At 63.5% G+C, this 55152-nt stretch carries 52 protein-coding genes and 1 pseudogene; 39 read left to right on the forward strand and 14 right to left on the reverse strand.

The features are described from left to right. The 7 genes from manD to uxuA all read left to right on the forward strand — a co-directional run. On the forward strand, positions 1–1056 hold a 1056-nt coding region (manD, locus tag AC2VNO_RS18615; protein WP_486935528.1), incomplete at its 5' end, for a D-mannonate dehydratase ManD. A gap of 13 nt (positions 1057–1069) precedes the next feature. Then, complete coding sequence (locus AC2VNO_RS18620) at positions 1070–2101, forward strand: Zn-dependent oxidoreductase (protein ID WP_486935529.1); 1032 nt, start codon at positions 1070–1072, stop codon at positions 2099–2101. Positions 2102–2185: 84 nt separating this feature from the next. Further along, entirely contained in the window at positions 2186–3154 is a 969-nt protein-coding gene (locus tag AC2VNO_RS18625) for a TRAP transporter substrate-binding protein (RefSeq protein ID WP_486935530.1), read from the forward strand. Positions 3155–3217: 63 nt separating this feature from the next. Then, complete coding sequence (locus AC2VNO_RS18630; protein ID WP_486935531.1) at positions 3218–3832, forward strand: TRAP transporter small permease; 615 nt, start codon at positions 3218–3220, stop codon at positions 3830–3832. Then, a complete protein-coding gene (locus AC2VNO_RS18635) occupies positions 3823–5106 on the forward strand; it encodes a TRAP transporter large permease (protein ID WP_486935532.1) in 1284 nt (427 codons plus the stop codon). The genes AC2VNO_RS18630 and AC2VNO_RS18635 overlap by 10 nt, the downstream gene beginning before the upstream one ends. Beyond that, positions 5103–6578, forward strand: a complete 1476-nt coding sequence (locus AC2VNO_RS18640) for a mannitol dehydrogenase family protein (protein ID WP_486935533.1) — start codon at positions 5103–5105, stop codon at positions 6576–6578. Before AC2VNO_RS18635 ends, AC2VNO_RS18640 begins: the two co-directional genes overlap by 4 nt. 16 nt (positions 6579–6594) lie before the next feature. Next, on the forward strand, positions 6595–7773 hold the full coding sequence (gene uxuA / locus AC2VNO_RS18645) for a mannonate dehydratase (RefSeq protein WP_486935534.1): 1179 nt from the start codon (positions 6595–6597) through the stop codon (positions 7771–7773). A gap of 33 nt (positions 7774–7806) precedes the next feature. Here uxuA and AC2VNO_RS18650 read toward each other — a convergent pair whose 3' ends face one another. The 4 genes from AC2VNO_RS18650 to AC2VNO_RS18665 all read right to left on the reverse strand — a co-directional run bounded on the left by AC2VNO_RS18650 (position 7807) and on the right by AC2VNO_RS18665 (position 11808). After that, positions 7807–8796: a sugar kinase gene (locus AC2VNO_RS18650; protein ID WP_486935535.1), complete on the reverse strand. Its 990-nt coding sequence runs from the start codon at positions 8794–8796 to the stop codon at positions 7807–7809. Positions 8797–8874: 78 nt separating this feature from the next. After that, positions 8875–9885 (reverse strand): LacI family DNA-binding transcriptional regulator, encoded by a 1011-nt coding sequence (locus AC2VNO_RS18655; protein WP_486935536.1) that lies wholly within the window; start codon positions 9883–9885, stop codon positions 8875–8877. Positions 9886–10057: 172 nt separating this feature from the next. Next, entirely contained in the window at positions 10058–10801 is a 744-nt protein-coding gene (locus AC2VNO_RS18660; protein WP_486935537.1) for a class I SAM-dependent DNA methyltransferase, read from the reverse strand. 104 nt (positions 10802–10905) lie between these two features. Then, positions 10906–11808, reverse strand: a complete 903-nt coding sequence (locus tag AC2VNO_RS18665; RefSeq protein WP_486935538.1) for a LysR family transcriptional regulator — start codon at positions 11806–11808, stop codon at positions 10906–10908. 173 nt (positions 11809–11981) lie between these two features. Here AC2VNO_RS18665 and AC2VNO_RS18670 point away from each other — a divergent pair, with 173 nt between their 5' ends. From AC2VNO_RS18670 to AC2VNO_RS18725, 12 genes are all read left to right on the forward strand, one after another. Continuing rightward, positions 11982–13493: a CoA-acylating methylmalonate-semialdehyde dehydrogenase gene (locus AC2VNO_RS18670; protein WP_486935539.1), complete on the forward strand. Its 1512-nt coding sequence runs from the start codon at positions 11982–11984 to the stop codon at positions 13491–13493. A gap of 20 nt (positions 13494–13513) precedes the next feature. After that, positions 13514–15166 (forward strand): GMC family oxidoreductase, encoded by a 1653-nt coding sequence (locus AC2VNO_RS18675; RefSeq protein ID WP_486935540.1) that lies wholly within the window; start codon positions 13514–13516, stop codon positions 15164–15166. A 201-nt stretch (positions 15167–15367) separates the two neighbouring features. Beyond that, the gene (locus tag AC2VNO_RS18680; protein WP_010629501.1) at positions 15368–15574 is read left to right on the forward strand and encodes a cold-shock protein; all 207 of its coding nucleotides are present in this window, start codon (positions 15368–15370) and stop codon (positions 15572–15574) included. 200 nt (positions 15575–15774) lie between these two features. Continuing rightward, positions 15775–17544: an SLC13 family permease gene (locus AC2VNO_RS18685; protein ID WP_486935541.1), complete on the forward strand. Its 1770-nt coding sequence runs from the start codon at positions 15775–15777 to the stop codon at positions 17542–17544. A gap of 78 nt (positions 17545–17622) precedes the next feature. Beyond that, positions 17623–18288, forward strand: coding sequence for an alpha/beta hydrolase (locus tag AC2VNO_RS18690; RefSeq protein ID WP_486935542.1), 666 nt, complete (start codon positions 17623–17625; stop codon positions 18286–18288). Between the two features lie 7 nt (positions 18289–18295). After that, positions 18296–19228, forward strand: a complete 933-nt coding sequence (locus AC2VNO_RS18695; RefSeq protein WP_486935543.1) for a prenyltransferase — start codon at positions 18296–18298, stop codon at positions 19226–19228. Between the two features lie 101 nt (positions 19229–19329). Next, positions 19330–20532 carry a tryptophan synthase subunit beta gene (gene trpB, locus AC2VNO_RS18700; RefSeq protein ID WP_486935544.1) on the forward strand — a complete coding sequence of 401 codons (1203 nt, stop codon included), beginning with the start codon at positions 19330–19332 and terminating at the stop codon, positions 20530–20532. Positions 20533–20689: 157 nt separating this feature from the next. After that, positions 20690–20914, forward strand: a complete 225-nt coding sequence (locus AC2VNO_RS18705) for a hypothetical protein (protein ID WP_228574737.1) — start codon at positions 20690–20692, stop codon at positions 20912–20914. A gap of 9 nt (positions 20915–20923) precedes the next feature. Next, on the forward strand, positions 20924–21592 hold the full coding sequence (locus tag AC2VNO_RS18710; RefSeq protein WP_486935545.1) for an NADH-quinone oxidoreductase subunit K: 669 nt from the start codon (positions 20924–20926) through the stop codon (positions 21590–21592). Further along, positions 21589–23079 (forward strand): complex I subunit 5 family protein, encoded by a 1491-nt coding sequence (locus tag AC2VNO_RS18715; protein ID WP_486935546.1) that lies wholly within the window; start codon positions 21589–21591, stop codon positions 23077–23079. The genes AC2VNO_RS18710 and AC2VNO_RS18715 overlap by 4 nt, the downstream gene beginning before the upstream one ends. Continuing rightward, positions 23076–24581 (forward strand): proton-conducting transporter transmembrane domain-containing protein, encoded by a 1506-nt coding sequence (locus AC2VNO_RS18720; protein ID WP_486935547.1) that lies wholly within the window; start codon positions 23076–23078, stop codon positions 24579–24581. Before AC2VNO_RS18715 ends, AC2VNO_RS18720 begins: the two co-directional genes overlap by 4 nt. After that, positions 24578–26386, forward strand: coding sequence for a complex I subunit 5 family protein (locus AC2VNO_RS18725; protein ID WP_486935548.1), 1809 nt, complete (start codon positions 24578–24580; stop codon positions 26384–26386). Before AC2VNO_RS18720 ends, AC2VNO_RS18725 begins: the two co-directional genes overlap by 4 nt. Before the next feature lie 85 nt (positions 26387–26471). Here the strand turns inward: AC2VNO_RS18725 and AC2VNO_RS18730 are convergent, their stop codons facing one another. Beyond that, positions 26472–27884 (reverse strand): PhoH family protein, encoded by a 1413-nt coding sequence (locus tag AC2VNO_RS18730; protein ID WP_486935549.1) that lies wholly within the window; start codon positions 27882–27884, stop codon positions 26472–26474. 411 nt (positions 27885–28295) lie between these two features. On the opposite strand from AC2VNO_RS18730, the gene AC2VNO_RS18735 reads away from it, so the two are divergent. From AC2VNO_RS18735 to AC2VNO_RS18745, 3 genes are all read left to right on the forward strand, one after another. Further along, positions 28296–28934: a cell division protein ZipA C-terminal FtsZ-binding domain-containing protein gene (locus AC2VNO_RS18735; protein WP_486935550.1), complete on the forward strand. Its 639-nt coding sequence runs from the start codon at positions 28296–28298 to the stop codon at positions 28932–28934. Between the two features lie 315 nt (positions 28935–29249). Beyond that, positions 29250–29816, forward strand: a complete 567-nt coding sequence (locus AC2VNO_RS18740; RefSeq protein ID WP_486935551.1) for a GNAT family N-acetyltransferase — start codon at positions 29250–29252, stop codon at positions 29814–29816. Between the two features lie 32 nt (positions 29817–29848). Next, a complete protein-coding gene (locus AC2VNO_RS18745) occupies positions 29849–30259 on the forward strand; it encodes a VOC family protein (protein ID WP_486935552.1) in 411 nt (136 codons plus the stop codon). A 22-nt stretch (positions 30260–30281) separates the two neighbouring features. Here AC2VNO_RS18745 and AC2VNO_RS18750 read toward each other — a convergent pair whose 3' ends face one another. Then, positions 30282–30740 (reverse strand): Lrp/AsnC family transcriptional regulator, encoded by a 459-nt coding sequence (locus AC2VNO_RS18750; protein ID WP_486935553.1) that lies wholly within the window; start codon positions 30738–30740, stop codon positions 30282–30284. 124 nt (positions 30741–30864) lie between these two features. Here AC2VNO_RS18750 and AC2VNO_RS18755 point away from each other — a divergent pair, with 124 nt between their 5' ends. Then, the gene (locus tag AC2VNO_RS18755; RefSeq protein WP_486935554.1) at positions 30865–31860 is read left to right on the forward strand and encodes a nucleoside recognition domain-containing protein; all 996 of its coding nucleotides are present in this window, start codon (positions 30865–30867) and stop codon (positions 31858–31860) included. Between the two features lie 47 nt (positions 31861–31907). On the opposite strand, the gene AC2VNO_RS18760 is transcribed toward AC2VNO_RS18755, so the two are convergent. Beyond that, the gene (locus AC2VNO_RS18760) at positions 31908–32393 is read right to left on the reverse strand and encodes a phosphate-starvation-inducible PsiE family protein (protein WP_486935555.1); all 486 of its coding nucleotides are present in this window, start codon (positions 32391–32393) and stop codon (positions 31908–31910) included. A 217-nt stretch (positions 32394–32610) separates the two neighbouring features. Between AC2VNO_RS18760 and AC2VNO_RS18765 the strand changes: the two genes are divergently transcribed. The 8 genes from AC2VNO_RS18765 (at position 32611) to AC2VNO_RS18800 (ending at position 38485) form a co-directional block, all read left to right on the forward strand. Then, positions 32611–32988 carry a CidA/LrgA family protein gene (locus tag AC2VNO_RS18765; RefSeq protein ID WP_486935556.1) on the forward strand — a complete coding sequence of 126 codons (378 nt, stop codon included), beginning with the start codon at positions 32611–32613 and terminating at the stop codon, positions 32986–32988. Beyond that, positions 32985–33695, forward strand: coding sequence for an LrgB family protein (locus AC2VNO_RS18770; RefSeq protein WP_486935557.1), 711 nt, complete (start codon positions 32985–32987; stop codon positions 33693–33695). The genes AC2VNO_RS18765 and AC2VNO_RS18770 overlap by 4 nt, the downstream gene beginning before the upstream one ends. Positions 33696–34054: 359 nt before the next feature. Then, positions 34055–35578 carry an SLC13 family permease gene (locus tag AC2VNO_RS18775; protein WP_486935558.1) on the forward strand — a complete coding sequence of 508 codons (1524 nt, stop codon included), beginning with the start codon at positions 34055–34057 and terminating at the stop codon, positions 35576–35578. An 80-nt stretch (positions 35579–35658) separates the two neighbouring features. Further along, positions 35659–36219: a sugar O-acetyltransferase gene (locus tag AC2VNO_RS18780; protein ID WP_486935559.1), complete on the forward strand. Its 561-nt coding sequence runs from the start codon at positions 35659–35661 to the stop codon at positions 36217–36219. 19 nt (positions 36220–36238) lie between these two features. Continuing rightward, positions 36239–36649: a fosfomycin resistance glutathione transferase gene (gene fos / locus AC2VNO_RS18785; RefSeq protein ID WP_486935560.1), complete on the forward strand. Its 411-nt coding sequence runs from the start codon at positions 36239–36241 to the stop codon at positions 36647–36649. A 69-nt stretch (positions 36650–36718) separates the two neighbouring features. Further along, positions 36719–37306: a YdeI/OmpD-associated family protein gene (locus AC2VNO_RS18790; protein WP_486935561.1), complete on the forward strand. Its 588-nt coding sequence runs from the start codon at positions 36719–36721 to the stop codon at positions 37304–37306. A 59-nt stretch (positions 37307–37365) separates the two neighbouring features. Further along, positions 37366–37899, forward strand: a complete 534-nt coding sequence (locus tag AC2VNO_RS18795; RefSeq protein ID WP_486935576.1) for a DUF6622 family protein — start codon at positions 37366–37368, stop codon at positions 37897–37899. Positions 37900–38017: 118 nt separating this feature from the next. After that, on the forward strand, positions 38018–38485 hold the full coding sequence (locus tag AC2VNO_RS18800) for a hypothetical protein (RefSeq protein WP_486935562.1): 468 nt from the start codon (positions 38018–38020) through the stop codon (positions 38483–38485). Positions 38486–38522: 37 nt separating this feature from the next. On the opposite strand, the gene AC2VNO_RS18805 is transcribed toward AC2VNO_RS18800, so the two are convergent. After that, complete coding sequence (locus AC2VNO_RS18805) at positions 38523–39425, reverse strand: extracellular catalytic domain type 1 short-chain-length polyhydroxyalkanoate depolymerase (protein WP_486935563.1); 903 nt, start codon at positions 39423–39425, stop codon at positions 38523–38525. Between the two features lie 465 nt (positions 39426–39890). Here AC2VNO_RS18805 and AC2VNO_RS18810 point away from each other — a divergent pair, with 465 nt between their 5' ends. After that, positions 39891–40664 (forward strand): nuclease-related domain-containing protein, encoded by a 774-nt coding sequence (locus tag AC2VNO_RS18810; protein WP_486935564.1) that lies wholly within the window; start codon positions 39891–39893, stop codon positions 40662–40664. 228 nt (positions 40665–40892) lie between these two features. On the opposite strand, the gene AC2VNO_RS18815 is transcribed toward AC2VNO_RS18810, so the two are convergent. Further along, a complete protein-coding gene (locus AC2VNO_RS18815; RefSeq protein ID WP_486935565.1) occupies positions 40893–41828 on the reverse strand; it encodes an integron integrase in 936 nt (311 codons plus the stop codon). Positions 41829–42171: 343 nt separating this feature from the next. Here AC2VNO_RS18815 and AC2VNO_RS18820 point away from each other — a divergent pair, with 343 nt between their 5' ends. From AC2VNO_RS18820 to AC2VNO_RS18835, 4 genes are all read left to right on the forward strand, one after another. Continuing rightward, entirely contained in the window at positions 42172–42504 is a 333-nt protein-coding gene (locus AC2VNO_RS18820) for a DMT family transporter (protein WP_199458291.1), read from the forward strand. Positions 42505–42995: 491 nt separating this feature from the next. After that, the gene (locus AC2VNO_RS18825) at positions 42996–43310 is read left to right on the forward strand and encodes a transcriptional regulator (RefSeq protein WP_486935566.1); all 315 of its coding nucleotides are present in this window, start codon (positions 42996–42998) and stop codon (positions 43308–43310) included. Next, positions 43303–43602: a helix-turn-helix domain-containing protein gene (locus AC2VNO_RS18830; RefSeq protein WP_486935567.1), complete on the forward strand. Its 300-nt coding sequence runs from the start codon at positions 43303–43305 to the stop codon at positions 43600–43602. The genes AC2VNO_RS18825 and AC2VNO_RS18830 overlap by 8 nt, the downstream gene beginning before the upstream one ends. A gap of 141 nt (positions 43603–43743) precedes the next feature. Further along, positions 43744–44229 (forward strand): VOC family protein, encoded by a 486-nt coding sequence (locus AC2VNO_RS18835; protein ID WP_486935568.1) that lies wholly within the window; start codon positions 43744–43746, stop codon positions 44227–44229. Between the two features lie 75 nt (positions 44230–44304). Here AC2VNO_RS18835 and nirD read toward each other — a convergent pair whose 3' ends face one another. The 5 genes from nirD to AC2VNO_RS18860 all read right to left on the reverse strand — a co-directional run bounded on the left by nirD (position 44305) and on the right by AC2VNO_RS18860 (position 50492). Continuing rightward, positions 44305–44676, reverse strand: coding sequence for a nitrite reductase small subunit NirD (gene nirD / locus AC2VNO_RS18840; protein ID WP_486935569.1), 372 nt, complete (start codon positions 44674–44676; stop codon positions 44305–44307). Positions 44677–44759: 83 nt separating this feature from the next. Then, a complete protein-coding gene (gene nirB / locus AC2VNO_RS18845) occupies positions 44760–47261 on the reverse strand; it encodes a nitrite reductase large subunit NirB (protein ID WP_486935570.1) in 2502 nt (833 codons plus the stop codon). Continuing rightward, positions 47258–48571 (reverse strand): NAD(P)/FAD-dependent oxidoreductase, encoded by a 1314-nt coding sequence (locus AC2VNO_RS18850; RefSeq protein ID WP_486935571.1) that lies wholly within the window; start codon positions 48569–48571, stop codon positions 47258–47260. The genes nirB and AC2VNO_RS18850 overlap by 4 nt, the downstream gene beginning before the upstream one ends. A 251-nt stretch (positions 48572–48822) precedes the next feature. After that, positions 48823–49863 carry a CmpA/NrtA family ABC transporter substrate-binding protein gene (locus AC2VNO_RS18855; protein ID WP_486935572.1) on the reverse strand — a complete coding sequence of 347 codons (1041 nt, stop codon included), beginning with the start codon at positions 49861–49863 and terminating at the stop codon, positions 48823–48825. After that, entirely contained in the window at positions 49860–50492 is a 633-nt protein-coding gene (locus AC2VNO_RS18860; protein WP_486935573.1) for an ANTAR domain-containing response regulator, read from the reverse strand. Before AC2VNO_RS18860 ends, AC2VNO_RS18855 begins: the two co-directional genes overlap by 4 nt. Before the next feature lie 455 nt (positions 50493–50947). Here AC2VNO_RS18860 and AC2VNO_RS18865 point away from each other — a divergent pair, with 455 nt between their 5' ends. The 3 genes and pseudogenes from AC2VNO_RS18865 to AC2VNO_RS18875 all read left to right on the forward strand — a co-directional run. Beyond that, positions 50948–53695 (forward strand): nitrate reductase, encoded by a 2748-nt coding sequence (locus AC2VNO_RS18865; protein WP_486935574.1) that lies wholly within the window; start codon positions 50948–50950, stop codon positions 53693–53695. Further along, the gene (gene cobA / locus AC2VNO_RS18870) at positions 53655–54605 is read left to right on the forward strand and encodes a uroporphyrinogen-III C-methyltransferase (RefSeq protein WP_486935575.1); all 951 of its coding nucleotides are present in this window, start codon (positions 53655–53657) and stop codon (positions 54603–54605) included. Before AC2VNO_RS18865 ends, cobA begins: the two co-directional genes overlap by 41 nt. A 394-nt stretch (positions 54606–54999) precedes the next feature. Next, positions 55000–55152 (forward strand): annotated as a pseudogene (locus AC2VNO_RS18875) (formate/nitrite transporter family protein); the annotation flags it as partial.

Consider the following 55152-nt stretch of genomic DNA (forward strand, 5'->3'; position numbering starts at 1 on the left):
CCGGCCGTGCGCGGGCGCGACCCCAGCTGTATCGTGTTTTTCGGCCACAACCTCTTGCGCGGCCCCCCGGGGCGCCGGGGGCCGGTGACCATGGCAGCGGTGTCGGCGGTGGACCTGGCGCTGTGGGACATCAAGGCCAAGGCGGCCGGCATGCCGCTCTATCAGCTGCTCGGCGGCAAGAGCCGCGAGCGGGTGATGACCTACGCCCACTGCACCGGCAAGGACATCGAAGGCTGTCTGGCCGAGGTGGAGAAGCACGTCAAGCTCGGCTACCGGGCGGTGCGCGTGCAGGCCGGCGTGCCCGGCATTCCCACCATCTATGGCGTGGCCAAGCGCGAGGGCGAGCGCTACGAGCCGGCGGACTCCGAGCTGCCCGCCGAGCACGTGTGGAGCACCGAAAAGTACCTCAATCACGTGCCCAAGCTGTTCGCCGCGGTGCGCGAGCGTTTCGGCGACGAGCTGCACGTGCTACATGACGTGCACCACCGTCTGACTCCCATCGAGGCGGCACGTCTGGGCAAGGCGGTGGAGCCTTACCACCTGTTCTGGCTAGAGGACTGCGTGCCGGCCGAGAATCAGGAGAGCTTTCGCCTGATCCGCCAGCACACCACCACCCCGCTGGCGGTGGGCGAGGTGTTCAACTCGATTCACGACTACCGCGAGCTGCTCGAGAACCAGTGGATCGACTACGTGCGCACGCCGCTTTCCCACGGAGGCGGCATCACCCACGTGCGGCGTATCGCCGACCTGGCCGCGCTCTACCATGTGCGCACCGGGTTCCACGGACCCACCGACCTGTCGCCGGTGTGCCTGGGGGCGGCAGTGCACTTCGATACCTGGGTGCCCAACTTCGGCATTCAGGAACACATGCCCCACACGCCGGAGACCGACGCCGTCTTCCCCCACGACTACCGCTTCGAGGACGGCCATTTTCTGGTCGGCGAAGCGCCGGGTCACGGTGTCGATATCGACGAAGCCTTGGCCAAGCAGTACCCCTACAAGCGCGCCAGCCTGCCGGTCAACCGGCTGGAGGATGGCACCCTGTGGCACTGGTGAGGAGAGCGCACCGATGAAAGCCTTTCAGGTAAAAGCCCCGCTGAGCTATGCCGTCGTCGAGACCGAAGCACCGCGTGCAGCGGCAGGCGAGGTGCTGGTGAAGGTTGCCTTCGCCGGCATCTGCGGTTCCGACATGCACATCATCCATGGTGACAACGCCTTCGTGCGCTTTCCGCGCATCACCGGGCACGAGTTCGCCGGTACGGTCGAGGCGCTCGGCGAGGGCGTCGAGGGCATCGAGATCGGCGCCCGGGTGTGCATCGATCCGGTGGTCAGCTGCGGAGAGTGCTATCCGTGCCGCATCGGTCGGCCCAACGTGTGCAGCGCACTACAGGTGATCGGCGTGCACCGCGACGGCGGCTTCGAGGAGTGGGTCAACGTGCCGGCGGCTAACGTCCACCTGCTGCCCGAGGGGCTGGGGCTGGAAGCCGGTGCCCTGGTGGAGCCCTATTCCATCGCCGCCAACGTACTGGAGCGGATGCAGCCGCTGCGCAGGGACCGGCTGCTGATCTATGGCGCCGGCGTGATCGGCCTGACCATCCTGCAGATGGCCCGCGCCCAGGGCATCGAGGACATCACCGTCATCGACCTGATCGAGGAGCGATTGGCCACGGCCCGTGAACTCGGCGCCACGCGCACCTGGCACGGTAAGGAGGACATCGAGGCTGCGGTGAGAGAACTGACCGGCGGCGAGGGCATACCGCTGATCGCCGATGCCGCGTGCGTACCGGCGCTATTGCCGCAGATGCTGCGCATCGCCTCGCCGGCGGGGCGTATCGGCCTGCTCGGCTTCAACCCCACGCCCAGCGACCTGGTGCAACTGGAGGTGATCAAGAAGGAGCTGACCCTGGTCGGCTCGCGGCTCAACAACCGCAAGTTTCCGGATGTGCTCGAGCGCATGGCCTCGGGGCGTCTCGATCCGCTGGCGCTGGTAAGCCACCGCCTGCCCTTCGACGACATGCCCGGGGCCATCGACATGCTCGATCATCATCCTGAAAAGGCTCGCAAGGTACTCATCGACATTGGTGCCGATAGGGGTGCCTGAGCCAGCTCGACGCGACAGCGGCATCGCTTCAGCGATGCATATAACAGCAATAATCGCTTGAACAGCAAAACAAGGAGCTACGCCATGATCAAACGACTCGTCACCGGCGCCGTCCTCGGGGCGGCACTCATCGGCAGTCAGGCCGTTCTGGCCGCCGACGTCACGCTGCGCTTCGGCCACCTGGCCAATGAGCAGAACATCTGGCACCAGGCCGCCGAGCGCTTCAAGGAGCTGGTCGAGGAGAATTCCGACGGCCGCATCGAGGTGCAACTCTATCCCAACGAGCAGCTCGGCAACGAGATGGACGTGATCAACAGCATTCAGCTCGGCACCGCCGACATGACCATCACTGGGGAGAGCCTGCAGAACTGGGCGCCCAAGGCGGCGATGATGGCGGTGCCCTACGCGTTCCGCGATGCCGAGCACCTGCGTCAGGCGGTGGAGAGCGAGATCGGCGAGCAGATCGAAGCGCAGATCACCGAGCGCGCCAACCTGGTGCCGCTGGCCTGGTTCGAGCGCGGCCCGCGGGAGCTGACCACCAACCGGCCTATTCGTCACCCCGACGATCTCGACGGCCTTCGCCTGCGCGTGCCCAACGTGCCGCTGTTCGTCGACACCTGGCAAGCGCTGGGCGCACGACCCACGCCGATGGCCTTCAGCGAGGTATTCACCGCCCTGCAGCAGAATACCATCCAGGCTCAGGAGAACCCGCTCAGCCTGATCGAGAGTGCCAGCTTCAACGAGGTGCAGGACTACGTGAACCTGACCGGCCACGTGCGTAGCTGGATCTACGTGGTGATCGGCCGCAACCGGTTCGAGAGCATGCCCGAGGATCTGCAGCAGATCGTGCGCGATGCGGCCCAGGAGATGCAGACCTATCAGGCCGAGCTGTTCGAGGAGGATCAGCAGCGCCTGGAGCAGGCCCTGCAGGAGCGCGGCATGGAGTTCGTCGAGGTCGACACCGAGGCTTTCGCCGAGAAGGCGCGCCCGGCGGTGGAAGCGGCCCTCGATGACGAACAGCGTGAGCTGTTCGACGCCATCCAGAACCTGTGATCCACCGGGGCGGGCATCGCCCGCCCGCTTTCCCCAGGGCCGGTCGACTGAAGCGAGTACCCTATGGATATTTCACCACCGCGTGCCGAGGGTGGGCCTGAGCGTGACGGTCAGGAGGTCGTGGCCAGCCTCGAAGCCCTGTCTGCGGTACCTGGCCTTCGTGGGCCGCTGGGCCGCGTGATCGGCTGGATGGACCGGCTGTTCATGCTGCTCGCCAATCTGGCGCTCATCGGGATCGCCGCGACCGTGCTGCTGCAGATCTCGGGGCGGCTGTTCCTGCCGTTCACCCTCTCCTGGACCGAGGAGCTGTCGCGCTATCTCTTCATCTACATGGTGGCGCTGGCGGCCGGCGTGGCGATACGTCGCCACCAGCACGTCAACGTCGAGCTCTACCATCATCTGCTGGGGCTGCGCGCACGCGCCATCTATCAGGCGCTGATTTGCCTGCTGATCGGCGGCTTCGCCCTGATGGCGCTGCCCGCCGCCTGGCAGTTCGCCCAGAACGGCGCCTGGCAGACCTCGCCCACCCTGAGGGTGCCCATGCTCTACATCTTCTTCTCCACCGTGCTGCTGTTCGCCCTGGTGCTGCTCTACAGCGTCATCGGCTTCGTCGAAGGCGTGTTGGCGGCATGGCATCCACCCGTTGACGGCGTGCGAAAGGAGGCCTCATGGAAGTGATGGTGCTGTTCGGCGTGTTCCTGCTGCTGCTGGTGCTGGGCCTGCCCATCGCCTTTGCGCTGGGCATCTCGTCGCTAGCCTACCTGCTGCTGGAAGGCATCTCGCTGACCATCGTGCCGCAGCGCATGTACTCGGGCATCGATACCTTCGTGCTGCTGTGCATTCCCGGCTTCGTGCTGGCCGGCAACCTGATGAACGTGGGCAACATCACCGAGCACATCGTGCGCTTCTCGAATGCCTTGGTCGGCCATATCCGTGGCGGACTGGGCCTGGCCAACGTGGGCGGTTCGATGATCTTCGGCGGCATTTCGGGTACCGCTGTGGCCGACGCCGCCAGCATCGGCTCGGTGATGATCCCCGGCATGGCGCGCTCCGGCTACGACAAACCGTTCGCCGCTGCCGTTACCGCGGCCTCGTCGACCATCGGCCCGATCATTCCGCCCAGCGTACCGATGATCATCGTCGGCTCGCTGGCCGGCGTCTCGGTGGGGCGCATGTTCCTCGCCGGAGCCGTGCCCGGCCTGCTCCTGGGCGTGGCGATGATGATCACCGTCTACCTGCTGGCGGTGAAGCGCGGCTATCCCAAAGGGCGTCGCGCCACCCTGCGCGAGCTGCTGCGCGAGGGACGCACCGCCTTCTGGGCACTCATGATGACCGTGATCATTCTCTACGGCATCATCGGCGGCTTCTTCACGCCCACCGAGGCTTCCATCGTTGCCAGTCTCTATGCGCTGGTGGTGGGCATGTACGTCTACAAGGGGCTGACCTGGCGCAAGCTGCCGGCGATTCTCACCGACACCGTGCTGACCTCTTCGGCACTGCTGCTGCTGGTGGGCCTGGCCAACCTGTTCGGCTGGATCCTCACCAGCCAGCAGATCCCGCAAACGATCGCCGCACTGATCATGACGATCAGCGACAACCCCATCGTGGTGATCCTGATCCTCAACCTGATCCTGCTCTTCGTCGGCGCCTTCATGGAGACCATCGCCGCGCTGATCATCCTGTTCCCGGCGCTGCTGGGGGTGGCCACCGGGGTCGGCATGGACCCGGTGCACTTCGCGGTGATGGCGGTACTCAACCTGATGATCGGCCTGACCACGCCGCCGGTGGGAGTGTGCCTGTTCGTGGTCGCGGGCATCGGCAAGCTGCAGATGCTCACCGTGGCTCGCGCCATCCTGCCGTTTCTGGCGTGCAATATCGCGGTACTGCTGCTGGTGGCCTATGTACCGGCCGTTTCGCTGTGGCTTCCCGACCTGTTGATGGGGGCAAGATGAAGGACGTGACACGCATACCCGCCGCCGCGCCGACCGGGCGCATCGGCATCGTCCACTTGGGGCTCGGCGCCTTCCATCGTGCCCACCAGGCGGTCTACCTGGAGCGCTATCGCCAGCGCAGTGGCGACGACGCCTGGGGAGTGAGTAGCGCCAACCTGCGCGGCGGCGTGGCGCTGGTGGATGCGCTGCGCGATGCCGGCTATCACTACCATGTCGCCGAATATGCCGACCGCGATACCGTCACGCTGCGTGGGATCGGCGTAATCGAGGAAGCCCTGTTCACAGGCCGGGACGCCGCGGGGGAGTGGGGGCGCGATCTCGCGTCGCTGCTGGCGCGCATGGTCTCGCCCGAGACGCGTCTCGTCACCCTGACGGTGACCGAGAAGGGCTACTTTCTCAATCCCGCCGAGGGCAGCCTGCTGTGCGACGATCCGCTGATCGCCCACGACATTGCCCATCGGCAGGTACCGCGCACGGCACCGGGCATTCTGGTCGAGGCCCTGGCCCGGCGGCGCCGGGCGGGAGTTCCGCCGTTCACGGTATTGTGCTGCGACAACATGCCCGACAACGGCCAGCGCACGCGGGCGGCCGTAGTGCAGCTCGCCGCCTGTGGCGACGGCGAACTGGCCGAGTGGATCGAACGCGAGGTGGCCTTTCCCTGCAGCATGGTCGACCGTATCGTGCCGGCCATGACCGAGGCCGACTTCGAGCGCCTGGCCGAGCTGGGCGCCGACGACCCCAATGCGGTGGTGGGCGAGGCGTTCACTCAATGGGTGGTGGAGGACGACTTTCCTCTCGGTCGGCCCGCCTGGGAGGCCGAGGGCGTGGAGATGGTTGCCGACGTAGCGCCGTTCGAGACCATGAAGCTGCGCATGCTCAACGGCAGCCACTCGCTGCTCGCCTATCTGGGCGCGCTGGACGACATCGAGACGGTATTCGACGCGGTGAACCGTGACGATCTGAAAGCACTGCTGCGCCGTTACATGCTGCAGGAGGCGGCGCCGACACTGGCGATGCCAGCCGGTACCGATCTCGAAGGTTACGCCGAACAGCTGCTCTACCGTTTTGCCAACGACAGCCTGCGTCATCGCCTGCAGCAGATCGCCATGGACGGTTCGCAGAAGCTGCCCCAGCGCTGGTTGCATGGCGCCCTGGCACGGCTCGAAGCCGGTGCCGGAGTGCCTTGCACGGCGCTCGGCGTGGCGGCATGGATCCGCTATACCTTGGGAGTCGATCTGCACGGCAATGCCCATGTCGTCGATGACCCCATGGCGAGTACGTTCGCCCTGCTGCACGAAGCCCACGGCGAGGATATGGAGGCTCTGGTGCCGGCCTTTCTCGAACTCGACGCCGTGGTTCCCCCGGCGCTGGCCGAGCACGCCGGCTTTGCGGCGGCGGTGGTGTCGGCCTACCGTTGCCTGACGACCCTTGGCCTCGACGCTGCGCTGGCGCAGCTCGACGCACCCACCTGATAACGCGAGGCCCGTCATGGAACATACCTGGCGCTGGTTCGGCCCGAATGATCCGATCAGCCTCGGCGAAATTCGCCAGACCGGGGCCACCGGCATCGTCACGGCCCTGCACGAGATACCCAACGGCACGGCCTGGCCGGTGGATGCCATTGCCGAGCGCAAGGCGACGATCGAAGCCGCGGGGCTCTCCTGGTCGGTGGTGGAGAGCGTGCCGGTGCACGAGGCGATCAAGCAGGGCACGCCCGAGCGCGAACGCTGCATTGCGGCCTATCAGGAGACTCTGCGCAACCTGGCGGCATGCGGCATCGACATCGTCTGCTACAACTTCATGCCGGTGCTCGACTGGACCCGTACCGACCTCGCCTGGCGTTTGCCGGACGGCGGGCTGGCGCTGCGCTTCGATCAGACGGCCTACGCCGCTTTCGACCTCTACCTGCTCAAGCGTCCCGGCGCCGAGGCCGAGTACAGCGATGGCGAACAGGCCGAGGCCAGGCACTACCTGGATAACCTCGATGCGGCCGGACGCGAGGCGCTGGTCGAGACGATCATCGCCGGGCTGCCGGGTGCCGAGGAGCACTATACGCTGACACGTTTTCAGCTGGCGCTGGACGCCTATGCCGATATCGGCGCCGAGCGCCTGCGCGAGAACTTGGGGTATTTCCTGCGTGCCATCGTGCCGGTGGCCGAGGAAGCCGGCGTACGGCTGGCCATGCACCCGGACGACCCGCCGCGGCCGCTGTTCGGGCTGCCGCGGGTAGTGTCCACCCCCGAGGACGCCCAGTGGCTGCTCGATGCGGCCCCCAGCGAGGCCAATGGCCTGACCCTGTGCACCGGCTCCTACGGCGTTCGCGACGACATCGATCTGGCCGCCATGGCGCAGCGCTTCGGTCCGCGTATCTACTTTGCCCACCTACGCTCGACGAGGCGCGAGGCATCCGACCCGCGCACCTTCCATGAGGCTCACCACCTGGACGGCGATGTCGACATGGTCGGCGTGATCGCCGCGCTGGTGTCGGAGGAGCGGCGCCGTGAGCGCGAGGGCGGTCCGCGCCTGCCGCTGCGGCCCGACCACGGCCACCACATTCTCGACGATCAGCGCCGCGACACGCGCCCCGGCTATCCGCTCTACGGCCGTATGAAGGGGCTCGCCGAGCTGCGCGGCGTAGAGCTGGCGGTACGCCGCCTGCTGAGCTGAGCGTAGCCGGGCTGCCTGCCTCTCAGGGCGCCATCAGGCGCCCTGGTCCAGCCTGGCCTCGTGTTCGGTCAGCTGTTCGCGACTCGGCAGCCCCTCCATGTCGCCCACCACCTGAACGGCCAGCGAGCCGATCAGGTTGCCGCGGCGTACCGCTTCCTGCGGCGAGCGGCCGTCGAGTAGGGCGCTGACCACCCCCACCGCGAATCCATCTCCGGCACCCACGGTGTCCACCACCTCGGCTACCGCGATGCCGGGCACGCTGAGCGATTCCAGCCGTCCGTTCAGCTTTCCTCGGTAGTAGCCACCCTCGGCGCCCAGCTTGACGAATACCGCCGAAGCGCCCCGTTCGAGGTAGAAGTCGGCGATCGCCTCGGGCGTGCTCTGACCGGTCAGCAGACGCCCCTCGGCGAGACCCGGCAGCACCCAGTCGGAGAGGGCGGCGAGGGCGTTGAGGGTGTCGCGCATTTCGGCCTCGCTGTTCCACAGGCTGGGGCGCAGGTTGGGGTCGAACGAGACGGTGGCGCCGTTGCTGCGGGCCTGCTCGAGCATGTGCCGCGAAAGCTCGCGGGCACTTGTCGACAGCGCCGGGGGGATGCCGGTGGCATGCAGGTGACGCAGTGCGGAGAAGTCCACCTCGGCGGCATCCTTTGGCGAGAGGTGGCTGGCTGCACTGCCGCGGCGAAAGTATTCGGTACGCGGGTCGGCGCCATCCAGGGCGCGCTCCTTGAACATCATCCCGGTGGCATGGGCGGCGTCCACGCCGAGGTGGCGGCAGTCCAGCCCTTCGGCTTCCAGGGTCCGGCGAATGAAGCTGCCGAAACTGTCGGCGCCCACGCGGCTCAGCCAGCCCACTCGGAACTCCAGGCGGGCCAGGCCGATCGCCACGTTGGTATCGGCGCCGGCAATGCGCCGCTGGAAGTGCTCCACTTCCGCCAGGTTGCCGGGAACGTCGGCGATGAACAGGGCCATCGCCTCGCCGTAGGTGAGAATCTCGGGGCTTGGGTTTGTGGCGGTGTGACTCATGGCGATCTCGCTTGTTATTGGCAACGTTACCATTGGAGTGGGAAAGGTTTGTCAGCCTGGAACACGGTGTGCGGCAGTTCAGCCTGTGGGACGTGTAGAGCCACGTGCCATCAGCCTGGGTTCGAGCCGGTGCTGCCGGGGCCTTGCTTCGGCTGGGTTGGGTAACCTGGCCAGCAGGCAAGTGACGGCCTGCCGGCCGATCGCTTCGGTGGGCTGCGCCAGGGTGGTGATCCCGGGGCCGACCAGCTCGCACCAGTCGAGCTCATCGATTCCCAGCAGGCCCGTTTCGCCGAGCCGCGCGTCCAGTGCCCGCAACGCTCGGGTGGCCGCCAGGGTGACGGCGCCGTTGGCGCACAGCAAGGCACGCGGCACTCTCGCCGGTCGGCGGAGAAAGTCGCCGACGGCACGCTGCAGCTCCTGGTCGTTGCCGCCCATCGTGTAAGCCTCGCCCGTCAGGCGGCGAGCCGCCAGGCCATCGTGAAAGCGCGCCAGGCGCTCTCGGCGCGGGCTGGCCAGCTCGGTCGGTTCGCTGAGGTAGAGCAGTTCGCCGTAACCCTGCTCGGCGAGGTGGTCGAGGGCCAGATCGATGGCCCGTGCGTTGTCGAGCCCTACCAGGTCGGCTTGGACGCTGCCCAGATCGCGGTCGAGCAGCACCAGCGGCATGCCCTGATCGGTCAACGCCTGTAGCTCTGCGTCGGGGCTGCCGGCAGCGTTGATGATCAGCCCTTCCACCTGGTAGGAGGTCATCAAAGCCAGATGCGTGCGCTCGAGCTCAGGGTCGTTGTCGGTGTTGCACACGAGCAGCGCAAGACCCTGCTCACGGCAGGCGCGCTCCACGCCGTGCATCACGGCCACAGAAAAGGGATTGCGGATGTCCGCCACCAGCATACCGACCAAGCGGGAGCGCCCGCCCTTTAGGCCCCGGGCCATCTGGTTGGGGCGATAATCGAGTCGTAGGGCAGCCGTGGCGATACGCGCGCACAGAGCCGGTGAGAGCTTCTCGCGCTCGCCGCTGAAATAGCGCGACACACTGGTCTTGGAAGCGCCGGCTTCAAGGGCGACCTCGATGATGGTGGGGCGGCGGGGCATGGCGCTTCTCTGAAATGGGAACGTTCCCATGATAAGCCGCTAACATCACTTCGACAACAATGCGGGCGCGTAACGCAGCCGTAGCGGCCGATTGGTCAGGCCAGCGCGAGCGCTAATCGCCAATACATACGGGGAACGATATTGGCGAGCGCCCGCGCGACGTAATCGTCCGTTAGATCTTCACGCAGGCGAATATCGCATTCCCAGAAGCCTGGTCCCAGGGGATGAGCTTGTCGTAGTCATGCTCAAATACATGCACCTCGAAGTACGGCGCCAGCAGCTCGCTCAGCTCGGAAAAGCTCACCGCCACCATCGAATGTTCGTCGTGCCAGACCTGGCTTTGATCAGCGGCGGTTTTCTCGATTCGCAGCTTCAACCACTGCTGCTCTCCTTCACCCGGGTAGTGCCAACCGGAGCTGAAGGTGAACAGGGCGCCCGCATGCTCGGCGGTGTGCGAGACGAATGACCTATTGTCGATCCGGCGCTTGTCCACGGCGTTGAAGCAGAGCACTCCGCCAGTAGCCAGCGCCTCATGCACGCTGGCGATGCATGCCTTCAGCCTTGCCAGCCCGCCGCTGTAATGGATGGAGTAAAGGAAGCAGGTGATCAGATCGGCCGGCTGCTCGACCACAAAGCCACACATGTCCTGCAGGGAAAACTGGGCTTCCGGGCAGCGCACCGCCGCTCTGTCCAGCATCGGCTGGTTGATGTCGAGCCCACTGCTTTGATAGCCGGCATCGATAAAATGGCGGACGTGCGGGCCAGTGCCGCAGGCGAGATCGAGGTGCCGGGCAGCACCGTTGCCGAACAGCTGCTGCAACCGATGCACGCAGTGGCTTTGCGCCCGGTAGTCGATATCGGCACACATGAGATCGTAGTAACCCGACAAGTCGGTATAGAGAGCATCGCGGGACATGATGACCTGATGTGTGAGCGTAGCGCTGGGGACGCGCATTATATCCCGGCATGAGGCGGTAAAGAATCAGCGACTCACACTGATTTGCCGATGGCAGGTGCTGGCTAACCGACACCCCACACGCTGCTTAGTACCTCCAGCGCCGCGGCAATGGCGGGTTCCTCGCTGCGCTCTCTCCGCCACACGAAGCACAACGCACAGGGCAGTCGCACGCCTTCGACCACCACCAGGCCGCGCTCCTGACGCTCAGCCATGGCCAGGGCGTCGCGGGCGAGGCTCAGGCCGACGCCGGCGCGTACCAGGTCCAGCATGCAGGCTTCCTGGTCCACCTGAGCCACAGCGTGGGGCGTTACGCCTAACGGGTCGAGGGCGCCATGCAGCAGGCGGTAGTGGGCCGACAGCGCAGGGGTGACGATCCAGGGCAGGGCGGCCAGGCTTTTCCAATCGGACCCGGCAACACGGTTGCCCCAGCCGGGCGGAGCCACGACATGGTAATGAAAGTGGGTCAGCTCGCGGTGGGCAATCTCCGCTACATCCGGCCCGGGGCCTTCTCCCGGTGGCGCGAGGAAGAAGCCCACATCGAGTTCCTCGCGGCGAATCCACTCCAGCACGCTGCCGCTCATGCCGTGCTGCAACTCGGTTTCGAGCTGTGGCGCGCGCTCCACCAGGCGGTGCAGGAAGGCACCCAGGCGGATGAACTCGGGATCGACGATGGTACCGATGCGCAGCCGGCCATGCAGCGTGCTGTGCAGGGCTCTGGCGTTCTGCTCGAAGGCTGCCATGGCGGCCAGCGCCCGCTCGGCGGCCGGCACCAGGGCGTGGCCATCGGCAGTCAGGGCAAGGCCCTGAGGGCGGCGGCGAAACAGCGTCAGCCCCAGCCCTTCCTGCAGATGCTTCAGCTTGAGGCTCACGGCGGGCTGGGTCAGATGCAGGCGTTCGGCGGCGCGTGAGACGCTACCTTCGCGGGCTACGGTAACGAAGGCGCGCAGGGTGGCTAGATCATGCATGGTAACGAGCCGTCAAGGATATAAGGACAGCTTATATCTGGCTTTTGAATTACTCAATTGATCCTTGTCGGCGACAAGGTAGGCTAGTCAGTCACAGCTTTGTGCCTGCTCGCTGAAAGCGACGAATGACGCAGCACTCAACAGATGTCAGCCAACCACAAGACGGAGACCCCATGACTCAGCAAACGATCGCACATTATATCGGTGGGCAAATGACGGCCGGCGATTCGGGCCGCTCACAGGACGTCTTCAATCCGGCGACGGGGCAGGTCTCGGGCAAGGTGGCGCTGGCCTCTCGCGCCGACGTCGATACCGCCGTTGCCGCCGCCAAGGCCGCCTTCCCGGCCTGGGCCGATACGCCGCCCATTCGTCGCGCGCGGGTGCTGTTCAAGTTCCTCGAGCTGCTCAATGCGCACAGGGACGAGCTGGCTCGCGCCATCACTCTGGAGCACGGCAAGGTCTTCACCGACGCTCAGGGTGAAGTGGCTCGCGGCATCGACATCGTCGAGTTCGCCTGCGGCATTCCGCAGCTGCTCAAGGGCGACTTCACCGAACAGGTGAGCAACGGTATCGACAACTGGACCGTGCGTCAGCCGCTGGGGGTCGTAGCCGGTATCACGCCGTTCAACTTCCCGGTCATGGTGCCGATGTGGATGTTCCCCGTGGCCATCGCCGCCGGCAACACCTTCATCCTGAAGCCGAGCCCCACCGATCCCAGCGCTTCGCTGCTGATCGCCGATCTGCTCAAGCAGGCCGGGCTGCCCGATGGCGTATTCAACGTGGTGCAGGGTGACAAGGAGTCCGTCGAAGCGCTGATCGAGCACACCGACGTGCAGGCGCTCTCTTTCGTCGGCTCCACCCCCATCGCCAACCTCATCTACGAGAACGGCGCGCACCACGGCAAGCGCGTGCAGGCCCTGGGCGGGGCCAAGAACCATATGGTGGTGATGCCCGACGCCGATCTGGACAAGACCGTCGATGCTCTGATCGGTGCCGCCTACGGCTCCGCCGGCGAGCGCTGCATGGCGATCAGCGTGGCGGTGCTGGTGGGCGACGTGGGCGACAAGATCGTGCCGCGCCTGGCCGAGCGCGCCCGGGCGCTTAAGGTCAAGAACGGCCTCGAGCTCGACGCCGAGATGGGCCCCATCGTCACCGCCCAGGCGCACCAGCGTATTACCGGCTATATCGACAAGGGCGTGGCCGAAGGGGCCGAGCTGGTCGTCGACGGCCGTGAGTTCGATGCCGGCGGCACCGGTGACGGCTGCAGCGAGGGCTTCTGGATGGGCGGGTCGCTGTTCGACAACGTCACGCCTGAGATGACCATCTATAAGGAAGAGATCTTCGGCCCGGTGCTGGCCTGCGTGCGGGTGCCCGATATCGCCACCGCCATCCAGCTGATCAACGACCACGAGTTCGGCAACGGGGTGAGCTGCTTCACCGAAAGCGGCAGCGTGGCCCGCGAGTTCGGTCGTCGTATTCAGGTCGGCATGGTCGGCATCAACGTGCCGATCCCGGTGCCCATGGCCTGGCACGGCTTCGGCGGCTGGAAGCGTTCGCTGTTCGGTGACACCCACGCTTACGGCGAAGAGGGCGTACGCTTCTATACCAAGCAGAAGTCGATCATGCAGCGCTGGTCGGACTCCATCAATGCGGGTGCCGAGTTCGCCATGCCAACCCATAAATGAGTGGGACGGGAGAGAGCCCCATGGCAGAGCAGGAATTCGACTACATCGTGGTGGGCGCCGGTACGGCCGGCTGCCTGCTGGCCAACCGCCTGAGCGCCGACCCGGCCAACCGGGTGCTGCTGATCGAGGCGGGCGGCCGTGACAACTACCACTGGGTGCACATTCCGGTGGGCTATCTCTACTGCATCAACAACCCGCGCACCGACTGGTGTTTCAAGACCGAGCCCGATCCGGGCCTCAACGGGCGTGCGCTGATTTACCCCCGCGGCAAGACCCTGGGGGGCTGTTCCAGCATCAACGGGATGCTATACCTGCGTGGCCAGGCCCGTGACTACGACGGCTGGGCCGAAATGGTGAACGACGATGCCTGGCGCTGGGAGAACTGCCTGCCGGACTTCATGAAACACGAAGATCACCATCGGCTGGACGAAGGCGGTAACGCTGACGCTGCTCACCGCGACTACCACGGCCACGGCGGCGAATGGCGGGTCGAGAAGCAGCGGCTCAAGTGGGAGATACTCGACGACTTCGCCGAAGCGGCGGTGCAGGCAGGCATACCGCGTACCAGTGACTTCAACCGGGGCGACAACGAAGGCGTCGACTATTTCGAAGTCAATCAGCGCGACGGCTGGCGCTGGAACGCAGCCAAGGCCTTCCTGCGCCCGGCATGCGCCAAGCGCAGCAACTTTACCCTGTGGCACTCCACCCAGGTGCATCGCCTGTTGTTCGATGAAGAGGGTGGTGGCCGGCCTCGTGCATGCGGCGTCGAGCTCGAGCGCAGCGGCACGGTCAGTCGGGTAAAGGCGAAACGGGAGGTGATCCTGGCCGCCGGCGCCATCGGCTCGCCGCAGCTGCTGCAGCTCTCCGGTATCGGGCCGGCCGGGCTGCTGGCCGAGCACGGCATTCCGCTCGTTCATGAGCTGCCCGGGGTAGGGGAGAACCTGCAGGACCACCTGCAGATCCGTTCCGTGTACAAGGTCTCCGGCGCCAAGACTCTCAATACCCTGGCCGGCTCCTGGCTGGGCAAGGCAAAGATCGGCATGGAATACCTGCTGCGCCGTACCGGGCCCATGAGCATGGCGCCTTCGCAGCTCTGCGCCTTCACCCGCAGCAGCGACGAGTATGAGCACCCCAACATCGAATATCACGTTCAGCCGCTGAGCCTCGAGGCCTTCGGCCAGCCGCTGCACGACTTCCCGGCGATCACCGCCAGCGTGTGCAACCTCAACCCAACCAGTCGCGGCAGCGTGCGCATCAAGAGCCGCGACCCGCGCCAGGCCCCGGCGATTGCGCCCAACTACCTGAGTACCGCGGAGGATCGCAAGGTGGCGGCGGATTCGCTGCGGGTCACGCGACGCATCGCCGAGCAGCCTGCCTTTGCCAAGTATCGGCCCGAAGAGGTCAAGCCGGGCCTGGAGTACCAGAGCGACGAAGATCTGGCGCGGCTGGCCGGCGACATCGGCACCACTATCTTCCACCCGGTGGGCACCGCCAAGATGGGACGCGATGACGACCCCCTGGCAGTGGTAGACGCTCGCTTACGCGTGCGCGGCGTAGCAGGACTGCGTGTAGTCGACGCCAGCATCATGCCGACCATCACCAGCGGCAACACCAATTCGCCGACTCTGATGATCGCGGAAAAAGCTGCTGCTTGGATTCTCGAGTCGCGGTAGGATTACTGTCATCCACGCAAAATAGTATTTGACGTGGATGCGTGAAGAGCGCAAACTGCGTGCAGTTGGTTAGCAAGTCGAACATCGCAAGTGGTCATCGTAACGCTCATGGCGTCGATTTCCCGGTGAAAAGTTTCTTGTTTTACCCACTGCTACTCGGGTATTTCCCGGCAAATCAATGCTATTAGAGGAATTACGATAATGGCTACCGGTACTGTCAAGTGGTTCAACGACACCAAGGGCTTCGGCTTCATTTCTCCGGACGACAACGGTGACGACCTGTTCGCTCACTTCTCCGAGATCCAAGCTGACGGCTTCAAGACTCTGCAGGACGGCCAGAAGGTTTCCTTCGACGTCACTCAGGGCAAGAAAGGCCTCCAGGCTTCCAACATCAAGGTCATCGGCTAAGCTTCGGCTTACCATGAACTGATGTGCCACTTCGGTGGCAGAGAAGGCCCGCGAAAGCGGGCCTTTTTGGTTTGTCCGTTTGGTATGTACGGCTCCTCATATAATAGCTTTTTGGCATTAGAGAATTTCTAAAAAGAACTTTTTAGAATATGTCGGTGCGTTCACAATGGCTTCCTACGCCCTGTGTACGGAATCACCTAATGTCGCTGGATGCTTGGATATCCCTCGCCGTCGTCCTCGCCGTCTTTCCTCTGATGGCCTTTTCCCGTCTCGGCCCCGACATCGTCTTGCTGGGCGCGGTGATTCTGCTGCTTACCCTCGGTGTCATCGACCCGGCCCAGGCGCTGGGCGGCTTCTCGAGCACCGGTCTGTTTACCGTGGCCTTCATGTACGTGCTGGTGGCAAGCATTCGCGAAACCGGCGGTATCGATCTGATCATTCGCCATGTGCTCGGCAGGCCTGGCAGCGAACGCGCCGCTCTGGCTCGTCTGGTCATCCCGGTGGCATCGCTCAGCGGCTTTCTCAACAACACCCCGGTCGTTGCCACCTACATTCCGGCGGTACTCAGCTGGAGCCGGCGCCTGAAGCTACCGGCGCACCGTCTGCTGATGCCGCTGAGCTTTGCCTCGATTCTAGGCGGTACCGTCACGCTGATCGGCACCAGCACCAATCTTGTGGTGCACGGCCTGCTGGTGGAGCGCCACCCGGGGCTGGCGATGGGGCTGTTCGATCTTGCCTGGGTGGGGCTGCCGGTGGCCGTGATCGGTGCGCTCTACCTGATATTCATCGCTCCGCGTCTGCTGCCGGCTCGTCGTGGTACGGCCTCGGCGTTCGAGAATCCCCGTGAGTTCACCATCGAGATGGAAGTCGACCCGGAAGGGCCGCTGGTCGACCGCAGCGTGGAGGAGGCGGGGCTGCGCCACCTGCGCGAGCTGTTTCTGGTGGAGATCGAGCGTGGCGGCAACGTGGTCAGCGTAGTGGGGCCGGGCGAGCGCCTCAAGGCGGGCGACAGGTTGGTCTTTGCCGGCACCTCCGACGGCGCCGTGGAGCTGCAACAGATTCGCGGCCTGGTACCGTCGCGACATGGCGAATCCAGCCTGGAGAAGGATTTCAAGGAACGCCGCCTGGTTGAAGCGGTGGTGTCCGACCAGTGCCAGTTCGTCGGCAAACGCATTCGCGACGGCCATTTCCGCACCCTGTATGGCGCCGCCGTGCTGGCGGTGTGTCGAGGCGGTGAGCGGGTGGCAGGCAATCTCGGCCAGGTACGCCTGCAACCGGCCGATGTGCTGCTCCTCGAGGCGCGCCCGCCTTTCATCGAGCGTCACCGCCAGTCGCGCGACTTCCTGCTGATCAGTCAGCTCAACGGCGCGGCTCGGCCCAAGCATGAGAAAGCCTGGCTGGCCTGGAGCATCCTGGCGGGGGTGGTGGCGCTTGCCACCTTCGGCGTGATGAGCATGATGAATGCCGCCATGCTGGGAGCGGTGCTGGTGCTCGTCACTGGCTGCTGCTCGGTAGGGGCGGCCAAGCGCGGCCTGGATACCCAGGTACTGCTCACCATTGCCGCCTCTTTCGGGTTGGGTGCGGCGCTGGAGAGTTCGGGCGCGGCAGCCACCCTGGCGGGGTTGGCGCTGGGCCTGGCCGACGGCAACCCCTGGCTGCTGCTGATAGGCAGCTACCTGCTGGTGGCACTGCTGACCGAGCTGGTCACCAATAACGCCGCTGCGGTGATTACCTTTCCCGTAGTCATGGCCAGCGCCGAGAGTCTTGGCGTCAATCCCATGCCCTTCGTGGTGGCGGTGATGTTCGCCGCCTCGGCCAGTTTCCTCACGCCCATCGGTTATCAGACCAATCTCATGGTGCACGGCCCCGGTGGTTACCGGTTCGGTGATTTCCTTCGGGTGGGCGGCATGCTCAACCTGTTGACCGCTGTCGTCGCTCTGGTGCTGATTCCGCTGGTCTGGGCATTCTGATGCGTCAGACTCTCGCCGTGATCATGCGATTACGGTAGGGTGTCGGCTTGGTACAGACTGCGACGAAGGAAGCCAGCCATGAGCCACCCCGGCGAACTGATCATCGAGCCCAAGAGCGGCCGTCCGGCCGATGCTTGCGTCTTCATACTTCATGGCCTGGGCGCCGACGGTCGAGATTTCGAACCCCTGGTGCCGGCACTGCCGCTGACGTCCGGGCTCGACGTACGCTTCATTCTGCCTAACGCGCCGCGGCTGCCGGTGACCATCAACGGTGGCATGGTGATGCCGGCGTGGTACGACATCTACGAGATGAGCCTCGATCGCCGCGTCGATACCCGCCAGCTGGTCGCCTCGGCGGAGCGCATCCAGGAGCTCGTTCAGGAGCAGATCGATCATGGCATCGACAGTCGCCGCATCATTCTGGCCGGTTTCTCCCAGGGCGGCGCCGTCGCCTACCAGGCGGCACTCTCCTTTGCCGCTCCGCTGGGCGGGCTGCTGGCCATGTCGACCTATTTCGCCACTGCCGAGACCATCGAACTGAGCGAGGCCAATCGCGAGTTGCCCGTCGAAATTCACCACGGCACCTTCGATCCGGTGGTGCCGGAAGCGCTGGGCAAGGCCGCTCAGCAGCGTCTGCAAAGCCTGGGCTACCCGGTGCACTATCAAAGCTATCCCATGGCACATGCGGTATGCCCCCAGCAGGTCGGTGACATCGCCACCTGGCTCAATGCTCGCCTAGGCTGATCGATCGATGAACGGCATGGTTACGCCGAGCGCGCAGGCGCGTACCTGCCTGCGCAGCAGTCGGCCGAATTTCCTGGTACTGGCCCCCCTGTGCGCTGGCCTGGCGATAACCGCCGCCTGGGCCGACGGCCACGCATTCGCTACGCTCGATGCCCTGTTGGTGCTGCTCGGTGCTCTGCTGGCTCATGCCGCGGTCAACCTGTTCAATGAACACCACGATTTCCACTCCGGGCTGGATGAGCTTACCGAGCGCACACCGTTCTCCGGCGGCAGCGGGGCCTTGCCCGACAGTCCCGAAGCCGCCGGTGCGGTACGCAAGGCAGCATTCGGGTGCCTGGCCGGCGTGGTGGCGATAGGCCTCTGGTTTTTGTGGCGGGCGGGGCCCGTGATGCTCCTCTATGGTCTGGTGGGGATCGTTCTGGTAGTGGCCTATACCGGATGGCTGACCCGACGCCCCTGGCTTTGCCTGCTGGCGCCAGGCGTGGGCTTCGGCCTGCTGATGGTGCTGGGCGCCTATCAGGCGCTGACCGGCACGCTTTCCGCCACGGTCGTCGCCGTGGCGCTGATACCCACCCTGACGGTCAGCGCACTGCTGTTGATCAATCAGCTGCCCGATATCGAGGCCGACCGACGGGTAGGGCGCGATCACCTGGCGATTCGCCTGGGGCCGCGTCGGGCCGCCCGGCTGGTGGCCGTCATGCTGGCGGCTGCTTTTGCCGTGGTGCCGCTGGCGTGGCTGGGGGGCGCGCTGCCTGCCTCGGCCTGGCTGATGTGGCTGGCGCTTCCGGCCCTGGTGTGGCTGATTCGCGGCCTGTGGCAGCTGCCACCCGAGGTGGAGCAGGGCGAGATGGCACCGCTGCTGCCGCTCATGGGGCTCAATGTGGCACTTCTCCTGGGAAGCTTGACCCTGCTCAACATTGGGCTCGTTGTGGCCGCCTGAAACCCTCTCTCGGCCAAGGTCTGTCTCGACAGGGCGCGGGCGGCTGGGCAAGATGATCCAATACCTTGTTCGCTACTCGCTTAACCCTTTCAGGATCGCCCATGAGCACATCCCGCTTTGCCAATCTGCCCGACGCCCAGGGCTTCTTCGGTCAGTTCGGTGGCCAGTTCATACCGCCGGAACTCAAGCAGGTGATGGACGAGATCGATGCCGCCTATGAAGAGATTCGCCTGCGCGATGACTTCCAGCAGGAGCTGGCCGAGCTTTTTACCGACTATGTCGGCCGCCCCAGCCCGATATTCCATGCCCGGCGACTCTCCGAGAAGCTTGGCGGGGCGCAGATCCATCTCAAGCGCGAGGACTTGAACCACACCGGCGCGCACAAGATCAACCACTGCCTGGGCGAGGCCCTGCTGGCCAAGTTCATGGGCAAGACCAAGGTCATCGCCGAGACCGGCGCCGGTCAGCACGGCGTGGCGCTGGCGACTGCCTGTGCCCTGGTGGGGATTCCCTGCGAGATCCACATGGGCCAGGTGGACATCGAGAAAGAGCATCCCAACGTCACCAAGATGAAGATCCTGGGCTGCAAGCTGGTGGCCGTCACCCGTGGCACGGCGACGCTCAAGGATGCCGTCGACAGCGCCTTCGAAGAGTACCTCAAGGACCCGCAGAATTTCCTGTACGCCATCGGCTCGGTGGTGGGGCCACACCCCTTCCCGAAGATGGTGCGGGACTTCCAGTCGATCATCGGTCGCGAGGCGCGCCAGCAATTCCTCGAGCGTCACGGCCGCCTGCCCGATCATGTCACCGCCTGTGTCGGCGGTGGCTCCAACGCCATCGGCATGTTCACCGCCTTCCTCGATGACGACTCGGTGCATCTGGTGGGCGTGGAGCCCGCCGGCGAGGGCCTCGATACCCAGCGCCATTCCGCCACCCTGACTCTCGGCAAGCCCGGCGAGATTCACGGCATGGCCTGCTACGTGCTGGAAGACGAACAGGGTAACCCCATGCCGGTGCACTCCATCGCCTCGGGGCTCGACTATCCTGGGGTCGGGCCGCAGCACAGCTATCTCAAGGAGCAGGGCCGGGTCGACTACGAGACGGCCACGGATGCCGAATGCCTCGATGCCTTCCTCACGCTATCGCGCGTCGAGGGGATCATACCGGCACTGGAGAGCGCCCATGCCGTCGCCTGGGCAATACGCATCGCTGCTACGCTACCCAAGGATCAGCACATCCTGATCAACCTTTCGGGCCGCGGCGACAAGGATGCCGACTACGTGGCAGACAAGCTCGGACTCTGACAGGCTTAGGGGAAGTGGCCACCGCTATGTGGCCACCTGCCTGGATTTGTCCTTCAGGGGTTGAAGTCAGGCAGGATGAGTCCCAAGGTATTGAAATGAATGCCTGCGGCTGAATGTTGTCAAACCACCGGATACTCAACACAAGGAGAATGTGATGATGCCCGATACGTCCGAGGAGATTCGCCTCCCGAAGGCTTGCCCGTCTTGTGGCAGCCACCTCTACCGCGTCAATCAGGTGCGCAATCCCACCGATGAGGTGCACTGCGCTTCCTGCAAGCACTATCTTTGCGACTACCATGAAGCTGTCGACATGCTCGAGAAAGGCTCCGGTGACGAAGCCGAGGAATTGATCGAGAAGGTGGTCAACCGGCGGCATCACTGAGTCAGGGCCATGCCGCCGTTCCTGGATGTCCTGCTCGCATTGACTGTAGTGGCGCTGGCTGCGCTGGCGCTGGTAGACCGCCAGTTGGTGCGAGCTTGCTCCTGGTTCGTGGCATTTGCACTGGGCGTGGCGCTCACCTGGCTCAGCCAAGGTTTCTTGTGGCTAGCACTGCTGGAAGTGGTGTTTGGCGCGGCGCTCACCGGTTCCTTTCTTTTCTATAGCTTGGGCGTCAGGCCCGGTGCCGTCGAGCCCAGAGGGCGGCTTTCGCGCTGGCGCGACCCGCTACCGCTCACCTGGCGGCGAGGGCTGCTGCGGCTGCTGCCGGCAGTGGCAGTGGTGATCATGCTGGTCATGGCATTGGCTGACTTCGGCCAGGTGCCTGGCCCGCAGCGACTGGGTGGGTTGGGCCTGATTTTCCTCGGGCTATGGGCGTTTGCACTGCATCGCCATCTGCTGCGCCGGCTCCTGGCATTCAATGTGATTGGCACCGGGATTTTCCTCATTCTGATGGCGCTGGTACGCGACACCACGCCCGCTGCCGGGCATGGCCTGGTGATTACCGGACTCGTGGTGGCCTTGCTGGGTACGGCCCTGGGGTCGCTGCTGATCCGCCGTCTCAACGGCCTCGATGCCAGCCGTGGTGCATCCGTTAACCTCGCAGAGCAGGGTAGCGGATGATCGAAAGGCTGGGTCTTCTGATACCTGCTTCCTCTGAATCCGGCGACTTGGGCGCCGTTCTGTCGTTGCTCGCCGCCCCCCTGGTGATGGGTGTGCTGGCGGCGCTATGGCGGCCGCAACACAGCTGGCCGGTGGCGTTGCTCTCTCTGCTACCGATAGCGACGCTAGCGCTATTGGCACACCAGGTTCTCGCCGCGGGCGGGCAAGCGTGGCTCATCGAGCTGGGAGCCCTGACGCTGCATTGGCGTGCCAATGGCCTGACGTTACTGCTTTTGCTGCTCACCCAGGTCGTCTCCCTGGCCAGTGCCGCCTATGCGCCGGCCTACCTTCGCGCGGAAATCGGCAGACACGGCGGCCAGGTGTGGCTATGGCCGCTGCAAGGCCTGCTGCTGTCCAGCCTGTCGCTGATCTGGTTGGCCGGCGATTTTCTCTCGCTGTATGTGGGCCTCGAACTGATGGGGCTTGCCGCAGTGGGCCTCATGCTGCTGCCCGGCCGGGTGGATGCCCTGGCTGCCGGTATGCGCTACCTGCTCCTCGCGCTGGTGGGATCGCTGGCTTTCTTGCTCGGGGTATCGCTGCTGCTGGGTGCCTGGGCACGACTCGACCTGGCAGGCCTGGCGCAAGCCGCCGAACCGGGAATCGTGCTGTGGGTGGCGGTGGCGCTTCTCAGTTCGGGCCTACTGCTCAAGGCTGCGGCTTTCCCGCTGCACGCCTGGCTGGCGCCGGTGCATGGTTCGGCGTGGACGCCGGTGAGCGCCCTGCACGCCGCGCTGGTGGTCAAGGGCTCGTTCTTCATCGCGCTGCAGCTGTGGCTGGTACTGGTACCCAACGCACGAATCGCTGCCTGGCTGGTAGGTGGCATGGGCGCCTCGGCCGTGGTCTGGGGCGGTCTTCTGGCGTGGCGAGCCGTCAAGCTCAAGGATGTGGTGGCCTGGTCCACGGTGTCGCAGCTCGGCTACCTACTGCTGGGCTTCTCGCTGCTGATCGGGTCGGAGCCGTCCGTGGTGGAGGTGGCCTGGGAGGGCACCTGGCTGCAGCTGGCGGCCCACAGCTTGGCCAAGGCCGGTATGTTCCTGGCCGTAGGCAATCTGATCTTCTCCACCGGAGAGTCTCACGTGCAAGGCCTCGCCGGTGCCAGCCGGCGCATGCCGCTCTCCCTGCTCAGCTTCGGTATTGCCGCCATCAGCTTGATCGGGCTGCCCCCTAGCGCCGGCTTCACCGCCAAGTGGCTGCTGCTGCACGCCTCGCTCGAGGCGGGTTACTGGCCCTGGATGGCGGCCCTGGCACTGGGGACGTTGCTGAGTGGCGCCTATGTGTTTCGGGTGTTTCGCTACTCCTTCGTCGAGGATGCCGAACCGCTCGACTATCGCCGGGTGCCGTGGAGCATGGAGCTTTTCGCGCTGCTACTGGCGCTCTCGTCGCTGCTGCTGGGGCTGGTGGCGGAATGGCCGCTGTCGCTGCTGCGCCCAGCGGGAGGTGGTCCATGAGTCACGCCTGGCTGCCGCTGGTGACGCTGGCCACCTCGCTGCTGGTGGTGCCGCTGATATTTGCGCTGCCCGAGCGTGCCTGGGGGGCGCGTACCATCCTCAACCTGGGCGCCGCGTTGCTGAAGGTGCTGTTGGTGGCCCTGATGGTGTGGGGGCTCTACCAGGGGGAAAGCTTTCATTTCAGCTTCACCGTGGTACAGGGCGTGACTTTCCTGCTGCAGGTGGACGCGCTGGGCCTGATGTTTGCCGGTCTCTCCTCGCTGTTGTGGCTGGCCACCACCGTGTATGCCATCGGTTACCTGGAGGATTCGCCCAACCGCAAGCGTTTCTTCGGCTTCTTCAGTCTGTGCGTGGCCAGTACCGTCGGCATCGCCCTGGCCGGCAATCTGTTCACCTTCCTGCTTTTCTACGAGCTGCTGACGCTCTCCACTTATCCCTTGGTGGTGCACCGGGGGCATACCAAGGCATTGGATGCCGGCACCACCTACCTGCGCTACACCCTGACCGGGGGCTTGATGCTGCTGCTGGGCGTGGTGGCGCTGCACGTCATGGTGGGAGACGTCACCTTCGGCGAACGCGAGATGCTGGCCGATCTCGGCCCCGATGCGCATGGCCTGCTGACGGTGCTGTTCCTGATTTTGCTCGTAGGGCTGGGGGTCAAGGCTGCGCTGGTGCCGCTGCATGGCTGGTTGCCGCGGGCCATGGTGGCGCCGGCGCCGGTGAGTGCGCTGCTGCATGCGGTGGCAGTGGTGAAGGCGGGGGCCTTCGGCATCGTAAGGCTGGTATACGACGTCTACGGCATTTCGCTGACCTATGAGCTTGGTTTGCTCACGCTGCTGGCGGTGATCGCCACCATCACCATTCTGTATGGTTCGATACGCGCGCTAGCACAGCAGGAACTCAAGCCGCGGCTGGCGTATTCCACCATCAGTCAGGTGTCCTACATCGTGCTGGGCATCAGCCTGTTCGGCCCCTTCGGTACGGTGGCGGGGCTCGTTCATCTGATGCACCAGGGGCTGATGAAGGTCACCCTGTTCTATTGTGCCGGCAACTATGCCGAGGAGCTCGGCATTCACCGCATCGACGAACTCAACGGGGCAGGGCGGCGCATGCCGCTGACCAGCGTCGCCTTCACCGTGGGGGCGCTGGGCATGATCGGGCTGCCGCCCGTGGCCGGCTTCATCAGCAAGTGGTATCTGGGCATGGGGGCCGTGCAGGCCAACATGCCCTGGGTAATCGCCGTGCTGGTGGTCAGCAGCCTGCTCAATGCCGCCTATTTTCTGCCCATTCTCTATCGCCTGTGGTTCCGCCCCGGGCCGGCTCATGGCGTTGGCGAGTGGCCGGACGAGCGCCGCCTGGGGCGTTTCGAAACCAGTGGCTGGCTGTTGTGGCCGGCGGTTGCCACGGCCGTGTTCAGCGTCATGGTCGGCCTGCTGGCGGGGGTGCCCTTCAGTCCGCTGGACCTGGCCACCTTCGTCACCGCCGAGGAGTACCTGCCATGATGGCGCCGCTGCTGCTGGTACTGGCGCTGCTGTGGCCGCTGCTGCTGATGCTGCGCACGCTGCTGTGGTTGGCGATGGAACAGGGGGGGCTGAAACGTCCCGGGCGACGCCCCGTGCTGCTCGATGGGTGGTGGGTCTCGGCGCCCATACCCGCCTTGTTGCTGGCCCTGTGGCCGGGAGAGGCCTTGCTGGTGATGGAGGGTTGGCTGCTGGGGGCGCGGTGGCAGCTCGAGGACGTTCGCCGCCCCTGGCTGTTGTTCAGCGCCATGCTGTGGGCTCTGGCCGGTCTCTATGCCCGGGGGTATCTGGTCAGCGAGCAGCAGGCCGCCGAATCCGGTGATGTCGACGCCTTCCGTCGCCTGCTGGGGTTCGCCCTGCTGTGGCCGCTGACCCTGGCCGGCAACCTGCTGCTGCTGCTGGCCGAGGACATTCCCAGCTTCTACATGGGCTTTGCCGTGATGACTTTCGCCGCCTATGGCCTGGTGGTGCATGCCGGCCATCGCGATGCGCACCTGGGCGGGCGTGCCTACCTGATCATGGCCGTACTCGGTGAAGGGATGATTCTCGGCGGTCTGCTGTGGTCGGCGGGAACGGTACAGGTGCTCACGCTGACCGAACTGCGGGCCGGCCTCGCCACGGCCGAGCAGGGCGCCTGGATGGCGGCGCTGCTGTGGCTGGGTTTCGGCGTCAAGGCCGGGGTCATCGGGCTTCACGTGTGGCTGCCGCTGGCGCACCCGGTAGCCCCTACGCCGGCCAGTGCCGTGCTCAGCGGGGTCATGGTCAAGGCCGGCCTGATCGGCTGGATCAGTACCCTGCCGCTGGGGGCCGAGGGGCTCGAGCCGCTGGGGAGGGTCGTCATCGTTCTGGGCTTGTCCGGGGCCCTGGCAGCGGCCCTCTATGGGGTCGTACAGCGTCACCCCAAGGCGGTGCTGGCCTACTCCAGCGTCAGCCAGTTGGGCATGATCGCCACGCTGTTCGGGGTCGGCATGGTGGCTCCCCCTCTGTGGCCGGTGTTACTGACGGTCATCACCCTGTTCGCCGTTCACCATGGGTTGACCAAGGGCGCTCTTTTCCTCGGGGTCGGCATCAGCGAGCACCCGCCGAGGTTGCCGGCCTGGTTGCTTTGGCTACTGCTCGTGCTGCCGGCGCTGTCGTTGGCCGGGGCCATGACATCCGGCTTGGCCACCAAGTGGTCGTTCAAAGCGCTGCTCTACGACGCCGGCCATGAAGCCTTGGTCACCTGGCTTAGCGTAGCCGCAGTGGGAACTACCTTACTGATGTGTCGCGCTCTGTGGCGACAGTGGTGTGAACGTGGCACCTACCGAATTCCCTGGTACGCGCCCATGCCGCTGGCCTGGCTTGGCTGCATCGCCGCCGCGGTGAGCGTGCCGCTGTGGATGCCGTTCGTCGGGGAAACGCCCCTGTGGCCGCCGCTGACGGAGTGGCTGGGTTTGCTGTGGCCCGCCATGCTGGGCGTGGGGTTGGCAGGCCTGGTGCTGCTCGCTTCGCGGTGGGTGACGCGCGAGTGGCGAGCCGCCCGGCGCCTGCTGCCGGGCGACCTCTGGTGGTGGTATGCGCGCCTGGCAACCAAGCTACTTAACGTGGTGCACGGCGTCGGTGACGCCTGGGAGCGACGTGCCGTGCGGCTGCGCGAACGCCTGCTGGAATGGGAGGCACGATTCACCGCGGCGGTGAGCGAATTGACCCGCTTCGAGCTGTACTTTCGGCGCCTGGCCGTGCCGCTCATGGTGGCAGTGGCGGTGGTACTGCTGATGGGGCTCTGGCTGGGCCAGATACATGGCTGAGTGGCGGTAGGCGGGGAAGCCACCACCCGGGGCGAATATCTTCGGCCCGGGTGGCTGCATGCGGTTTCCCAAGTCAGGGTCGGTTCTAGAGCAACTCTTCACCGGCCAAGGCCAGGCGCGAGCGCTCCACGCTACGCAGTGTCACATGGCCGGCATGGGGCCAGTTGCTGAAACGCTGCACCACCGCTGCCATGCCGCACGTGTTGGCGGTGAGATAGGGGGTGTCGATCTGGCCGACATTGCCCAGGCAAACGATCTTGGTATTTCTTCCGGCGCGGGTGAGCAGGGTCTTGAGCTGCTTGGGGGTGAAGTTCTGTGCCTCGTCGATGATCAGGAAGGTGTCGTTCAGGGTGCGCCCACGCATGAACCCGGGGGCGCGAATCTGCACCCGGGAGCCGATCAGGCTGCGTGTGGCGTCCTGACTCCAGCTGGTACTGCCGTCATGTTCGTCGCGCAGCAGGTTGTCCATGTTGTCGTGGAAGGCCCCCATCCACGGTGACATCTTCTCCTCTTCGGTGCCGGGCAGAAAGCCGATGTCCTCGCTCATCGAAATCGGTGCCCGGGTGAACACGATGCGTTCGAAACGCTTGGCATCGAGCGTTTGCTGAAATGCCGCCGCCAGCGTCATGAAGGTCTTGCCGGTACCGGCGCTGCCGGCGATGGTGACCAGGTCGATGTCGTCGTCCATCAGCAGGTTGAGAGCGAAGTTCTGGCGACTGTCGTGGGCATGAACGCCCCAAACGCCCTCCTTGTGCCGGTAATTGGTCAGTAGCTGCAGCCGGGCCTGGCTGGGAGTGAGCTCGCGAACGATGGCCTCGAAACTCGCCCCGTTCTCGCTGTCGGAAACCAGCATGCCCAGGTGCCAATCGTTGGGTATCTTGCCCTCCAGGCGATAGAAGTGGTGGTGGTCGACGCGTTCCACCTCGACATTGACGTCCAGCAGATCCCAGGGGCCGTTGCTGCTTTCCCCGTCGGGATAGATGCGTACCCCTTCGAGCATGACATCGCTGTCGCTGAAAGCGCGATCGGTCAGGTAGTCCTCCACAGGAACGTGCAGGGCGGCTGCCTTTACCCGCAGGTTGATGTCCTTGGTGACCAGAATGACCGAGGCGTCGTGACGCTCGTCGCGTAGCCGGCAGGTTTCCGCCAGGAGTACGTTGTCGGGGCTTTCCTCCAGGTTTTCCAGCGGCTTGAGTTCCGGATAGCAGAGAAACCGGAGCTTGCCGAGGGTCGACCCGCCGGCGCGGGGGATCGGTATGCCTTGCTGAATTTCGTCGAAGGTGACTTGGTGGGTGAGGTCCGAAAGAGTGCGGCTGACCTGGCGGGCGGTGCGGGCGATCTCGCGCAGGCCGTTCTTGAGTTTGTCGAGTTCCTCGAGCACGGTCATGGGGATGACCACCTCGTGTTCCTCGAATTGATACAGGGCAGCGGGGTCATGCAGCAGGACGTTGGTATCCAGTACGTACAGCCGCTTGGCTTTCTTGTCGAGTCGTACCATCGGGGCAGCTCTCCTGAGTTGACGGCACCAACAACACTGGCCTTCACGTCATTCCATGGCATGACAGTCCGGCTCACTGTCGGCCAGTGTCACTTCTGGATGGCAGATCTCCTCTTCGGTTTTTGGGTACTTCTAGCATGGTGTTTTCCGGGCCGCGCCGCCATAGAAATGCTTCAACGCTAAAAATGCCCGGTTGGCTGTTAGAGTGAAGAGCTGCGTGGCGAGCGCGACTGGCACTGCCATGTCTTGAGGCTAAGTACCGTTCAGCGTTGAGAAGACGTTGTGCAATGAGCAGAAAAACGGCGTAATCTCGTTCCAAAATCAAAGTGGCTACACGTCTTTTGTCCGTCAGGTGCATTGAGGTGACAAGGGCGAAACTCGCGTGGGCCAGTGAAGGTCGAGGAACGCAGGATGGATCCGGTCATATTGGTATTGGTCGTTGCAGGGGTGGCACTCGTGCTGGCTCTGCTGTGTCTAGTGGCATTCATCAAGACACGGCGTCAGCGCGACGGGCTGCAAAAGGCGAATCAACTCAAGACCGCCGATACGCCACCTGCGGCCAGCGCGCCGCCACCCACCATGCCGGAGAAGAAGCCTGCGCCGGATCCCGAGCCGATGCGCCGTTTTCAGGTCGTGGCAACAAAAGAGATCAAGCAGTGTCTGTTCGTCATCCTCGAGTGGCCGGGGCTGGACACCAACCGCCGCCTCTCTCGCCTGCTCAAGGAGCACAACGCCAATTACGACGCCAAGCTCGGCGTCTACACCATCCGCGACTCTCAGGCGGGCTACAAACTCACCATTGCCAACTCTCAGCCGCCAGGCACGCTGCCGCCCATACATGAAGGCGATGACCAGCCTACCGTTGCCGGTGTCTCGATTCTGATTCACTTCATCAACAAGCGCAGCGTGGCGCGCAACCCCGAAACCCTGATTCGCATCACCCAAGCCATCGCCGCCATCGGCGGACAGATCCTCGATGCCGAGCGCAATGAAGTCAGTGCGGAAGAGTTCGAAGTGCTGAGGCAGCAGGCCCAGCGGATGTCCCGCTGACGCGACGCCGCCTATGAGCTGCCAAAATTCGAACAACAGCGCAGTGAGATCTATAATGATGACCTGGCGGTGGAGGAATTCCCCCGTAGCGAAGGGAGCGCCAGGGGGCTGCTCGAAACGTGCAAAACCATTGCGTTGCAGCGGGGCGCCTTCATAATCCATGTACGGTGGATTGTGCGATACTCCCGCCATAGAACACTTTTCCAAGCTCGGAGTGCGAGAGAGGACGGACTCCATTCAACACTGCTGTGCCGCTGGAGCGAGGGCTGCTCAGGCGAACAGTAAGTACGCAGTGTGCCGCCAGGGAGGGCACTGATGATCGAGTTGCAAACACCGCGCCTGCGGCTGCGCCCATTATCCAACGGCGATATCCCTGCGCTGGCAGACATGCTGGCCGATCCCGAGGTCATGCGCTATTCGCTGCGCGGCCCCTGCGATGAAACGGCAACGCGCCTTTTTCTCGATTGGTCCTTCGATTGCTACATCAACCATCGCACCGGACCGTTGGCGGTAGTGGACAAGCACGGCGGCGATTTCGTCGGCTTCTGTGGCGTTTCCCCTGAATGGGTGAATGACACCACCGAGTGGAGCTTGGGCTACCGTCTCGCCCAACCTTACTGGGGCAAGGGGCTGGCGACCGAAGCCGCCCTTGCCACGCTGGAGCACGCTTTCGACGAGCGTCGGTTCGATTCGATCGTCGCGCTGGTGGAGCCGACCCATGAGGCGTCGCTGCGAGTGGCACAAAAGGTGGGCTTCGGCCGCTTCGAAACGCTCGAGTTTCATCGCCGACCGGTGCGCCTCTATCGTATGCGTCGAGCGCGCTGGCAACAGAAGAACCTGGCCGTTCGAGGAGAGGTCGAGGTAGCCGCTGTAAGTAAATGATTCGGCTTGGCGTACACAAAGGGGAGAGCTCCATGAAACCCAGGATCAGCATGATCACGCTTGGTGTTCGCGAGCTTGCCGCGTCAATCCGCTTCTATGAACAGGGGCTTGGTCTGCCACGCATGGAGTCGCCTCCCGAGGTGGCGTTCTTCACCCTGAACGGGACCTGGCTCGGCCTTTATGGCCGCGAAGCGCTAGCCGAGGATGCCGGTGTTTCACCCGAGGGCAGCGGTTTTTCCGGCATCGCGCTGGCGCACAATCTGGCTTCCGAAGCGGAAGTCGACGAGCTGCTGGAGCAGGCGGTCGCCGCTGGCGCCAAGCTGGTCAAGCCCGGACAGAAAGTGTCCTGGGGCGGCTATTCGGGCTATTTCTCCGACCCGGATGGCTACCTCTGGGAAGTTGCTCACAACCCCTTCGTATGGATCGGGCCCAAGGATGAGTAGGGCAGAGCGCTTTGGCCATCAATTAGATACCCAGCGATAGCCGCGTCTCGAACTTGGTGCGCTTGCGCGATATCAGCGTGCGGAACTTGTGCACGCCGTCGCAGGCATCCAGCACGCGGTCGCAGAAGCGATCGTAGCACTGCATGTTGGCCACGCTGACGATCAGCACGAAATCCACCTCGCCCGTGACCTGATAGCACTGGGTGACTTCGGGGGCGGCTTCCATCTCTTTGATGAAGCGGCCGTAAAGCGCCTTGTCGTCTCGCGTCATGGTCACTTCCACCACCATGTGAAGGTTGGCGCCTAGCGCTTCGGGCGCCAGGATCACCACTTCGCGCTGGATCACGCCTTGCTCCTTAAGGCGGCGAACACGCTTCAAACATGCCGAGGGTGAAAGCCCGACCCGCTCCGCCAATGCCTGATTGGTCAGGCTGGCATCGCACTGCAGCTGATCGAGAATCCTCAGGTCGAGTCTGTCCATGTGCAGGAAATTTCCCTGGGGTCCACAAAAAGCAACATTCTTCCCGTTTCAGGGTAAGAACGCCATCGCCTTGTTCGATACATGAGTAAAGTAAGCGGCTGGACCCTTACGGAACGACGCCCACATGACACAACGACTTCCTGCCCGCCTGCTTGGCACGATGGGCAAGCTGTTGCGCGAGGTCTGGACGGTCTATTGGACCCTGCTCAAGGTGATGGTGCCGGCACTGTTGATCGTGAAGGCACTCGAAATGCTGGGCATGACCGAGCTGCTTGGCCAATGGCTCGCGCCATTGATGGCGCCGCTGGGGCTGCCAGAGCCGCTGAGCGTGGTGTGGGCCGCCACACTGCTGACCAACATCTACACCGGCCTGGTCATCTTCTTCGAAGTCACGCGGGATACACCGCTGACCGTGGCGCAGGTGACGGTGCTGGGTGCGCTGATGGCAGTGGGGCACTCGCTGCCGATAGAGGGGGCCGTGGCGCGCATGGCCGGCGTGCCCTGGTGGCTGACCGTGCTGCTACGCGTCGGCGGTGCCTGGCTGTTGGGTTGGCTGCTGCATCTCAGCTACTCGTGGGGCGGCTGGCTTCAGCATGCCAACAAAGTGGTGTGGGAACCCTCGGTTCAGGATGCGACGCTCATGGCCTGGCTGCAGGGGCAAGCCACGACGCTTGCCACCATCTTCGTGGTGATCTTCTCGCTGATGAGTCTGCTCAGGCTGCTGCGTTGGCTGGGGGTGGAGAGGCTGATTCATAAGCTGCTCTATCCGCTGCTGCGACTGCTGGGCATCGGCCCGGCAGCAGCCAACATCACCGTCATCGGTATTACCCTGGGGCTCACCTTCGGTGCCGGCCTGCTATTGCGCGAGGCGCGCTCGGGGAGCCTGACCCCACGTGACATCGTGCTCACGCTCTGTTTCCTCGGCCTGTGCCACAGCCTGATCGAGGACACGCTGCTGATCATGCTGATGGGAGCGGATCTCTCCGGCCTGCTATGGGCGCGATTTGTCTTCGCACTGGTGATCATCGCCGTGCTGGCCAGGCTGCCTTGGTTGAAGCGGGCCAGCATGCCCGCCTGGTTGTATGTCGAGAGAGCGTCGAGCCGCCCCGCGCCGGGGTAGGCCCATGGCAGAATTACCGGGCCTACCCAGCGCTGGCCCAACCGGGGTCAGGGCCTTCGCGTCACCAGCCAGTGGGTTACCCCCAAAGCCAGCACGACGGCTGCAATCGCTATGATCTCCATGGCCGTGACGGTTTCGGTATCCATGATGATGACCTTTCGCGCAATCGCCATGAGCGCCGTGGCGATCACCAGCTGAATGGGCAGCATGTTGGTGCCCAGATAAAGCCGAATGTTGATGAAGATCTCGATAGCGATCAGCACCACCATGAAGGCACTGAAGATGGCGAAGATATCGCTTACTTCAAACAGCATGAAGGGTGGTGTCATGAGTCGTGTGTAAAGCATGTAGACTACATCGATCACACCCCAGATGATCACCACGACCATCAGTACGGACAGTACCTTGACGGCGAATCGGATGATTCGATGAAGGTGGCCGACCAACGGGTCCTCATGTTCCTGTGGGAGCTCGTCGTGATAGAGGCGATGCTTTACCAAACGCTTGGCGTCTTCTTTGTTGGACACTTCCATTGGTTCACCCTTCGGCTGCGTCAGGCTTTGTTGCCCGCGGATTGGACTTTAGTCGCGTTACAAAAGTTCACGGCTGTCCGGTTGAGCATGCGGCTCGTAGCCCTTCGTTCGGATCGACCTGGTGGGCAAGCAGGGGAGAGCCGGGACCTCACAGCTGATCGATAGCGTGTTAATCTTATTGCCGACTCGTACTCCCTTTCACTGCGGCGGAGATGGCATGAAGCTGTTGCGTGGTTTCCTGTGGCTGCTCGTTTTTCAACTGCTTGGCCACGCCGTCGTTGAGTGGTTGTCACTGCCTGTTTCCCACGCCATGGCGGGCCTGCTGTTGCTTTTCGCCTGGCTGCTGGTGAAGCGTCGCCTCAACGAGAGCGTGGCCACCGCAAGCCAGGCACTGCTTCCGTTACTCGCCATGCTCATCATGCCCGGCGTGGTGGGAGTGTTCTTCGTCATCGACGAATTCGCCGGCCACTGGACGGCGGTGCTGATCGCTCTGGGGGTGGGCACCTTCCTCAGCGTGCTGACCACGCTATGGCTGATGCTGCGCTTCATGCCCAAGGAGGCCGCAAGCAGCGACGAGCGGAAGCCGCAGTCATGAACGAGCTATACGATTCGCTGATAAACACACCCACGCTTGCCGTGGCGCTGACCCTGGCGGCCTATCTCGGCGGAGTGACCCTGTTCGAGCGCATGGGGCGGCCAAGCTGGTGCCCGGCCGTGCTGATCGGCGCCGTGTTCACGGCAGCCGGCCTGTGGTTGCTGCGCTACGACTTCGTCGACTATCAGCGCAACGTCGCCTGGCTCACGCTGCTGCTGGGCCCGGCCACCGTGGCGCTGGCGGTGCCGCTTTATCAGCAGCGCCAACACATCTTCGCCCTGTGGAAACCTATCCTCTGCAGCCTGCCGCTGGCTGCTGTGCTTGCGGCCTTCTACGCCGTGCTCATCGCCTGGCTGCTGGGCGCTCCGCCCGCGGTACTGGCCTCGCTGGCGCCCAAGTCGGTCACTGCACCGCTGGCCATGGGCATACAGGAGCAGATCGGCGGTTCGCTCTCGCTGATGCTGGGCGGCCTACTCATCACCGGCGTACTCACCACCATCTTCGTCTCGCTTCTGGCGCGCCTGCTCAAGATCACCGACCAACGCATTCTCGGCTTTGCGCTGGGCGTGAACGGCCATGCCATCGGTATCGTGCGCGCCTTCGAACTCGGCCCCAAGGCCGGTGCCTTCGCCTCGCTCGGCATGAGCCTGGTCGGCGTATTCAGTGCCCTTTTCCTGCCGTTGGCGTGGCGCCTGCTGGGCCTGTAACCAGTACGGCTTCGTGAAGTGAACGTTCTGGATTCTGTCCTCTCGCGACAATTTACGCTATAAGGTCCCCCGCCGTTTCCTGATGCCCTGAAACGGCGTTTTTCAATTGGTAAACAAAAGGTTACATAGACGAGGTCAACATGGAATGTTCCTCGTAGGAACCTTGAAGGGTGGTGCCCGAAGAACCGATAGAGCATCGGGAAGTGAGGCAAGCACAGGGACGTTACGGTGGCCTGGGCCACGGTTTGATCAACATGCGTGAATAGCGGGAGATTTTGATTATGGCAGAACAGCCTTCTGCGCCCGAGGGGTACGAGGCTAAGTCCGAGGGACAAGGGACTGGCGGTCGATCGGCCAGAATGACGTGGGGGCTGCGCGCTTTCGGGTTGCTCGTTGCGCTACTCGTCTGGATAGCCATGGGCTTCGCCGAAGGGCTCTCACCGGATGCGCGTTGGGTGGCGACGATCGGCGCTCTGATGGCGATCTGGTGGATGACGGAGGCTATCCCGCTCTCGGCCACGGCGCTGCTGCCGATCGTGCTGATCCCCATGCTCACTGAGCGAACGGTCGGCCAGGCTACGGCGCCATATGCCAGCTCTATCGTCTTTCTGTTCCTGGGTGGGTTCCTGATCGCCATCGCGATGGAGAAGTGGAACCTTCATCGCCGTATCGCCCTGCTGACGCTTGCCCGTGTCGGGGTAGAGCCGAAGCGAATCGTGCTCGGCATGATGCTGGCGACGGGCTTCTTGTCGATGTGGGTGTCCAACACCGCAACGACGCTGATGATGCTGCCGATTGGGCTCTCCGTTCTGCGCCTGGTGGCAGAGCGCAGCGGTGACCCTTCGGCGACCGGCGCGTCTGACCACGAACCCCATCGGGCCGGCCACGTGGATTTCATTGACGATGACAATATCAAGCGCTTCGGCGTCTGCCTGCTGCTCGCCATCGCCTGGTCGGCCAGCATGGGCGGGCTCGGCACCTTGCTTGGCAGCCCGCCCAACGCCATCGTGGCAGGTTACGCTGCCGACGAGCTGGGTCGCAGCATCGGCTTCGTCGAGTGGATGATGCTCGGCGTGCCGCTTGGGTTCACCTTCATCCTGGTTGGCTGGGTGCTGATGACCCAAGTGCTCTATCGGTTCAAGATCGATGACATTCCCGGCGGCAAGGAGATGATCGCAGGCGAGATCGATAAGCTCGGCTCGCTCAGCCAGGGTGAGAAGATGGTCTTGCTCGTTTTCGGCTCGGCGGCGTTCCTGTGGGTCGTGCCGGGGGTGCTTGCCAGCCTTCCCGGCATGGCGGAGCGTCTGGGGCCGCTCGGCGATCTGGATGACACCGCCATTGCCATCGCCGCCGGCATTGCCCTGTTCATCCTGCCCGCGCGAGGCAGGAGCGAGATGGTGCTGAACTGGAAGGATGCCGAGGAAGGCTTGCCCTGGGGCGTGCTGCTGCTGTTCGGCGGTGGCCTGAGCCTGGCGGGCGCGGTGGCAGCCACCGGCCTGGACGGCTGGTTCGGTGAACAGATCACCGGGCTTCACGTGCTGCCGATTCTGCTGCTGGTCGCCGCCGTGGCCACGCTCGTGCTCTTCCTTACCGAGGTCACCAGCAACACGGCGACGGCTGCCACCTTCATACCCGTTCTCGGTGGCGTTGCCCTGGGCATCGGGGCCGACCCGATGACGCTGCTGATTCCGGCGGCCTTCGCCGCGACCTGCGCCTTCATGTTGCCGGTTGGCACCCCACCCAACGCCATCGTCTTCGGCACCGGTGCGGTTACCATCGCCCAGATGGCGCGTGGCGGTGTCGTTCTCAATATCATCGGGGTCATCCTGATCACGATATTCTGCTACCTGCTGGGCGGCTTCGCGCTTGGGCTGCAGTTCTGACGGCATAGCGGAAGGTAGGCGGGAAGCCCTCTTGCAGCGTGAGAGGGCTTCTCGAGGCATGTCGGTAGCAAGGAGGGTGAATGGAAAAGGAAAAAATGCTGGCCGGCGAGCTCTACGACCCACGCGACCCACAGCTGCTTGGTGAACGACGTCGGGCTCGCCTATTGACCAAAGCCTTCAACGAAACCCGCGACGATCAGGGAAAGGAGCGCAAGCAGCTGCTGCTCGAACTGTTCGGCAGCATGGGCAAGGGCACATTCATCGAGCCGCCGTTCTACTGCGACTACGGCGGCAACATCACCTTGGGCGAGCGCGTGTTCTTCAACTTCAATTGCGTCATCCTCGACGTGGCGGAAGTCAGCATCGGCAACCACGTCTTGTTTGGCCCTGGCGTGCAGATCTATACCGCGACCCACCCGCTCGATGCCGAACGGCGCCGCAGCGGCCTGGAAGCCGCCAAACCGATCACCATTGGCGACGACGTTTGGATCGGCGGCGGGGCGATCCTGTGTCCCGGTGTCACCATTGGCGCCCGCTCGGTCATCGGTGCCGGCAGCGTGGTGACCAAGAGCATCCCCGAGGACGTGCTAGCCGGCGGCAACCCCTGCCGGGTGATTCGCCCGCTTGGGGAAGAGGCGTGACACTGAGAAGAGGTGAGGCATGATCACCGGCATCAACCACCTGACGCTTGCGGTCAGCGATCTGGAACGCTCCTTCGGCTTCTATACGCGCGTGGTGGGCCTCGAGCCGGTGGTGAAATGGGCTCGGGGCGCCTATCTTCAGGCGGGTGGCGACTGGATCTGCCTCTCGCTCGATGATCGGACCCGCACTGGGCCATTGCCCGAATATACTCACGTCGCCTTCACTGTTAGCGAAGAGGTTTTCGCCCGCTGTGCCGATACCATTCGCGAGCAGGGCGTGACGATCTGGAAGGAGAACCGCAGCGAAGGCGATTCCCTCTACTTTCTCGATCCGGACGGCCACAAGCTTGAGATTCACACCGGCGATCTGCAAAGCCGACTGGCGGAACTGCGCGAAAGCCCCTATGAAGAGTTGGAGTGGTTCATATAACAGAGTCTAGGGGTTAGTAAGTACTGACTGGGTGGAGGGCTACTTCCATTGAAAAAGAGAAGCGATGCTGTGAAAACAACAAATCCAAAAGTCGAAGCGCTGTTGAGCAAGATCGAGTGGCAGGAAGAGAAAAGTAAATTGAGGACCATGCTGCTGGACTGCGAGCTGAGCGAGGACGTGAAGTGGGGAAAGTTGTGCTACTCGTTCCAGAACAGCAACGTGGCCGTGATCTTTGCGATGAAGACATACTGCGCGCTCGGCTTCTTCAAGGGCAGCTTGCTGAAGGACCCCGAAGGCATTCTCGTCGCACCGGGTGAGCATTCGCAGGCGATGCGCCAGGTTCGCTTTACCAAGGCGCAAGAAATCGATGCCGTGGCGCCAACGTTAAAAGCCTATCTTCACGAAGCCATTGAGGTGGAAAAGGCTGGCCTGACGGTGGATTTCAAGGAGAAGCACGCGCTGGAATATCCCGAGGAGTTCCAAGTGGCGCTGGATGGAAATACGGCCTTGAAAGCTGCCTTCGAATCGCTCACGCCGGGGCGGCAGCGCGGCTACATTCTGCATTTCACCGGTGCCAAGCAATCCAGTACGCGAGCGTCGCGGATCGAGAAGTGTGTGCCTGATATACTAGCGGGGAAGGGGCTCAATGGTCGCTGATACCGAGTGTGAGGGGGTAAGTAAGCACTGACTGGTGGGTCTGGCTTCGTCTCGCTACGCTGGGCGAAACAACGCAGGGAAAGCACATGCTGCTCGACATCATAAGAAACACACCCCTCTGGGTTTGGCCGCTGCTGCTGTTTCTGCTCTACCGCGGCTACCAGCAGAGCCAGGATCGCACCATCGGCCTTTCCAAGCTGGGTATCCTTCCCGCGATCTTTCTCATACTGGGCCTATACGGCGTCATCAACGTCTTTGGTGCCCAACCACACAACCTGATGCTCTGGGCGCTCGGCATAGGGCTCGCCGTGGCACTTCACCTAAAATTGGACCTCCCACGAGGCGTTCGCTTCTCCCCGCAAGAGCAGACCTTTCATGTACCGGGAAGCTGTCAGCCGCTTGCTCTCATGCTGACCATCTTCTGTGCAAAGTTCACCGTCGGTGTCATCGTCGGAATGCGGCTGCCCATTGCCGACACAGCGGCCTTCGCAGGCATCGTCAGCCTGATTTACGGCTCGCTCGGTGGCATGTTCCTTGGCCGCGCGGTAGTGATGTGGCGGACCTCGCGGCTGAGGAGTGTCGAGAGGGCTTGATGAATGAGAGCCTAGCCATGAGAGTTAAGTTGATCTCATAGAGCGGCCATCTTTCTCGGCTTTGAATGGCTGCCTCAGCAAGAGCAGCGCTCGCCACGGAACCTTGAATAGGACAGGCATGCACGAATTAGCAGCGAGATGGATTGTGGACTTGTTGAAAGAACGGAATATTCCGTTTCTGGTTTGTGGTGGGCTCGCAGCAAAGGGGTATGGCTCCCGGCGTGAGCTGAATGATATCGACTTGTTCGTTCACGGTGAATGTTACCCAAAGATCGTTCAGGCCGGTCAAGAATTCATCTCCAAGCCCGATGCTCACTATCGAGAGGAGGGCTGGGACCTGACCTATGTTCAGTTCAAGTATGAAGGCATCAAAATCGAAGTGGGAAATGCAGATGGAGCACGCATCTTTGATGAAAACAGCCAGCGATGGATTCCGCTGAAAATTGAGTTCTCCCGCCACGAAATAGTCGACTTGTTAGGGCTAGAGCTTCCCTTGATGCTTAAGGAGGATCTGATTCGCTATAAGTTGGCACTGTCACGGCCGGTGGATTTGGAAGACATCCGGGCGATCCGTGACAGTAAGTAAAGGTTTGACGCTTTACCCTGGAGAAAGCTTACCTGCTTTATGTAAGGCCCCAGAAATGCGCTATATGGCGGGTCGAGGAAATGCCGACTTCCAGCATATACTTGTCTTCCTCCCCGAGGCCCTCGTCTCCTCCGGCCATGATGGGGGTGCCGTGCCCCATTCCTTCGATGATGTATTCCTCGATCACCTCCCGCCCGTCCGCGTTGCACCATACCTGCCGGGGGAAGCCGTCGACCTGCTCCACCCGTGTCGGTGGCCCTTCGACCTTGTGGATCTTCTGCCACTGGCGGACGATAGAATCGGCGTTGGCATTGTCGACGGTCGAATCGCTGCCGCCATGCCAGACCGAGATCGTCGGCCAGGGGCCGTCGAATGTCGAGGCGTCACGGACTAACGAGTCGAGCCCGCTATCCGATGGGCCGCCAAATCCCTTCATGCGAACCAGTGCCTGCATCAGGGAGTCCGCGCTACGGTAGGGTAGGCCGGCGATGATCGCGCCCCCCGCAAATACCTCCGGGTAGGTCGCCAGCATCACAGACGTCATGGCGCCACCCGAGGACAAGCCCGTGATGAAGACGCGCGCCGGGTCGATGCCATGATCTTCAACGACCTGCTCAATCATATGACGAATAGAGAGAGGTTCACCGCCGCCGCAGTGGGTATCGCCAGACTTGAACCAGTTGAAGCTGCTAAGGGGGTTGTTGGTCTTTCTTTGCTCCGGATATAGGAGCGCTATCCCGCATTCGTCGGCGAGAGCAGACCAGCCTGATCCGTGATCGTAGCTCTCGGCAGACTGGGTGCTGCCGTGCAGCACGACGACCAGGGGGCCGTTCGTCTGGAAGTTCTTGGGGATATAGGTGGCCGCATGTAGCGAACCGGGGTCAGTTCCGAATTTATCTAAATCCGTCAGACGATCGCCGTTGCCTGAAGATGGCGACATATGGCCTCCTTGCCTTTGGTAGGGCGCATGAGACTTCCCATCGAACGTCAGCACAGCGGACGCAAGCGGGCAGTCGGGGCCATTGGCCTCCTTGCCAGTCTAGCATGGAGTGACCTTTGCGAAGCCGGAGCGCTGCTTGAAAGCTGGCTGCATGCCCACTCATGCCAACAAAAGTGCTGCGCACTACGCCTAGACCCCATTAGCGACGAAAGTGCGTACCAGAAGAAGCTCACCATCACCCAAAAGTACCAGCGCCGCGGTGCTGCGCTTTCTGTGCACTCCTTGCTGAATATGAAAACCGGCGATGTGAGAGATGGCTGGCATGGCGTAAGCATTTGTCCTAACCAATACGACCTAGGTCATAAATCAGTCTCGTTACGTAGATTTACACTTAAGAAGGCGATAGGTTGGGAAGAAAGCGGGCCGAAGCGATCCGTTTGCCGATTCGTCTGTGCGAGATGTGCCTTGGACTACTATTCGATCTTTTATGAAGCCGTGCGCCCGCTGTGGTGGCTTCCTCTCGTCGCGCTGACGCTCGGCATCCTCAAGTCCCACTGGTTCAAGGGCCTGTTCGGTGAAGCCTTCGTCAAGCTGATCGCCAAGGTGCGGCTGCCGGCGGATGAATACCGAGGCATCCATAACGTCACGCTTGCCACGCCCGACGGCACCACCCAGATCGACCACGTCCTGGTCTCCCGCTACGGCATATTCGTCATCGAAACCAAGCACATGACGGGCTGGATCTTCGGCAGCGAGAAGCAGGCGCAGTGGACACAGAAGATCTACCGCAAGACCTTCAAGTTCCAGAACCCGCTGCGTCAGAACTACAAGCACGTGAAAGCGCTGGAAGCCCTGCTCGACGTGCCCTTGGAAGCCATCCACTCAGTGGTGGTCTTCTCGGGCAGCGCCGTATTCAAGACCAACATGCCGGACAACGTCACTATCGGTGGCGGCTATGTGCGCTACATCAAGTCGTTCCGGGAGCCTGTATTGAACGATTTCCAAATCCAGGAAGCGTTGGAAAGAATCGAAACCGGCCGATTGGCGCCCAGCCGTGAAACACACCGCCAGCACGTCAAACAGCTCAAGGCCCACTTAGAATCCTGCTCCGACCGAACCTGCCCGAAATGTGGAAGCGTCATGGTGCTACGCACCTCGAAACGGGGCGCAAACGCCGGCAACCGATTCTGGGGATGCTCGGCCTATCCCAAGTGCCGGGAGGTGCAGGATGTGGCATAGCGCTGGGTATCAGGCGAGGGAGACTGAATGCGGATCCGCATCGTTCGGCTCTTTTCCTCAAGATGCGGCGACGCCTGCCGATGGTTCATTTGGTTAGCTGCATATAAGCACATGTTTCGAAGCGGGTTTTCATCCCCATGGAGGCATGCCGGCGGCCAATAACCGCTAAGGGGGGGGGCTGGGATCGGCACCTCCTGGCGGTAGCGTGCCTGAATGACTCGATTTCCCTTATCCCAGAGGGCTGCGCACGCCGGCAAAGCCTTTGCCCAGTACATGCGTATAAATCTGAGTGGTTTCCACGCTCTTGTGCCCCAGCAATTCCTGAACGGTGCGGATATCGGTTCCCTGGCTTAGCAACTGAGTGGCGAAGCTGTGTCTCAGGGTGTGACAGGAGCCAGGGCGCGGCAGCGATGCAGCTCGCATCGCATTCTTGACGGTCTTCTGCACCGCTGATGGATGGATATGGTGAAGAACGACATTGCCGGCATCATCGAAGCAGGGGCGGCTAGCTGGAAATACCCATTGCCAGGCCAAGGATATTCCAGCGTTAGGATACTTACGGTCCAGCGCGTGGGGAAGCGTCACGGGAACACTGCCATGATTCAGACGATGGTTGAGTTGCTGTTTGGCAATGGTAATTTGATGCTGCAAAGAAGGGATGCAGGTAGCAGGGAGTAGTGTGGTTCTGTCCTTGTCGCCTTTGCCAGATCTCACCGTAATAATCTGACGTTCGAAATCTATATCTCGGACACGTAGGCGGCATGTTTCAAGCACCCGTAATCCCGAGCCATACATCAAGCTCGCCATCAAATGCATGGGGCCAGATAGTTGATTCAACACGTACGTCACTTGCTCATGACTCAGTACCACCGGTAGCCGGCGTGGTTGCTTGGCGTGCGCGAATTCACCAATCTCTCCCAGGGGCTGTTCAAGGACGTGGCGATATAGGAACACGATGGCATTCAGCGCCTGGTTCTGCGTGGCCGCTGCCACATGGCGCTGTACCGCAAGGTGCTCCAGGAAAGCCCTGACTTCGGGGCCACCCATGCTGGCGGGATGACGTACGCCATTGAAACGAATGAAGTAGCGTATCCAGTAGCAGTAGGTTTTCACGGTGCGAGGGCTGTAGCGTTTAACCTTCATGATGGCCTTCACGCGATCCATGAGTTTTGGAGGTCGCCTGTGCGCGTCCATAAGCTGCTCCTTGCATTCTTTTTGCTGGTTTTTTATACAGTATATCCATTCCGGCTAAATGCGCAAGAACGCGAATTCTGTATAGGTTGCCTAGCTATTCTTAGTCTAATGAGATATCAATGGGTTAGGTGCGAAGCAGCAGGCTAGATAAGATTGTTGAACGCGCCGGCGCGTTCAAGATGATGAACGAGCGTGCTATCCAATACCTGTTAGATGTAGTTTGCTCACAGCAAATCGCGTAGGACAAGACTGATATTTTTAAAAAATACTCTATAAAATACGACTCCTTCTTGAAACGTAGGAGTTGATTTCTATGAAAAACTGGATGTTCTTGGCTATTGCAATATTTGGAGAAGTGGTTGCAACTACTGCACTAAAGTCTACCAATGGATTTACTAAGCTAGGCCCGTCCCTTGTAGTTTTGGTGGGTTATGGAATTGCATTTTACTTTCTTTCGCTATCCCTTAAAGCAATACCTGTGGGTGTCGCGTATGCAGTTTGGGCGGGTTTGGGAATCGCTTTGGTGACATTGATTGCATGGGGTGTCTATGGGCAAAAGCTGGACACTTGGGGGTTTGTTGGCATCGGGTTTATTGTGAGTGGAGTAGCAATTCTTAATCTATTATCCAAGGCTAGCGTTCATTGAGCTGTCAGGCATCTAACAATCGCAGGCACAGCGACGGCTTTTCCGTTTCGGCTGCGCCTTCACTACAAAGCCGCGCGTGCTGCGGGCGTTAGGCCTTGTGTCCCGCACTGTGTTGCCGCCGGGCTCCAGGCAATCTGTAGCAGCTCGCTTATCCGCAGCGTTTGCACCTCGCACGCGCGGGGCGGGCATTGGCAGTCAATCCTGCAGCAACTCGGCTTTGTACAGGCGCGACTCTCCGCAAGATTCGACCGGCCGAGTCGGCTTCGGACAGCGCGCAGTGAGAGTTCTTGGCCGCGCGAGGCGAGTGTTCTGGCTTCGGCCCTGGTAAATGCCAGCCTCAGGCCGCTCGGCCAGACTTGTTGTACTGTTTGTCTCAGGGGTTGGGCTGTCGCAAGGTCGGGCGCAAGCTCGGCGTGCGGCGGCCTAACTCTGGTGTTAACCCTTCTTCTTACCGCCTTGCATAAATCCGTCATTGACGTATAATTGTCGCCATGTACACAATCATCGAAACCCCTACATTCGAAGCGGATGCCAGAAATATTTGGACCGAGGAGGAGCGCAGTGCGTTCTTCGGCTGGTTGGCCGCTAATCCGGAGATTGGTGATCTCATACCTGGCAGTGGAGGATGTAGAAAGGTTCGGTGGTCGATAGCGGGTTCAGGTAAGCGTGGTGGGGTGCGAGTTATCTACTTCACCAAGTTAGCAAATGGTGAGATCTGGTTGTTGGTGATCTACAAAAAAGCTGTTAAGGAAAACATACCCGCGTATATTTTGAAGTCAATTCGTGAGGTGCTGGAAAATGAGTAACGAAAATTTGAGAGCAGAGAAGCTTGGTAATAAGTTGCTTCAGTCTGTCAAAGAAATGAAAGCGGGCAAAGTGGCCCGGGTGAGTCACGTGGAGCCTAATGAGGTTGCTGAGGCGCGGAGCAAAACTGGCCTGACGCAGGTTGAGTTTGCTGAAGTTTTGCATATTTCGCCTCGCACTTTGCAGGAATGGGAACAAGGTCGACGCAAACCTTCTGGCCCTGCAAAAGCACTTATCGAGATTGCTTTCCGTCACCCCGAGGTTATTCGGGAAGATTTAGCGCTTAGGAGTTAACAAACAACTGCAGCGGATCTGTTTTGCTGCGCAAAAAAGCCCGCTGAGTTGGGCGTTAACCACCACCCCTGTCGATTCCGACCAGCTCCGTTCGACGTTAGATTGCTACTCACAGCAATCACCCACAGAAGGGAGCCGATCATGAAGAACATGGTAAAGAACACGATCTGCCTTTGGTACGACGGCGGCGCTGAGGAAGCCGCGCGATTCTATGCCGAGACCTTCCCCGATTCGTCGCTCGATGCGGTGCACCGGGCGCCTGGGGATTATCCCTCGGGCCAGGAGGGGAGCGTCTTGACGGTCGAGTTCACCGTGCTGGGCGTTGCGTGCCTCGGGCTGAACGGCGGGCCTGCCTTCAAGCATAGCGAAGCGTTCTCGTTTCAGGTGGCGACCGAAGACCAGGAGGAGACGGATCGCTACTGGAACGCCATCGTTGGTAATGGCGGCCAGGAGAGTGAATGCGGGTGGTGCAAGGACAAGTGGGGCATCTCCTGGCAGATTACGCCGATCGCGCTGACGAAAGCCTACACCAGCCCCGACCGCGCCGCCGCCAAGCGGGCGTTCGATGCCATGATGACGATGAGGAAAATCGACATCGCCGACATCGAGGCAGCCTTTCGCGGTTGAGATGAGGGTGGCTTACCCAAAGCCGCCGACGCTACCCCAGCGTCGGCGGCTTTTTCTTTATTTAAGGCCTCAACCTCACGCCTCGATCCACACCTCGTCGCCCTTGAAGCTCACCTTCCAGGTGCGCAGTTGCACGCTGTCGTCTTCCAGGCACTGGCCGTCTTCCAGGCGGAAGTGCTGTTTGTAGATCGGCGAGGCGACGACGGGCTGGCCCTTGATGTCACCGACGATGCCGCGGGCGATGACGTTGGCGTTGGAGAAGGGGTCGTGGTGGTCCAGGGCGTAGAGCTCTTGCTCCTGGCCCGGTAGGTAGAAGAGGGCCACCTGGGCCGGGCCTTCCGGCGTTTCCACCCAGGCGGCGACGCCGGAGAAGGGCACCAGGTCGGCGCGGGTGCAGAGGGTTTGCCAGGTCTGGGTCATGGTCTTCGCCGCAGTTGCTGTACTCATTTTCGTTTTATCTCCAGATTCGTTTCGGGAAAGCGGCGAGCGCGTGCCACGCAACGGCGGGATTCGCTCACGTAGCCATTCCTTTAAGCCGGGCGAAGCTGGCCGCGCTCGGTGGTATAGATAATGTCCGGGTCCGGGCGCGCGTCGTTGACGAAGCTACGGAAGCGCTTCAGCTTCTCCGGGTCGCTGATGGCGTTGGCCCATTCGCATTCGTAGGCGTCGATTACGGTCTGCATCTGCCGGTCGAGCTCTTCGCCGATGCCGAGGCTGTCCTCGAGGATCACCTGCTTGAGGTAGTCCAGCCCGCCTTCGAGGTTCTCGCGCCATACCGAGGTGCGCTGCAGGCGGTCGGCGGTGCGGATGTAGAACATCAGGAAGCGGTCGATGATGCGGTAGAGCTGCTCGTCGTCGAGGTCGGTGGCGAACAGTTCGGCGTGGCGCGGGCGCATGCCGCCGTTGCCGCACACGTACAGGTTCCAGCCGTTCTCGGTGGCGATCACGCCGATGTCCTTGCTCTGGGCTTCGGCGCACTCGCGGGTGCAGCCGGAAACGCCGAACTTGATCTTGTGCGGGGCGCGCAGGCCCTTGTAGCGGTGCTCCAGCTGGATCGCCATGCCCACGCTGTCCTGTACGCCGTAGCGGCACCAGGTGCTGCCCACGCAGGACTTCACCGTCCGCAGCGACTTTCCGTAGGCGTGGCCAGTCTCGAAGCCGGCTTCGATCAGCTCGCCCCAGATCGCCGGCAGGTCCTCCAGGCGGGCGCCGAACAGGTCGATGCGCTGGCCGCCGGTCACCTTGGTGTAGAGTTCGTACTTCTGCGCCACCTGGCCCAGCACCACCAGCTTGTCGGGGGTGATCTCACCGCCCGGCACGCGGGGAACGACGGAGTAGGTGCCGTTCTTCTGCATGTTGGCCATGAAGGTGTCGTTGGTGTCCTGCAGCGGGATGTGGGCCGCATCGGTAATCGGCTCGTTGAAGCAGGAAGCCAGGATCGAGGCTACCGCCGGCTTGCAGATGTCGCAGCCTAAGCCCGTTCCGTGTTTCTCCATCAGCTCGCTGAAAGTCTTGATGCCCTCCACCCGTACGATGTCGTAGAGCTCCTGGCGGGTATGGGCGAAGTGTTCGCAGATCGACTTGTCGACCTCCACGCCACGGCTCTCGAGTTCATGATCCACCAGGGTCTTGAGCAGGGCGACACAGCCGCCGCAGCCGGTGCTGGCCTTGGTGTCGCCTTTTACCGTGGCGAGATCCACCGCACCGCCGTCGATGGAGGCGCACACGTCCGCCTTGGTGACGTTGTGGCACGAACAGATGGTGGCGGTTGCCGGTAAGGCGTCCGGCCCCAGCGCGGGGGCCGCTTCGCCGCCGGCGGGCAGGATCAGCGCAGCCGGCTCCTCGGGTAGCTCAATGCGGTTGGCGTAATACTGCAGCAGGGTGTCGTAGTAGCTGTTGTCGCCCACCAGCATGGCGCCTACCACGCGCTTGCCGTCGCTGGAGACGACCAGCTTGCGATACTGCTGCTTGATGGGGTCGAGGAAGCGGTACATGCGCGCGCCGGGGGTGCGGTCGCCGTGGGCGTCGCCGATGGAGCCCACGTCGACGCCCATCAGCTTGAGCTTAGTGCTCATGTCGGCGCCGCGGAAGGTGTCGCTGCCTTCCAGAAGCGTGGAAGCGGCGGCCTTGGCCATCTGATAGCCGGGGGCCACCAGGCCGAAGATGCTGTTGTTCCACAGTGCCACTTCACCCACGGCGAGAATCTCCGGGTCGCTGGTCAGGCAGCTGTCGTCGATCACCACGCCGCCGCGTTCGCCGAGTTCCAGGCCGCAGTCGCGGGCCAGTTCGTCACGGGGCCGAATGCCGGCGGAGAATACGATGAGGTCGGTTTCCAGTACCTTGTCGTCCTGGAACACCATGCGATGACGGCTGCGTTCGCCGTCGACGATCTCCTGGGTGGCGCGGCCGGTGAGTACCTGCACGCCCAGTGCTTCGATCTTCTCGCGCAGCAGTTCGCCACCTTCGGTATCCACCTGCATCGGCATCAGGCGCGGAGCGAACTCCACCACGGCAGTATCGAGGTCGAGCCCGCGCAGGGCGTTGGCGGCCTCAAGGCCTAGCAGGCCGCCACCCACTACCACACCGGTGGCGGCGTTCTCGGCGGCGGCACGAATGGCGTCGAGATCTTCCAGGGTGCGGTAGACCAGGCAGCCATCGCGGTCGTTGCCGGGAATCGGCGGTACGAAGGGGTAGGAGCCGGTGGCCAGTACCAGACGATCGTAGCGGTAGCGGCCCTGGGGCGTCACCACTTCGCCCTTGTCGCGGTCGATGGCGGTGACCGCTTCGTGCAGGCGCAGTTCGATGCCGTTGTCGGCGTAGTATTCGCCGGTGGAGAGCGCCAGCGAGGCGGCGTCGCGGCCGCTGAAGTACTCGGAGAGGTGCACCCTGTCGTAGGCCAGGTGGCGCTCCTCGCCGAACACGATCACGTCATAGCGCTGCGTGGCGCCCTGTTCGACGAGCTGCTCGACCAGATGATGGCCGACCATGCCGTTGCCGATAACGATGAGTTGCTGTTTAGCGGGCGTGTTCATGCGGCCTCCTTCGCGGGGCGTTGCGGTGATTCATTGAGTGCGTCGTCGAGCAGGGTTTGCGCGTCGGCGGCGCCGAGCAGCAGGGCCGAGCGGCAAGGGGTGAGGTCGCGACCGGCCAGGGCCTGTTCGAAGTACCAGGGACCCGAGGCGGTATCGCCATAGAGCACGACCCCTTCCAGGCGGCCTTTGCGCAGCAGCAGGCGGCGGTAGTCGCCCTGCTGGGGATCGCGATAGCTGAGCACTTCATGGCCGCCGGGTTCGGGATCGGTGGGGCCGAAGGCGTAGAGCGAAACGCCGCTGACCTTGAGCTTGGTGGCGCAGGGGTTGTCGACATAGCCTTCGCTGCGCTCGGCGCTGCCGGGGCAGAGCCTGTCGGCGAGCACTTCGACCTGACGCCAAATGGGTTCCACCAGGCCGAAGGTCTGGCCTTGGAACTCGCAGCACTCGCCCAGGGCGTGAATGGTCGGCTCGCTGGTGGTGAGCCATTCGTCGACGACGATGCCGCGGTTGACGTTGAGCTCGGCCGCACGACCCAGTTCGGCGTTAGGCACGATACCGATGGCCGCTACCACGCAGTCGGCGGCAAGCCGCGTACCGTCGGCCAGCCAAGCGGCGCAGACGTGGCCGTCGGGGCCGGCTTCCAGGCGTTCGAGCTGGGCATCGGTGTGAATGTCGAGCCCACGTTCGCGCAGCTCTTTTTCGAGCAGCCGGGCGGCGGTGAGGTCGAGCTGCCTATTCATCAGGCGGTCGTCGCGCTGCAGCAGGCTCACCTGCATGCCGCGCTTACGCAGCCCTTCGGCGGCTTCCAGGCCGAGCAGGCCGCCCCCGATCACCACGGCGTGGCTGCCATGCTCGGCGGCGCGTGCCAGGGCGTCGGCGTCGTTGAGATCGCGGAACAGGTGCACCCCGGGCAATTCGAGCCCAGGCACCGGCGGCCGGGCCGGGTTCGAGCCGGTGGCCAGTACCAGGCGGTCGTAATCGAGTTCGCGGCCGGCATCGGTGGTCAGGCGCCGTGCGCTGCGCTCGATCGTTTCCACGCGTTCCCCCAGCACCAGGTCGATGTCGTGCTCGGCGTACCAGGCAGCATCGCGCAGGGTAAGTGCGTCGCGCTCCATCTCGCCGGCCAGCAGGGGTGAGAGCAGGATTCGGTTGTAGGCCGGTGCCGTTTCAGCGCCGATCACGGTGATGCGTGCGGGCCGACCGGGGCGGGCGAGCAGCGCTTCGACCAGGCGATGGCCGGCCATGCCGTTGCCGACGATGACCAGGTGCTCCTGTCGCGGTTGGGCGGTGTCGGTGTGTCGATGTCCCATGACGAGCCACCTCCTGTTTCCATCAAGACAAACGCAAAAAGGCGCCTCGGCACCGTTTCCCCGTGATGGGGAGGGTGCAGAGACGCCGTTGTCGTATTCGTGTCGAGCGACCGCCGTTGGCCGCTGTTTAGGCTGTACGTTTCAAGAACCCGGCCAGGGGCCGCTCGGCACTGAATTTATGCTGCTATTTCATGGGCCTGAGTGCGGGACGAGTGGCCGGCTGGTGGGTGAGCGACCGCCGGCCGTGCACATCAATGGTGCGTTGCGGCATCGAAATGCACAGGGCTGTAGCACGCGGCAAGCTGGCCGGGTTCGAAGCGGCCGCCCTGGGCTTCCAGCTGGCGGGCGATGGGCTCGGCGAAATGCAGCGCGTCCTGCGGAGTGGGCCGCAGCATGCCGGAGCCGTAGATACGCTGACGGATCGGTTCGGCATCGAACTCGAGCGTCGGCAAGTGGCGCACCGAGCGGTCGAGGTAGGGGGGCAGGGCAAGCCACTCCAATGCCTGGCGCCGGTTATCCGGCGAGGCGGAAAGCCATTCGCTGGCGGCGACCAGGGCACGCATCATGGCTGCGAGGGTAGCGGGGCAGTGCTCGGCCCAGGAGCGGGTCACGCCGAGCACCTTTTCCGGGTGGTCGGGCCACAGCTGCGCACTGGTGGCCACCAGCTTCCCGCTACCGCAGTGCCGGGCGAGAGTGCCCCAGGGCTCGCCGGCGCAGAAGCCGTCGATCTGCCCATCGCGCAGCGCTTCCACCATGCGCGGCGGCGGCAGGGCCACCAGCTCCACGTCGCGCTCCGGGGCGATGTCACCCAGAGTGAGCCATTCGCGCAGCTGGTAGTGCTGGCACGAATAGGGGTAGACCATGGCCAGGCGTGGGCGCTTGCCTCTGCCCGGGCCGCGCAGCCACTCGCCCAAGGCCAGAGCGCTTCGGGCCGGGGCGTCGGTGAGTTCGGCGCCGCAGGCCTCGCTCAGCGTGGTGGAGAGGGTCACGGTATTGCCGTTGCGGCTGAGCAGCAGCGGGGCCAAAGTGTCGCAGGGCGCGCGTCCCAGCCCCAGGCTCATGGCCAGGGGCATGGGCGCGAGCATCTGGGCGCCGTCGAGCAGGCCGGCGGCTACCTTGTCGCGCAGGGTGGCCCAGGCGTTCTCCCGGGAGAGGTTCACGTCGAGCCCTTCTGCGGCGAAGCAGCCGCGTTCACGGGCGACGATCAACAGTGTGGCATCTAGCAGTGGAACGAAGCCGAGAGTGAGGCGTTCCCGTTCCGGTGGGGTGGCGTGATGGTGCGGGTGACTCATGAGCGGGGACCCCGTTTGTCGGCGGCTCGCCCCTGGGGCGATGTCGGGTTCAGGCGGTCGAGTATGTCGATGACGCTGTCGGCGACCTCGGCGATACGCTGGCCGCGGTCCATGGCCAGTTTGCGCAGCATGCGGTAGGCCTGCTCCTCATCGCAGTCCTGATGCTTCATCAGCAGACCCTTGGCGCGGTCGATACGCTTGCGCTCGGCCAGTTGGTTGCGCGCCTTGTCCAGCTCCTGGCGCATGCTGTGAAAGGCATCGAAGCGGGCGATGGCCACTTCGACGATGGCCTCGACCCGCTCGGGTACCAGGCCGTCGACAACATAAGCGCTGACCCCGGCCTTGAGCGCGGCCTGCAGCGTGTCGGAGTCGTGCTGGTCGGCGAAGAACACCACCGGCCGCGGGTTCTCGCGATTCAGCAGGGCCATGCTCTCCAGCGTGTCGCGGTCGGGGCTCTCCATGTCGATGATCACCACGTCGGGCTGGTGGCGCTCTACCATTTCGTTGAGGCTGGCAGGGCTTGTCAGCCGACAGATGACCTGATGCCCTTCGGCCATCAGGGCCTCTTCGACCATGGCGGCGCGTACTACCTCGTCGTCGACCAGCAATATATTCAAGGGTGAGGGCATAGGGCGTCGCTCGTCTGGCTGTCGTGGCCGGTTTTGGATGGTCGGCCAAGCTATGTATGCAATCTTAAGCAATAAGTATTCCAGTTGTGCTCGATCGCACGCAGGACGGTGCCTGGCGGCAGGGGGAGGTGAGCGATGGGTGGTACTGAAGGCCCGTTCGTCGGCTTCCCGGCACTAGCCTGGTGCATGGCAGGCGACTGGCGCCGGGTCATGGTGCGTAGCAGCATGGGGCAACGGCAATGCCCGTCAGTGAAAGGTTAGGCATCTGACTGAGGGGTTAGGATTATTCCCTCTGTGGCACGCTTTCTGCTTGATCCAGATCAGGTGAATTTCGATAGGGCGCACCGTTTAGCGCCCGAGCGGCAACGACGCCCGCCAACACGACCCTGTCATCACGACCCCGGGGACGCGTTGGCGGGCGTTGTCGTTTCGAGAGCGTTTCAGAGGAGATCGACATGCACGAGGCACGTACCACTTGCCCCTACTGCGGCGTTGGCTGTGGCGTGGTGACCAGCGTCGAGAACGGCGAGATCGTCGACGTGCAGGGCGATCCGGAGCATCCTGCCAACTTCGGCCGCCTGTGCGTGAAAGGCTCGGCGCTGCACGAGACCCTGGGCAGCCACGGGCGTCTGACCCAGCCCATCGTCGACGGTGTCGAAACCGACTGGGACACGGCACTGGATACGCTGGTAGGGCGCCTGAGGGAAGTCCGCGCGGCGCGGGGCCCCGAGGCCCTGGCCGCCTACCTGTCGGGGCAGCTCCTGACCGAGGACTATTACGTCGCCAACAAGCTGTTCAAGGGCTTTCTCGGCACGCCGCACCTGGATACCAATTCGCGCCTGTGCATGGCTTCGGCGGTGGCGGCCCACAAGCGCGCCTTCGGCGCCGACGCGGTGCCGTGCTGCTACGAGGACCTCGAAGAAGCCGAACTGGTGGTACTGGTAGGCTCCAACCTGGCCTGGAACCACCCGGTGCTCTACCAGCGCCTGAAAGTGGCCAAGCAGCGCAACCCGCTGCTGCGGGTGGTGGTGATCGACCCAAGGGTGACCGATACCTGCGAGCTTGCCGATCTCTATCTGGGGCTCAAGCCGGGTAGCGACGCCCGGCTGTTCACCGGGCTGCTGGCGTGGATGGCCGAGCGCAACAAGCTCGACCGGGTCTATCTGGAGAAGCACACCCAGGGATTCGAGGAGGCCCTTGCCGCGGCGCGGGAGCAGGATGCCGGCGTGGAGGCGATTGCCGCCGACTGCGACGTCGACCCCGAACGCCTGGAAACCTTCTTCTACTGGTTCGCCAGCCACCTGCACGTGGTCACGCTGTTTTCCCAAGGGGTGAACCAGTCGAGCAGCGGCACCGACAAGGGCAACGCCATCATCAACTGCCACCTGGCGGGGGGCAAGATCGGCCTGCCCGGCGCCGGGCCCTTCTCGATCACCGGCCAGCCCAACGCCATGGGTGGGCGCGAGGTAGGGGGGCTGGCCAATCAGCTGGCCGCCCACATGGACTACGACACCCCGGGCGCCCGCGACCGGGTCACCCGCTTCTGGGCTACCGAGCGGCTGGTGCCGTGTCTGCCCGAAGCGCCCGGCTACAAGGCAGTCGAGCTGTTCGAGGCGATCGAGCGCGGCGAGGTGCAGGCGCTGTGGATCATGGCCACCAATCCGGCGGTCAGCCTGCCGCGCTCGGACCGGGTGCGTGCGGCGCTGGCCAAGTGCCCGCTGGTGATCGTCTCCGAGTGCATGGCCGATGCCGATCTGCTGGCCTATGCCGACATCGTGCTGCCGGCCTCGAGCTGGTCGGAGAAGGACGGCACCGTGACCAACTCCGAGCGGCGCATCTCGCGCCAGCGCGGCATCCTGCCGCCGCCGGGCGAGGCCCGGCACGACTGGTGGGCGCTGTGTCAGGTGGCCAGGCGGCTGGGTTTCGGCGAGGCCTTCGCTTATAGCCACCCCAGCGAGATCTTCGACGAACACGCCAGACTCTCGGGTTTCGAAAACGGGGAGGGGCCAGGCGAGAGTCGGCGGTTGTTCGATATCTCTGGTTTGGCCGGGCTCGATCGTGGCGCCTACGATGCGTTGGCGCCCGTCCAGTGGCCGGTCAATGCCGCCGCCCCCCACGGAACCGCACGGCTGTTTGCCGATGGCCGCTTCGCCACGCCCGATGGCCGAGCGCGACTGCTGCCGGTGCGCCCGCGCCCACCGGCACAGGAGCTGGAAGCGGAGCGTCCGCTGCGGCTCAACACCGGGCGCATTCGCGATCAGTGGCACACCATGACCCGCACCGGGCGTGCGCCACGGCTGATGAACCACCGCGCCGAGCCGTTCATCGAAGTCGCCCCGGAAGAGGCCGCTGCGCTGGGCCTCGAGGAGCAGGGGCTGGCCTGCCTGCAAGGTGCCGGCGGTCGCTACGTCGGACGGGTACGAGTATCGCGCGGGCAGCGTCGCGGCGAGGTGTTCGTGCCGATGCACTGGAGCGGGCACTATAGCGGTTCGGCATCCACCGGAGCGCTGATCGATGCCCATGTCGACCCCGTTTCGGGTCAGCCGGAATCCAAGCACGGTGCGGTGGCGCTGGCCCCGCTGGCGGTGGGGTGGGAGGCCACCCTGCTGGTGGCCGACGACCTGGGCGTGGCGGAATCGAGCTGGTGCGAGCGGAGCCGCTACTGGGCGCGAATTCCTCTGGGCGACAGCACGCGCTGGCAGCTGGCCGGCGGCGAAGTCGAGAGCGCTAGGCCGGAGTGGCTGGCCTGGCTCGAGGGGACCCTGCCGGTGGCCCCTACGCTGTGGTGCACCGACCCCGCCGGCGGGCGCCTGCGTGCCGCCGGGGTCGATGAGGCGGGACGGCTGCGCTGGTGGTTCATGTCGGGGCCGCCCAGGGAATTGCCCAACCTTGCCTGGCTTGCCGAGCGCTTTACCGAGGCAGCCTGCGGTGAAGGCGTCGCTGCCGAGCACCGCCGCCGCCTGCTGGCCGGCTGTGACGACGGCGCTGCCAATCAGGGGCCGGTGGTATGCAGCTGCCACCAGGTGGGCCAACGCGCTATCCTAGGAGCCATCCGTGAAGGCGACGACAGCGTCGAGGCGCTGGGCGCCCGGCTGGCCTGTGGCACCCAGTGCGGTAGTTGCGTTCCCGAGCTGAAATCGCTGATCGAAGAGGAGAAGGCCCATGCGCGCCCTGAGCCAACTGAAAACCCTGCTATCGCCTGAGCTTTTTCACAAGCTGCCGTCACCCAAAGCCATGGTGCAGGCGACCTGGTCGCGTCTGCATGGCCTTGGCCATATCGTGCGCTCGCCGTTCGGCGGAACGCGCAGCACCCCGGCACCCACCGTCACCCTGGACGGCGACTGCCGCGCCGGGTGCGTCTATCTGGTGGGGGCGGGCAGCGGCGACGTGGAGCTGCTCACGCTCAAGGCCGCGCGGCTATTGCAGCAGGCCGATGCGGTGGTCTACGACCGCCTGGTGGGCGACGACGTGCTGGCGCTGATTCCCGCCGGCCACGAGCGCTACTACGTGGGCAAGGAGCGCGGTCACCACAGCGTGCCTCAGGCCGAGATCGGCGCGCTGTTGGTGAAGCTGGCCGGGGAAGGCAAGTCGGTAGTGCGGCTCAAGGGCGGCGACCCCGGGGTGTTCGGGCGCATGGGCGAGGAGCTGGCCGCACTGGCCGAGGCCAATATCGACGCCGAGATCGTACCGGGCATCACTGCCGCTTCGGCCGCCGCCGCCGGCATGGGCATTCCGCTCACCGACCGTGCCCACGCCCAGCAGCTGCGTTTCATCACCGCGCAGCTGTGCCGCAAGGATGGCGAGCCCGACTGGGCCACTCTGGCGCGCCAGGACGAGACGCTGATCTTCTACATGGGGCTGACCAAGGTCGACGCCATCTGCACCGGGCTGCGCCGAGCCGGCCTGCCCGACGAATGGCCGATCATGCTGGTGGCCAACGCCAGCTTGCCCGAGCAGGCCTCGCTGGTGGGCACCCTGGCCGACATGCCGGGCAAGCTTGCCGCATCGCCGCTGCCTTCGCCCTGTCTGATCGTGGTCGGCAGCGTGGTGCGCATGACCGAGACGAGCCCTGTGGGAGCGAGGGCAGCCGCAATGTCGACGCCTGCGCACTGACCCGGCGTCGTGCGCCTGATCATGCGCTGCACCAAAGACGAGCAGGCCGGTTGTTTATTGCACCGCAATGATGGCTTGGGCCGTGCTCACATGGGGCAGGCCGCTCACAGGCGCTGCCCCGCCAAGGTGCGTTGCCTCGTGGCAAACGCCCGTGTGGCCTCGGCAAGCAGGCCTCTTTCCCATCCGGCGTTCTGAAACTGGCACGCAACGTGCTTATCAGTGGCAAGGGCCTGTCGATGACGCAGGCGACAGGGTCAACGACGACCGTCGCGCTGCTTGAACCGGCCCTGACATAGTCACGAACACAGGCAAAGGCGCCTGGAGCCGTTCCCCGGTTCCAGGCGCCTTTTCGTTCGTACGCCAGCCACGATCACTATTGCGAGACGTTGACGCCATGTCCTATCTGCTCCCTTCCGAATTCGCGACCAAGATGGTGGACGCCGGTGAGGCCAAGCTCTATATGGCCACGCGGGATGCGCTGCTGCGCTCCTTCATGGCGGGGGCCATCCTGGCTCTGGCCGCCGTGTTCGCCGTGACCATCACCGTA

It is taken from the genome of Halomonas sp. TH-94 (assembly GCF_057473365.1).

Excerpts from the sequence above, each read along its gene's own strand:
- AC2VNO_RS18620 (WP_486935529.1), top strand. The coding sequence starts at position 1,070 with ATGAAAGCCTTTCAGGTAAAAGCCCCGCTGAGCTATGCCGTCGTCGAG.
- AC2VNO_RS18625 (WP_486935530.1), top strand. The coding sequence starts at position 2,186 with ATGATCAAACGACTCGTCACCGGCGCCGTCCTCGGGGCGGCACTCATC.
- AC2VNO_RS18630 (WP_486935531.1), top strand. The coding sequence starts at position 3,218 with ATGGATATTTCACCACCGCGTGCCGAGGGTGGGCCTGAGCGTGACGGT.
- AC2VNO_RS18635 (WP_486935532.1), top strand. The coding sequence starts at position 3,823 with ATGGAAGTGATGGTGCTGTTCGGCGTGTTCCTGCTGCTGCTGGTGCTG.
- AC2VNO_RS18640 (WP_486935533.1), top strand. The coding sequence starts at position 5,103 with ATGAAGGACGTGACACGCATACCCGCCGCCGCGCCGACCGGGCGCATC.
- uxuA (WP_486935534.1), top strand. The coding sequence starts at position 6,595 with ATGGAACATACCTGGCGCTGGTTCGGCCCGAATGATCCGATCAGCCTC.
- AC2VNO_RS18650 (WP_486935535.1), bottom strand. The coding sequence starts at position 8,796 with ATGAGTCACACCGCCACAAACCCAAGCCCCGAGATTCTCACCTACGGC.
- AC2VNO_RS18655 (WP_486935536.1), bottom strand. The coding sequence starts at position 9,885 with ATGCCCCGCCGCCCCACCATCATCGAGGTCGCCCTTGAAGCCGGCGCT.
- AC2VNO_RS18660 (WP_486935537.1), bottom strand. The coding sequence starts at position 10,801 with ATGTCCCGCGATGCTCTCTATACCGACTTGTCGGGTTACTACGATCTC.
- AC2VNO_RS18665 (WP_486935538.1), bottom strand. The coding sequence starts at position 11,808 with ATGCATGATCTAGCCACCCTGCGCGCCTTCGTTACCGTAGCCCGCGAA.
- AC2VNO_RS18670 (WP_486935539.1), top strand. The coding sequence starts at position 11,982 with ATGACTCAGCAAACGATCGCACATTATATCGGTGGGCAAATGACGGCC.
- AC2VNO_RS18675 (WP_486935540.1), top strand. The coding sequence starts at position 13,514 with ATGGCAGAGCAGGAATTCGACTACATCGTGGTGGGCGCCGGTACGGCC.
- AC2VNO_RS18680 (WP_010629501.1), top strand. The coding sequence starts at position 15,368 with ATGGCTACCGGTACTGTCAAGTGGTTCAACGACACCAAGGGCTTCGGC.
- AC2VNO_RS18685 (WP_486935541.1), top strand. The coding sequence starts at position 15,775 with ATGTCGCTGGATGCTTGGATATCCCTCGCCGTCGTCCTCGCCGTCTTT.
- AC2VNO_RS18690 (WP_486935542.1), top strand. The coding sequence starts at position 17,623 with ATGAGCCACCCCGGCGAACTGATCATCGAGCCCAAGAGCGGCCGTCCG.
- AC2VNO_RS18695 (WP_486935543.1), top strand. The coding sequence starts at position 18,296 with ATGAACGGCATGGTTACGCCGAGCGCGCAGGCGCGTACCTGCCTGCGC.
- trpB (WP_486935544.1), top strand. The coding sequence starts at position 19,330 with ATGAGCACATCCCGCTTTGCCAATCTGCCCGACGCCCAGGGCTTCTTC.
- AC2VNO_RS18705 (WP_228574737.1), top strand. The coding sequence starts at position 20,690 with ATGCCCGATACGTCCGAGGAGATTCGCCTCCCGAAGGCTTGCCCGTCT.
- AC2VNO_RS18710 (WP_486935545.1), top strand. The coding sequence starts at position 20,924 with ATGCCGCCGTTCCTGGATGTCCTGCTCGCATTGACTGTAGTGGCGCTG.
- AC2VNO_RS18715 (WP_486935546.1), top strand. The coding sequence starts at position 21,589 with ATGATCGAAAGGCTGGGTCTTCTGATACCTGCTTCCTCTGAATCCGGC.
- AC2VNO_RS18720 (WP_486935547.1), top strand. The coding sequence starts at position 23,076 with ATGAGTCACGCCTGGCTGCCGCTGGTGACGCTGGCCACCTCGCTGCTG.
- AC2VNO_RS18725 (WP_486935548.1), top strand. The coding sequence starts at position 24,578 with ATGATGGCGCCGCTGCTGCTGGTACTGGCGCTGCTGTGGCCGCTGCTG.
- AC2VNO_RS18730 (WP_486935549.1), bottom strand. The coding sequence starts at position 27,884 with ATGGTACGACTCGACAAGAAAGCCAAGCGGCTGTACGTACTGGATACC.
- AC2VNO_RS18735 (WP_486935550.1), top strand. The coding sequence starts at position 28,296 with ATGGATCCGGTCATATTGGTATTGGTCGTTGCAGGGGTGGCACTCGTG.
- AC2VNO_RS18740 (WP_486935551.1), top strand. The coding sequence starts at position 29,250 with ATGATCGAGTTGCAAACACCGCGCCTGCGGCTGCGCCCATTATCCAAC.
- AC2VNO_RS18745 (WP_486935552.1), top strand. The coding sequence starts at position 29,849 with ATGAAACCCAGGATCAGCATGATCACGCTTGGTGTTCGCGAGCTTGCC.
- AC2VNO_RS18750 (WP_486935553.1), bottom strand. The coding sequence starts at position 30,740 with ATGGACAGACTCGACCTGAGGATTCTCGATCAGCTGCAGTGCGATGCC.
- AC2VNO_RS18755 (WP_486935554.1), top strand. The coding sequence starts at position 30,865 with ATGACACAACGACTTCCTGCCCGCCTGCTTGGCACGATGGGCAAGCTG.
- AC2VNO_RS18760 (WP_486935555.1), bottom strand. The coding sequence starts at position 32,393 with ATGGAAGTGTCCAACAAAGAAGACGCCAAGCGTTTGGTAAAGCATCGC.
- AC2VNO_RS18765 (WP_486935556.1), top strand. The coding sequence starts at position 32,611 with ATGAAGCTGTTGCGTGGTTTCCTGTGGCTGCTCGTTTTTCAACTGCTT.
- AC2VNO_RS18770 (WP_486935557.1), top strand. The coding sequence starts at position 32,985 with ATGAACGAGCTATACGATTCGCTGATAAACACACCCACGCTTGCCGTG.
- AC2VNO_RS18775 (WP_486935558.1), top strand. The coding sequence starts at position 34,055 with ATGACGTGGGGGCTGCGCGCTTTCGGGTTGCTCGTTGCGCTACTCGTC.
- AC2VNO_RS18780 (WP_486935559.1), top strand. The coding sequence starts at position 35,659 with ATGGAAAAGGAAAAAATGCTGGCCGGCGAGCTCTACGACCCACGCGAC.
- fos (WP_486935560.1), top strand. The coding sequence starts at position 36,239 with ATGATCACCGGCATCAACCACCTGACGCTTGCGGTCAGCGATCTGGAA.
- AC2VNO_RS18800 (WP_486935562.1), top strand. The coding sequence starts at position 38,018 with ATGCACGAATTAGCAGCGAGATGGATTGTGGACTTGTTGAAAGAACGG.
- AC2VNO_RS18805 (WP_486935563.1), bottom strand. The coding sequence starts at position 39,425 with ATGTCGCCATCTTCAGGCAACGGCGATCGTCTGACGGATTTAGATAAA.
- AC2VNO_RS18815 (WP_486935565.1), bottom strand. The coding sequence starts at position 41,828 with ATGGATCGCGTGAAGGCCATCATGAAGGTTAAACGCTACAGCCCTCGC.
- AC2VNO_RS18820 (WP_199458291.1), top strand. The coding sequence starts at position 42,172 with ATGAAAAACTGGATGTTCTTGGCTATTGCAATATTTGGAGAAGTGGTT.
- AC2VNO_RS18825 (WP_486935566.1), top strand. The coding sequence starts at position 42,996 with ATGTACACAATCATCGAAACCCCTACATTCGAAGCGGATGCCAGAAAT.
- AC2VNO_RS18830 (WP_486935567.1), top strand. The coding sequence starts at position 43,303 with ATGAGTAACGAAAATTTGAGAGCAGAGAAGCTTGGTAATAAGTTGCTT.
- AC2VNO_RS18835 (WP_486935568.1), top strand. The coding sequence starts at position 43,744 with ATGAAGAACATGGTAAAGAACACGATCTGCCTTTGGTACGACGGCGGC.
- nirD (WP_486935569.1), bottom strand. The coding sequence starts at position 44,676 with ATGAGTACAGCAACTGCGGCGAAGACCATGACCCAGACCTGGCAAACC.
- nirB (WP_486935570.1), bottom strand. The coding sequence starts at position 47,261 with ATGAACACGCCCGCTAAACAGCAACTCATCGTTATCGGCAACGGCATG.
- AC2VNO_RS18850 (WP_486935571.1), bottom strand. The coding sequence starts at position 48,571 with ATGGGACATCGACACACCGACACCGCCCAACCGCGACAGGAGCACCTG.
- AC2VNO_RS18855 (WP_486935572.1), bottom strand. The coding sequence starts at position 49,863 with ATGAGTCACCCGCACCATCACGCCACCCCACCGGAACGGGAACGCCTC.
- AC2VNO_RS18860 (WP_486935573.1), bottom strand. The coding sequence starts at position 50,492 with ATGCCCTCACCCTTGAATATATTGCTGGTCGACGACGAGGTAGTACGC.
- AC2VNO_RS18865 (WP_486935574.1), top strand. The coding sequence starts at position 50,948 with ATGCACGAGGCACGTACCACTTGCCCCTACTGCGGCGTTGGCTGTGGC.
- cobA (WP_486935575.1), top strand. The coding sequence starts at position 53,655 with ATGCGCGCCCTGAGCCAACTGAAAACCCTGCTATCGCCTGAGCTTTTT.